General features: G+C 58.8%; 37 protein-coding genes and 2 pseudogenes (1 of these 39 running past the window's edge). 22 read left to right on the top strand and 17 right to left on the bottom strand.

Going from position 1 to position 52,833, the window contains the following annotated elements; translation table 11 throughout:
* Positions 1–208: 208 nt before the first annotated feature.
* On the top strand, positions 209–793 hold the full coding sequence (locus Q9R34_RS11730) for a DJ-1/PfpI family protein (protein WP_485893861.1): 585 nt from the start codon (positions 209–211) through the stop codon (positions 791–793).
* Between the two features lie 32 nt (positions 794–825).
* On the opposite strand, the gene Q9R34_RS11725 is transcribed toward Q9R34_RS11730, so the two are convergent.
* Positions 826–2,853, bottom strand: a complete 2,028-nt coding sequence (locus Q9R34_RS11725) for a choline transporter (RefSeq protein ID WP_434123795.1) — start codon at positions 2,851–2,853, stop codon at positions 826–828.
* A 231-nt stretch (positions 2,854–3,084) separates the two neighbouring features.
* Between Q9R34_RS11725 and betI the strand changes: the two genes are divergently transcribed.
* From betI to betA, 3 genes are read left to right on the top strand one after another with little or no spacing between them, the layout of a single operon-like run.
* On the top strand, positions 3,085–3,681 hold the full coding sequence (gene betI / locus Q9R34_RS11720) for a transcriptional regulator BetI (RefSeq protein ID WP_485893859.1): 597 nt from the start codon (positions 3,085–3,087) through the stop codon (positions 3,679–3,681).
* A 13-nt stretch (positions 3,682–3,694) separates the two neighbouring features.
* The gene (betB, locus tag Q9R34_RS11715; RefSeq protein ID WP_485893857.1) at positions 3,695–5,167 is read left to right on the top strand and encodes a betaine-aldehyde dehydrogenase; all 1,473 of its coding nucleotides are present in this window, start codon (positions 3,695–3,697) and stop codon (positions 5,165–5,167) included.
* Positions 5,168–5,194: 27 nt separating this feature from the next.
* A complete protein-coding gene (betA, locus tag Q9R34_RS11710; RefSeq protein WP_434123792.1) occupies positions 5,195–6,874 on the top strand; it encodes a choline dehydrogenase in 1,680 nt (559 codons plus the stop codon).
* 33 nt (positions 6,875–6,907) lie between these two features.
* Here betA and Q9R34_RS11705 read toward each other — a convergent pair whose 3' ends face one another.
* Genes Q9R34_RS11705 through Q9R34_RS11695 form a run of 3 tightly spaced genes read right to left on the bottom strand, consistent with a single transcriptional unit; the run spans position 6,908 to position 9,679 of the window.
* The gene (locus tag Q9R34_RS11705; RefSeq protein ID WP_485893855.1) at positions 6,908–8,236 is read right to left on the bottom strand and encodes an NAD(P)/FAD-dependent oxidoreductase; all 1,329 of its coding nucleotides are present in this window, start codon (positions 8,234–8,236) and stop codon (positions 6,908–6,910) included.
* Between the two features lie 25 nt (positions 8,237–8,261).
* The gene (locus Q9R34_RS11700; RefSeq protein WP_485893853.1) at positions 8,262–8,867 is read right to left on the bottom strand and encodes a cupin domain-containing protein; all 606 of its coding nucleotides are present in this window, start codon (positions 8,865–8,867) and stop codon (positions 8,262–8,264) included.
* 47 nt (positions 8,868–8,914) lie between these two features.
* Entirely contained in the window at positions 8,915–9,679 is a 765-nt protein-coding gene (locus Q9R34_RS11695; RefSeq protein ID WP_485893851.1) for an ABC transporter substrate-binding protein, read from the bottom strand.
* 290 nt (positions 9,680–9,969) lie between these two features.
* Between Q9R34_RS11695 and Q9R34_RS11690 the strand changes: the two genes are divergently transcribed.
* From Q9R34_RS11690 to Q9R34_RS11675, 4 genes are all read left to right on the top strand, one after another.
* Positions 9,970–10,620: an amino acid ABC transporter permease gene (locus tag Q9R34_RS11690; protein WP_485893849.1), complete on the top strand. Its 651-nt coding sequence runs from the start codon at positions 9,970–9,972 to the stop codon at positions 10,618–10,620.
* Between the two features lies 1 nt (position 10,621).
* A complete protein-coding gene (locus Q9R34_RS11685; RefSeq protein WP_485893847.1) occupies positions 10,622–11,389 on the top strand; it encodes an amino acid ABC transporter ATP-binding protein in 768 nt (255 codons plus the stop codon).
* A 520-nt stretch (positions 11,390–11,909) separates the two neighbouring features.
* On the top strand, positions 11,910–15,587 hold the full coding sequence (locus Q9R34_RS11680; protein WP_485893884.1) for an FAD-dependent oxidoreductase: 3,678 nt from the start codon (positions 11,910–11,912) through the stop codon (positions 15,585–15,587).
* Positions 15,588–16,002: 415 nt separating this feature from the next.
* A complete protein-coding gene (locus Q9R34_RS11675; RefSeq protein WP_434123784.1) occupies positions 16,003–17,103 on the top strand; it encodes an NADH:flavin oxidoreductase/NADH oxidase in 1,101 nt (366 codons plus the stop codon).
* A 378-nt stretch (positions 17,104–17,481) separates the two neighbouring features.
* Here Q9R34_RS11675 and Q9R34_RS11670 read toward each other — a convergent pair whose 3' ends face one another.
* The 3 genes and pseudogenes from Q9R34_RS11670 to eptA all read right to left on the bottom strand — a co-directional run bounded on the left by Q9R34_RS11670 (position 17,482) and on the right by eptA (position 20,422).
* Entirely contained in the window at positions 17,482–18,063 is a 582-nt protein-coding gene (locus Q9R34_RS11670; protein WP_485893845.1) for a hypothetical protein, read from the bottom strand.
* A gap of 199 nt (positions 18,064–18,262) precedes the next feature.
* A pseudogene (locus tag Q9R34_RS11665) lies at positions 18,263–18,430 on the bottom strand (type VI secretion system tube protein Hcp); the annotation flags it as partial.
* A gap of 357 nt (positions 18,431–18,787) precedes the next feature.
* Positions 18,788–20,422: a phosphoethanolamine transferase EptA gene (eptA, locus tag Q9R34_RS11660; protein WP_485893843.1), complete on the bottom strand. Its 1,635-nt coding sequence runs from the start codon at positions 20,420–20,422 to the stop codon at positions 18,788–18,790.
* A gap of 154 nt (positions 20,423–20,576) precedes the next feature.
* Here eptA and lplA point away from each other — a divergent pair, with 154 nt between their 5' ends.
* Positions 20,577–21,593, top strand: coding sequence for a lipoate--protein ligase (gene lplA, locus Q9R34_RS11655; RefSeq protein WP_485893841.1), 1,017 nt, complete (start codon positions 20,577–20,579; stop codon positions 21,591–21,593).
* Here the strand turns inward: lplA and Q9R34_RS11650 are convergent.
* Complete coding sequence (locus Q9R34_RS11650; protein ID WP_485893839.1) at positions 21,590–22,606, bottom strand: LacI family DNA-binding transcriptional regulator; 1,017 nt, start codon at positions 22,604–22,606, stop codon at positions 21,590–21,592. The two genes, lplA and Q9R34_RS11650, sit on opposite strands and share 4 nt — an antisense overlap.
* 268 nt (positions 22,607–22,874) lie before the next feature.
* Between Q9R34_RS11650 and ascF the strand changes: the two genes are divergently transcribed.
* The 3 genes from ascF to Q9R34_RS11635 all read left to right on the top strand — a co-directional run bounded on the left by ascF (position 22,875) and on the right by Q9R34_RS11635 (position 27,040).
* The gene (ascF, locus tag Q9R34_RS11645; RefSeq protein ID WP_485893837.1) at positions 22,875–24,329 is read left to right on the top strand and encodes a PTS cellobiose/arbutin/salicin transporter subunit IIBC; all 1,455 of its coding nucleotides are present in this window, start codon (positions 22,875–22,877) and stop codon (positions 24,327–24,329) included.
* 8 nt (positions 24,330–24,337) lie between these two features.
* Positions 24,338–25,768 carry a 6-phospho-beta-glucosidase gene (locus Q9R34_RS11640; protein ID WP_485893835.1) on the top strand — a complete coding sequence of 477 codons (1,431 nt, stop codon included), beginning with the start codon at positions 24,338–24,340 and terminating at the stop codon, positions 25,766–25,768.
* Between the two features lie 96 nt (positions 25,769–25,864).
* Complete coding sequence (locus Q9R34_RS11635; protein WP_485893833.1) at positions 25,865–27,040, top strand: alpha/beta hydrolase-fold protein; 1,176 nt, start codon at positions 25,865–25,867, stop codon at positions 27,038–27,040.
* An 83-nt stretch (positions 27,041–27,123) separates the two neighbouring features.
* Here the strand turns inward: Q9R34_RS11635 and Q9R34_RS11630 are convergent.
* From Q9R34_RS11630 to opgC, 7 genes and pseudogenes are all read right to left on the bottom strand, one after another.
* Positions 27,124–27,316, bottom strand: a pseudogene (locus Q9R34_RS11630) (type VI secretion system tube protein Hcp); the annotation flags it as partial.
* A gap of 199 nt (positions 27,317–27,515) precedes the next feature.
* On the bottom strand, positions 27,516–28,208 hold the full coding sequence (locus tag Q9R34_RS11625; protein WP_485893831.1) for a hypothetical protein: 693 nt from the start codon (positions 28,206–28,208) through the stop codon (positions 27,516–27,518).
* A gap of 429 nt (positions 28,209–28,637) precedes the next feature.
* Entirely contained in the window at positions 28,638–29,075 is a 438-nt protein-coding gene (locus Q9R34_RS11620; RefSeq protein WP_434123773.1) for an ATP-binding protein, read from the bottom strand.
* A 3-nt stretch (positions 29,076–29,078) separates the two neighbouring features.
* Positions 29,079–29,423 carry an STAS domain-containing protein gene (locus Q9R34_RS11615; protein ID WP_434123772.1) on the bottom strand — a complete coding sequence of 115 codons (345 nt, stop codon included), beginning with the start codon at positions 29,421–29,423 and terminating at the stop codon, positions 29,079–29,081.
* A complete protein-coding gene (locus tag Q9R34_RS11610) occupies positions 29,413–30,648 on the bottom strand; it encodes a PP2C family protein-serine/threonine phosphatase (RefSeq protein WP_485893829.1) in 1,236 nt (411 codons plus the stop codon). The genes Q9R34_RS11615 and Q9R34_RS11610 overlap by 11 nt, the downstream gene beginning before the upstream one ends.
* 8 nt (positions 30,649–30,656) lie before the next feature.
* Entirely contained in the window at positions 30,657–31,574 is a 918-nt protein-coding gene (locus tag Q9R34_RS11605; RefSeq protein WP_485893827.1) for a hypothetical protein, read from the bottom strand.
* Between the two features lie 14 nt (positions 31,575–31,588).
* Positions 31,589–32,803: an OpgC domain-containing protein gene (gene opgC, locus Q9R34_RS11600; RefSeq protein WP_485893825.1), complete on the bottom strand. Its 1,215-nt coding sequence runs from the start codon at positions 32,801–32,803 to the stop codon at positions 31,589–31,591.
* A gap of 322 nt (positions 32,804–33,125) precedes the next feature.
* Between opgC and Q9R34_RS11595 the strand changes: the two genes are divergently transcribed.
* From Q9R34_RS11595 to yajD, 9 genes are all read left to right on the top strand, one after another.
* Positions 33,126–34,946 (top strand): glycosyltransferase family 2 protein, encoded by a 1,821-nt coding sequence (locus Q9R34_RS11595; RefSeq protein ID WP_485893823.1) that lies wholly within the window; start codon positions 33,126–33,128, stop codon positions 34,944–34,946.
* A complete protein-coding gene (locus tag Q9R34_RS11590) occupies positions 34,943–36,301 on the top strand; it encodes a DUF3131 domain-containing protein (RefSeq protein WP_485893821.1) in 1,359 nt (452 codons plus the stop codon). Before Q9R34_RS11595 ends, Q9R34_RS11590 begins: the two co-directional genes overlap by 4 nt.
* Positions 36,298–37,848: a DUF3131 domain-containing protein gene (locus Q9R34_RS11585; RefSeq protein ID WP_485893819.1), complete on the top strand. Its 1,551-nt coding sequence runs from the start codon at positions 36,298–36,300 to the stop codon at positions 37,846–37,848. Before Q9R34_RS11590 ends, Q9R34_RS11585 begins: the two co-directional genes overlap by 4 nt.
* A complete protein-coding gene (locus Q9R34_RS11580; protein ID WP_485893818.1) occupies positions 37,833–39,236 on the top strand; it encodes a DUF3131 domain-containing protein in 1,404 nt (467 codons plus the stop codon). Before Q9R34_RS11585 ends, Q9R34_RS11580 begins: the two co-directional genes overlap by 16 nt.
* Positions 39,237–39,245: 9 nt before the next feature.
* The gene (locus tag Q9R34_RS11575) at positions 39,246–41,942 is read left to right on the top strand and encodes a response regulator (protein WP_485893816.1); all 2,697 of its coding nucleotides are present in this window, start codon (positions 39,246–39,248) and stop codon (positions 41,940–41,942) included.
* Complete coding sequence (locus Q9R34_RS11570; RefSeq protein WP_485893814.1) at positions 41,939–44,137, top strand: glycoside hydrolase family 2 protein; 2,199 nt, start codon at positions 41,939–41,941, stop codon at positions 44,135–44,137. The genes Q9R34_RS11575 and Q9R34_RS11570 overlap by 4 nt, the downstream gene beginning before the upstream one ends.
* 339 nt (positions 44,138–44,476) lie before the next feature.
* On the top strand, positions 44,477–45,460 hold the full coding sequence (locus Q9R34_RS11565; RefSeq protein WP_485893812.1) for a DUF1852 domain-containing protein: 984 nt from the start codon (positions 44,477–44,479) through the stop codon (positions 45,458–45,460).
* A gap of 26 nt (positions 45,461–45,486) precedes the next feature.
* Positions 45,487–46,518: a methionine synthase gene (locus Q9R34_RS11560; RefSeq protein WP_485893810.1), complete on the top strand. Its 1,032-nt coding sequence runs from the start codon at positions 45,487–45,489 to the stop codon at positions 46,516–46,518.
* Positions 46,519–46,887: 369 nt separating this feature from the next.
* Complete coding sequence (yajD, locus tag Q9R34_RS11555) at positions 46,888–47,235, top strand: HNH nuclease YajD (protein WP_434123750.1); 348 nt, start codon at positions 46,888–46,890, stop codon at positions 47,233–47,235.
* 114 nt (positions 47,236–47,349) lie between these two features.
* Here yajD and Q9R34_RS11550 read toward each other — a convergent pair whose 3' ends face one another.
* The gene (locus Q9R34_RS11550; protein ID WP_485893808.1) at positions 47,350–49,002 is read right to left on the bottom strand and encodes a methyl-accepting chemotaxis protein; all 1,653 of its coding nucleotides are present in this window, start codon (positions 49,000–49,002) and stop codon (positions 47,350–47,352) included.
* 229 nt (positions 49,003–49,231) lie between these two features.
* Here Q9R34_RS11550 and Q9R34_RS11545 point away from each other — a divergent pair, with 229 nt between their 5' ends.
* Positions 49,232–51,811, top strand: a complete 2,580-nt coding sequence (locus tag Q9R34_RS11545) for a bifunctional diguanylate cyclase/phosphodiesterase (RefSeq protein WP_485893806.1) — start codon at positions 49,232–49,234, stop codon at positions 51,809–51,811.
* Between the two features lie 3 nt (positions 51,812–51,814).
* Here Q9R34_RS11545 and Q9R34_RS11540 read toward each other — a convergent pair whose 3' ends face one another.
* Positions 51,815–52,833, bottom strand: partial view of a sensor domain-containing diguanylate cyclase gene (locus Q9R34_RS11540; RefSeq protein WP_485893804.1) — the 3' portion only. Its footprint extends 529 nt past the window's final position; the window shows 1,019 of its 1,548 coding nt (coding positions 530–1,548); the start codon falls outside the window, past its right edge — the gene reads right to left on this strand; its stop codon occupies positions 51,815–51,817.

Genomic DNA, 52,833 nt, shown 5'->3' with positions numbered 1-52,833 from the left:
GGTTTAGTATTAACGCATCCTTTGTTGACACCGCTAATGATTCTTTTTGCGACAGCGAAAAAAGAGTAATGGTTTTACCGATAAAACGTTAAGTGGCTTAACATGGAGGACCTGCTGCGGCACTGTCATTTACCGGCCAACCAGGATATAAATGAAACGCTGTTTTATTTTTTAATCCTGTACCCAATGACAAATGCAAGGAGAGACGATGTCAAAGAAAGCTGCCCTGCTGCTGGCGCCGGGCTTTGAAGAAGCGGAAGCCTTTATCACCCTCGATATATTAAGCCGCCTGGGCGTGGTGGTGACCACCGTCGCCTGCCACCCGCACAATCAGGTTATCAGCTATCACGGCGTGATGACGCTGGCGGATCGTCTGCTGGTAGAGACCCAGCATGAACTGTTCGATGCGGTCATCATTCCCGGCGGCCCGGAGGGCACGATGAACCTGGCCGCGAGCCCGGCGGTCAGCGCCTTTATCCGCCGCCACGACGAGGCGGAGAGGATTATTGCGCCCATCTGCTCTGCGGCGGCGCGCGTGCTGGCGGGCAATGGTCTGCTCAAAGGACGTCGCTACACCTGCTCGGGCGAACTCTGGATGCACTACGAGGATGGCGAATATGTGATGGCGGACGTGGTGGAGGATGGCAATCTGCTCAGCGGCAGAGGGCTGGGCGTCGCTTTTGACTTCGCGCTGCAGCTGGCGCTGCGGCTGACCGGCAAGGCGGGCGCGGCGGATTTCCAGGCGGAGCATATCTACTATGACCGCTGGCGCAGCGATCGCCTGGGCAACTAATAGCGGGCCAGCCTGGCTGGCCCGTCTCAGTATTACACGCTCGGGAAGGTGATATTGTTACCCGGCGCTTCGCGGTGAAGATGGATAAAGTTCAGGTGACGCTCGTACTGATCGAGAATGTCGATTATCACCTGCTCTTTGCTGTAGTCCATCAGGTCGTTGCCCTGGCTCCCCTCCAGCAGGAAGGTTTCCAGTCGGTAGTAGGTCGATTTGCCGCTGCGTGCGCGGTAGGTAAAGCCCGGCACGGAATACTGCTGCGGCCACACCTGATAGACAAAATCCTGCTCTTCGCCCAGGTTGACGCGCAAATCGATATAGCCCAGCGCGCTCTCCTCCGCTGCCAGCCGCTCCAGGGTCACGCGGCCGCCGCGCAGCTCCAGCTCTTTCGCCACTTCCTGCATGGCAGGAAAGATCACGTTTTCCATCATCTGCTGGGTATAGCGCGAGCCAGGGTAGTTCATCAGCCGCGACAGACGTTTTTTCCAGCTCAGCCGGTCGTTGCTGGCCGCCAGATAGGGCGCGGTATCGCGGCTGGCGCTGGCGCGGCGGTAATCTTCGACCTTCAGGGATTTGTAGAGCCCCGCCATCACGAAGAAGATCACGAAGCTGAACGGCAGGCCCATAATCACCGTGGTGTTTTGCAGCGCGGAGATGCCGTTGGTCATGAGCATACTCAGCGTCAGCACGCCGATCGCCACTGACCAGAAGATGCGCAGCCAGTTCGGCGCATCGCTGTTGATGTCCTTCAGCTTCGAGGTGAAGTTGCCCAGCACCAGCGAGCCGGAATCCGCCGACGTCACGTAGAACAGCATACCGGTAATGGTCGCCACTGAAGCGCTCAGCTTAAAGGCGGGATACTGCTCCAGCAGCAGATAGAAGCCGCGTTCCGCATGCGCCATCACCTCCTGCGCAAAACCGGCGTTGCCGTGAATAATCTCGTAGAGCGCGGCGTTGCCGAACACCGACAGCCACAGCAGCGTGAAGGTAAAGGGAATAATCAGCGTGCCCAGCACAAACTCGCGAATGGTGCGGCCGCGCGAGATACGCGCCAGGAACAGACCGACAAACGGCGACCAGGCAACCCACCAGGCCCAGAAAAAGAGCGTCCAGCTGTTCATCCACTGCGTGGGGCGATCGAAGGCGAAGGTATTGAGCGTCATGCCCATAAAGCGGTTGATATAGTCGCCGACGTTAAGCACCAGCGCGTTGAGCAGGAAATCGGTTTTGCCAAAAAAGAGCACGAACAGGATCAGGCCAAGCGCCAGCGCCACGTTGAGCTCAGAAAGGATACGAATGCCTTTGTCGACGCCGGAGGTCACCGAAATCGTGGCGATGACCACAGAAAGCACGATCAGCGCGGTCTGCGCCGCCAGCCCTTCTGGAATGTCGAAAAGCACGTTCAGCCCGTAGTTCAGCTGCACCACGCCGATGCCAAGCGTGGTGGCGATGCCGAAAATGGTGCCGACTACCGCTGCGATATCGACGGTGTGGCCAATGGGGCCGTTAATGCGTTTGCCGAAGATGGGATAGAGCGCCGAGCGGATGGTCAGCGGCAGGTTGTAGCGATAGCTGAAGTAGCCCAGTGCGATGCCCATCAGTGCATACATCGACCAGCCGGTCAGGCCGTAATGAAACAGCGTCCAGACCATCGCCTGCCGCGCCGCTTCCAGCGTCTGTCCCGCGCCTTCCGGCGGCTGCATATACTGCGTGACCGGCTCTGCTACCGAGAAAAACATCAGGTCAATACCGATACCGGCGGCGAACAGCATCGCTGACCAGCTCAGCAGACTAAACTCCGGCTTAGACTGCTCCGGTCCGAGCTTGATCGCACCAAAGCGCGAACAGGCCATAAACAGCACAAATACGATGTAAAGCGTCGCGGCCAGCATGTAATACCAGCCGAACGTAGACGATACCCAGTTCACTGCCGCCTGAATCCATGCTCCGGCCTGATCGCTGTAAAGTATCGTCACCAGTGAAAATGTCAGAATCAGTCCGGCCGAGGTGTAGAACACCACGGGATTGATTCTGTCCTTTTCACTTGCAGGTGGATTAATCATCAGTTACCTCTGGTTTATTGTAAATTCAACAGGTTATATTGTCATCGCGCGTGCGAACGCGTCCTTTTTATTCTTCTCCTCCAGGTAGTTAAGCGTAGCGGCAAAGCAGCAGGTTGCAGGCTGCCCTTTGCAACAATCCACGCACAGTATCCTAACAAGTTTCTTTTTTATATTGAACGTTCAATCAATAAAAGTTCTAATAGGGGACTTGTTTAGGGCGGAGCACTTGTCATGCCAAAGGTAGGAATGCAGCCGATACGACGTCGGCAGCTGATTGATGCCACTCTGGAAACCATTAACGAAGTCGGGATTAACGACGCCACCATCGCGCAGATTGCACGCCGCGCGGGCGTCTCGACCGGCATCATCAGCCACTACTTCAAAGACAAGAACGGCCTGCTGGAAGCGACCATGCGTGACGTCACGCAGCAGCTGCGCGACGCGGTGGCGGTCAGGCTCAGGCCGCTGGCGGGTGTCAGCACCGAAGCGCGCCTCTGCGCCATCGTCGAAGGCAACTTCGACGAAAGCCAGCTGCATAAGGCGGCGATGAAGGCGTGGCTCGACTTCTGGTCGAGCAGCATGCATCAGCCTCAGCTCAACCGGCTGGAGCGCGTCAGCAGCCGCCGCCTCTTTTCCGCGCTGGCCGCGGAGTTCCGCCGCGAGCTGCCGCGCGACGCGGCGCGCACTGCCGCTTACGGGCTGGCGGCGCTGATCGACGGCCTCTGGCTGCGCGCGGCGCTGGGCGGCAAGCCCTTTGATTTTCAGCTGGCTCGCTCGCTGACGACCCAGTTTATTCGCCAGCAGTTAGCTGGCAACACCCATCCCTGATAAAGGAGGAACCATGTCCCGATTCGCAGAGCAGCACCTCTATATTGATGGCGCTTACGTCCCGGCAGCGGCTGGCGACACCTTTGAGACCATCAATCCCGCCAACGGCGACGTGCTGGCGAAGGTGCATGAGGCTGGCCGCGACGACGTCGACCGCGCCGTTGCCGCCGCGCGCAAAGGCCAGAAAGTCTGGGCCGCGATGACCGCAATGCAGCGCTCGCGCATTCTGCGCCGCGCGGTGGATATCCTGCGCGAGCGCAACGACGAGCTGGCCGCGCTGGAAACCCTGGACACCGGCAAGCCGCTGAGCGAAACCGCCAGCGTCGATATTGTTACCGGCGCGGACGTGCTGGAGTATTACGCGGGCCTGATCCCGTCGCTGGAGGGCCAGCAGATCCCGCTGCGCGACACGGCTTTCGTCTATACGCGCCGCGAACCGCTCGGCGTGGTGGCAGGCATCGGCGCGTGGAACTACCCGATTCAGATCGCCCTGTGGAAATCCGCGCCCGCGCTGGCGGCAGGCAACGCGATGATCTTTAAGCCGAGCGAAGTCACCCCGCTCACCGCCCTGAAGCTGGCCGAGATCTACAGCGAGGCGGGCGTGCCGGACGGCGTCTTCAACGTGCTGCCAGGCAGCGGAGCGGTGACCGGTCAGCTGCTCACCGAGCATCCCGGCATCGACAAAGTCTCTTTCACCGGCGGCGTCGCCAGCGGCAAAAAAGTGATGGCTAACGCAGCGGGCTCGACCCTGAAAGAGGTCACCATGGAGCTGGGCGGCAAGTCGCCGCTGATTGTCTTCGACGATGCCGATCTCGATCTCGCCGCCGATATCGCCATGATGGCCAACTTCTACAGCTCCGGCCAGGTCTGCACCAACGGCACGCGCGTCTTTGTTCCGGCCAGCCTGAAGGCCGCGTTTGAAGAGAAAATTCTGGCGCGCGTCGCCCGCATTCGCGCCGGCGACCTCAACGATCCCGCGACCAACTTCGGTCCGCTGGTGAGTTTCGCCCACCGCGACAATGTGATGCGCTATATCGAGCGCGGCGTGGAGGAAGGCGCACGCCTGCTGTGCGGCGGCAAGCGCATGACGGGCGCAGGCTTTGACGCCGGCGCCTGGGTCGAGCCGACCGTCTTTACCGACTGCAGCGATGAGATGACCATCGTGCGCGAAGAGATCTTCGGGCCGGTGATGGCGATTTTGACCTATGAGAACGAAGAGGAAGTGGTGCGCCGCGCCAACGCCACCGAATACGGGCTGGCAGCGGGTGTGGTTACGCAGGATCTCAACCGCGCGCACCGCGTCATTCACCAGATTGAAGCGGGTATCTGCTGGATCAACACCTGGGGCGAATCTGCCGCAGAGATGCCGGTCGGCGGCTACAAGCACTCCGGCGTTGGCCGGGAGAATGGCCTGATGACCCTGCAGAATTACACCCAGGTGAAATCCGTGCAGGTCGAGCTGGACCGTTTTCAGTCTGTATTTTGATTAATAAAGAAACCTGAGGAGCGACTAATGGAATTTGATTACATCATTATCGGAGCCGGATCCGCAGGGAACGTTTTGGCTGCCCGACTGACCGAAGATAGCGACGTCAACGTTCTGCTGCTGGAAGCGGGCGGCCCAGATTACCGTATGGATTTTCGCACGCAGATGCCTGCGGCGCTCGCCTTTCCTTTGCAGGGAAAACGCTACAACTGGGCTTACGAGACCGAGCCGGAACCCCATATGAACAATCGCCGTATGGAGTGCGGACGCGGCAAAGGTCTGGGCGGCTCATCGTTGATCAACGGCATGTGCTACATCCGCGCTAACGCGATGGATCTCGACGGCTGGGCGGAAGCGCCGGGGCTGGAGTCCTGGCGCTATCAAAACTGCCTGCCCTACTACCGCAAAGCGGAGACGCGCGATATCGGGCCGAATGATTATCACGGCGGCGACGGCCCGGTCTGCGTGGCGACGCCGAAAGCCGGCAACAATCCGCTGTTTGCTGCGATGATCGACGCGGGCGTCGAGGCGGGCTATCCGCGCACCGAGGATCTCAACGGTTATCAGCAGGAGGGCTTCGGCCCGATGGATCGTACCGTGACGCCGCAGGGGCGCCGCTCCAGCACCGCGCGCGGCTACCTCGATCAGGCGAAAAACCGTCCCAATCTCAAAATTGTGACGCATGCGACCACCGATCGCATCCTGTTTGACGGCAAGCGCGCCGTCGGCGTGCAGTATCTGCTGGGCGCAAGCAATACCTCGCACAAGGTGCATGCGCGGCGCGAGGTACTGCTCTGCGCGGGCGCCATCGCCTCGCCGCAGATTTTACAGCGCTCCGGCGTCGGCGCTGCCAGCCTGCTGAAGTCGTTCGACATTCCCGTGGTGCACGACCTGCCCGGCGTCGGCGAGAACCTTCAGGACCACCTGGAGATGTATCTGCAGTATGAGTGCAAAGAGCCGGTGTCGCTCTACCCTGCGCTGAAGTGGTGGAACCAGCCGAAAATCGGCGCGGAGTGGATGTTCAACGGTACCGGCATCGGCGCCAGCAACCACTTTGAAGCGGGCGGCTTTATCCGCAGCCGCGAAGAGTTTGCCTGGCCGAATATTCAGTATCACTTCCTGCCGGTGGCGATTAACTACAACGGATCGAACGCGGTCAACGCGCACGGTTTCCAGTGTCATGTCGGCTCGATGCGTTCGCCGAGCCGCGGCCATGTGCGCATCAAGTCGCGCGATCCGCGCCGCCATCCCGCTATCCTGTTCAACTACATGGCGAGCGAGCAGGACTGGCATGAGTTCCGCGACGCGATCCGCATCACGCGCCAGATTATCAACCAGCCGGCGCTGGACAAGTTCCGCGGACGCGAAATCAGTCCCGGCGTGGAGTGCGAGACCGACGAGCAGCTGGATGAGTTCGTGCGCAACCACGCGGAGACGGCCTACCATCCCTGCGGCACCTGCAAAATGGGCAGCGATGAGATGGCGGTGGTCGATGGCGAAGGCCGCGTGCACGGCATGCAGGGGCTGCGCGTCGTCGATGCGTCAATTATGCCGCTGATCATCACCGGCAACCTGAATGCGACCACCATTATGATCGGCGAAAAAATCGCCGATAACATTCGTGGCCGCCAGCCGCTTCCCGCCTCGACGGCAGGCTACTTTGTCGCAGGCGAGACGCCGGTGCGCGGCGAACCGCGTCGTGCTTAACGCGCTTTAGCCCGCTTCGGCGGGCTTTTGCCGCTACATCATCTGCGGCTCGCGGATCGCATTGCCTTTGTCGAAGCGCGTCAGGCGGTACGGCGCGATATCGGTAAAAAGCTGCCGATTCGTCATCAGCTGCGCACAGAGCAGGCCCGCGCCAGGGCCGATGCCGAAACCATGCCCGCTAAAGCCTGAGGCGATAAACAGACCCGGCACGCGCGGCATCTCATCGATAACCGGCACCAGATCCGGCGTGGTATCAATCCAGCCGCCCCAGGCGTGATCGATTTTAATGCCCTCCAGCGCGGGAAACGCCTTCACAAGGCTGCGCAGCGCTTCATTAAGAATCTGCCGATCGGGCGCAGGATCCAGTACGCGAATCTTCTCGAACGGCGACACGCCGTCATTCGACCAGCGACCCGCCGCCTCCGGCCCGTTAAAAAAAGAGCCGTTTAGCCGGAGCTTGAGCTTTTTGGCAATCTTGCTGCGGTACATAGGGTAGAACTTCGTGGCATAGCGGATATTCTGCGGCGCGAGATCGAGCTGGCCCCGGCCGGGGATCGCCACGGTGTAGCTGCCGTCCAGCCGGCGGCGGATACAGAGCTCCGGCATGCTCAGGCACCCCTGAATCACCTCCGGCGCTGCCGTGGTTTTAAACGCTGTGCCGAGAATATTGGCGCTGGGCAGGTCGATGCCATACTGCTTGCAGAAGCGCGAGCTCCATGCGCCGCCGCAGCAGATTACCTGGCTGGCGCGCACGCGGCCGCGCTCGGTCCAGACGCCGGAGACGCGGCCCGCGCTGATATCCAGACCGCGCACCGCGCAGCGCTGATGAACGGAGGCGCCCAGCTTTTGCGCGCCGACGGCGATAGCGGGTGCCGCCAGCGACGGCTCGGCGCGCCCGTCGGTGGGGGACCAGATGCCGCCAACCCAGCGCGCCTGGTCGCCCAGCCGCTCATGCGCCTCTTTTGGCGACAGCAGGTGGCTGACGAAACCGAGCTGCTTCGCGTGTTTGCCCCACTTTTCCCAGCGCGCTACGTCCGCTTCGTTTTGCGTGCCGTAGAGGATGCCGCTGCGGCGAAAGCCGAGATCCAGGCCGATTTCGCCGCCCAGCTCTTCCCATCTCTGCAGGCTGCGCATCGCCAGCGGCAGCTCGTAGAGGTCGCGGTTCTGCTGCCGCACCCAGCCCCAGTTACGGCCGGACTGCTCGCCGCCGATAACGCCTTTTTCAAACAGCGCCACCGCGACGCCCTGCTTCGCCAGTTCGTAAGCGACGGAGGTGCCGATAATGCCGCCGCCGATCACCACCACGTCCACCTGCTCGGGAAAGGTCGGGCTGTCTGTCACCGCATTGATTTTTATGCGCATAGAAAACCTTTTAAGTTCGGGGCGTTCAGAGATGCTTTTCAGGCGGGATATGCATGATCCACAACACTCTGGCATCGCTCTCGGTATGGTTGAAAATGTTGTGCGGCAGATGGCTCTTGAACTGAAAGCTGTCGCCGGTCATCAGGCGCGCGATATCGCCATTGATCTCCAGCGTCAGCTCGCCCTCGACCACCAGCCCCGCCTTTTCGCCCTGACCGATCAGTATTTCGTCGGAGCGGGCGCCTGGCGGAATATCGATGAGCATAAACTGCATATCGTGGTCGCCCGACGGCGACAGCATCTCTTTGGCGATGCCGCGCTTGCCGACGTTGAAGCGCGGCCGCTCCGCGCTGCGGCGAACATAATGCTCGGCGCCGCGCAGCGACGTGGCGCTCTCCTCAAGAAACGCCGTCAGCGGCACCTTCAGCACCAGCCGCAGCTGTTCCAGCACCCGGACGGTGGGATTCGTCAGGTTGCGTTCTATCTGGCTGATAGCGCCGGCGGAAACGTTCGCCAGCAGCGCCAGCTCGGTAATGGTCAGATTGCGCGCCTTGCGCAGGCTTTTCAGCCGCGAGCCGATATCCGTTTCAGCGGCGCCGGGTTCCGCCTTGTGTTGCGATGCGTTTTTCATCTCATGCTCTTGTTTGCCGTCGCGCCTGTTCGCCGACCTGGGTTAAATCAGGGCATGCCCCATTTATCTTTGATGGTCTGAAGTGTGCCGTCCTGTTTCATGGCGTTGAGCGCGCTGTCGATCTCCGCCAGCAGCTTGTCATTGCCTTTTTTCACGCCGAACGCCATAGGTGATACCTGTTCCGGCTTATAGCCCTCAACAACGTGCATCCCTTTCAGCCCGCCTGCATTGGCCTGCGCTTTCAGGATGGGATAGTCGTTCATGCCCGCCGCGATGCGGCCCAGTGAAAGATCGCGCGTCATATCCGCCGGGCTGTCATAGACCTTCACCTCTTTGGCGATGCCGCTCTGCATCAGGCTTTGCGTATAGTCGGTACCCGCCATGGTGCCCACCACCTCGCCTTTCAAATCCTGCCAGGAGCCATATTTTTTAGCATTGTCGTCGCGCACCACCAGCCCCGCGCCGAAGGCAGTGACCGGCTGCGAGAAGCCGATGCGCTTCGCGCGTTCCGGCGTCGGCGTCATACCGGCGACGATCATATCGATTTTCCCGGCAATAACTGACTGAATCAGCGTTGAAAAAGGCACGGCGGTGAAATTGACCTCCAGATGCTGGCGCCGTGCCACTTCCGCCGCGACGTCCGGCATAAAGCCTTCGATTTTTCCACTCTGGGTATTCAGGAAGGTGGTGGGCGCGCTGGAGGGCGGCGACCCTGCCGTCAACGCGGCGGCCTGAGCACTAACGCTGACCACGGTGGCGACGCTAAGGGCTATGGAGATATTCAGCAGGCTTATTTTACGGGCGACAGACATAACTCACTCCTGGTTCAGTAGCGAAAGGGCGAACGTCTTTTTCACTATAATGAAATTTATGCCGCCGCTGTCAACGTTTTATTTTGTGAAACGGCGCACCTCACACATTGCCGATAAAGCCGTTGCTTTCATCACTCCACCTATCTATAGCTGTTTCTTATCGCGGTAATAACAATTCGCTATCTCGCGAGAAGCGCTATTTATTGACAGCGCGTAGCGGGTAAAGATATTCATTATATTGAATCCTCATTGCCCCAAGACCCGTTACGCAGCACGTTCAGGAGCCTGAGATGGACTGGAGCAGCATTCATACGTATCTCCCCTTTTTGCTGAAAGGGGCTGAAATGACGATCTCCATCACCCTGTTATCGCTGGTGATTAGCACGCCGCTGGGATTACTCTTTGCCGGAGCGAAGATGTGCCCGTGGAAAATTATTTCCTGGCCGGTGAGGACGGTGATTAATATTACCCGCGGCCTGCCGATGATTGTGGTGCTGTTTTATATCTACTTTGTTTTTCCTGATATTGGCATCACCCTCACCTCTTTTCAGGCCAGCGTCATCGGTATCGCTTTTTGCTTCTCCACCTATATTGCTGAGATATTTCGCGCCGGTATTGAGTCGGTGGATCGCGGGCAGTTTGAAGCGGCGCGCTCTATGGGCATGGGCTTTGGAAAGGCGATGCGACGCGTGATCCTGCCGCAGGCGTTCCACGTCGCGCTGCCGCCCTACAGCAATACGCTGGTGATGATGCTGAAAGATTCCGCCCTCGCCTCAACCATCGCCGTCACAGAAATGACCCGGCAAGGTCAGCTGATCGCCGCATCAACCTTTGACAACACCACAGTCTATACCCTGGTGGCGGTGCTCTATCTGCTGCTGTGCATGCCGCTGATGGCGCTGACCAGGCGGCTGGAAAAACGTCAGATGAAAGGAGCCTGAGATGATCGAGATAGACGACGTTCACAAAAAATTTGGCCGGGTCGAGGTATTGAAGGGCGTCAGCTTTTCCGTCAACGCTGGGGAGGTGGTCTGCCTGATCGGCCCATCCGGCTCGGGCAAATCGACGATTTTGCGCTGCATTAACGGGCTGGAAAGCTACGAGGGCGGCGAGATCCGCGTGCTGGATCGGCGGGTTGATAACCGGCATAAAAGCATTAACGATCTGCGTCGCCAGATCGGCATGGTGTTTCAGCGCTTCAACCTTTTCCCGCACCGCAGCGTGCTGGAAAACGTGATGGAAGGCCCTGTTCACGTCAACGGCGAGTCGCGCGCTCAGGCAGAGAAGCGCGCCAAATCCCTGCTGGCGCTGGTGGGGCTGGCGGACAAGATCAACGCCTGGCCGGGGCAGCTCTCCGGCGGTCAGCAGCAGCGCGTCGCCATTGCGCGCACGCTGGCGCTGCAGCCGAAAGCGATACTCTTCGACGAGCCGACATCCGCGCTCGACCCTGAACTGGTCGGCGAGGTATTGCAGGTGATGCGCAACCTGGCGCAGGAAGGCATGACGATGATTGTCGTCACGCATGAGATGCAGTTCGCCCGCGAAGTGGCCGATCGCGTCTGCTTTCTGCACAGCGGGCAGATTGTCGAACAGGGAGCCGCGCAGCAAATTCTGCTGCAGCCTCAGGAAGCGCGCACCCAGGAGTTTCTGCGTCGCGTTCTCGGCAGCAGCGACACCCCTTTTTGTTCCCGGTGTCAGGTGGCCGTTTAAAGGCTGACGCTCTGCGCGCGGCTGGCGCTAAACCGCTCAGGCGGAGGCAGCGCCGGCGCGGCGCCGATGCCTTCACACAGGACCTTTGCTGTTATAAAGCAACAGGGCGTTTATTCCCTTCACAGATCCGCTGCATTGCCGCTTGGCTTTTTTTGTTTTCCTTCAAATACTTGTGAGAATATCAGGCAGGGTTATACTTCAATCAACAGTGATTGCTCACTGAAACTAATAATCTCTACCCTCTTTTCTCTGCGTGCGGGATAACGCTTTTTCTGCGGCCAGGCCAGGCCGGTCGCGCACCGTCTCTCTTTTCCGGACACGGAATTCACGACAGCAACCTTGTTCTCTTTAGCTTTTCCAGCCTGATTGCTGCGCCGGGGAGCATGCCGCGCGCGCAGTAGCACAGGTCCCTTTTTCAATCCTGATTTTTACAGGAGGAGACGATGTTGCCTTTTCTAGCTTCTGGCAGGCCGGGTACGAAGGCGCCGACCATATCAATACGGCAGGCCAGCGCCTGGTGATGGATGCCGTGACCGACCATCAGACTCAGTTTCGCAGCGACTATCTCGCTCTGCAGCATTTTGGCATCCGCACCGTGCGCGAGAGCATCGGCTGGCGTCAGGCGGAAGACGATCCGGAAAAAACGTTCGCCACGCTGCGGGGCAAAATGCAGGCGGCGCAGGCGCTGGGCATTCAGATTAACTGGACCTTCTGCCACTACGGCTGGCCTGAAGATGTCGATCTTTTTTCAGACGACTTTGTTCCGCGCTTCGCCGCTTTTTGCCAGCGCGTCGCTGCTTTCCTGGCGCCCTGGTATCGCCAGGCGCCAGTCTATTCGCCGATGAATGAGATCTCCTTTTTTAGCTGGGGCCTGTCGGTCGGGCTGTTTGGCAACCACCGCGAGGCGGATCCTGACGAGATCAAGCGCCAGCTGGTGCGCGCGACCCTGGCGGGCTGCGACGCCATCTGGCTGGCCGATCCCCGGGCGCGCTTTCTTCATTGCGATCCCCTTATTCATCTGGTTCCTGATGAAGAGAGCGAAGCCTGCTATCAGCTCACCGCCGGGTTGAACGCCGCGCAGTATCAGGCCTGGGATATGCTGGCCGGCGCGCGCGAGCCGGAACTGGGCGGCGCGGCGCGCTATCTCGATATCATCGGTGCCAACTACTATCACGCCAATCAGTGGGAGGCCAACTCCAACCAGCGGCTGGCGTGGCATCTGGGGGATCAACGCAGAAAGCCGCTGCACAAGCTGCTGCTGACGTTAGCGCAGCGCTATCAGCGTCCAATATTGCTGGCGGAAACCAGCCATGTCGGCAGCGGGCGTCCCGCCTGGATGACCTATATCACCGCGCAGATAGCGCAGGCGCAGCTAGGCGGCTGCGACATCCTGGGCGTCTGTATTTACCCCATTATTGAAAGCCCTCTCTGGGAAGACCCTCACCACTGGCCGCGCAGCGGCCTCTGGGATGTCGCCCCTGATTTTACGCGTCAGCTGCACCAGCCTACCGCCGCAGCCTTGCGGCAATCACAACGTTCGCTGCACCGGTTCCACGCGCTGTTATCGCCGGCCGGCGAGCCACAGGAGTCCTCTATGAAACAGTCCGTTTTGGTGGTTTTTAGTCATCTTCGCTGGGGTTTCGTCTTTCAACGTCCGCAACATTTACTGTCGCGTCTTGCTCAGCACCATCGCGTGCTGTTCATCGAGGAGCCGGTTTATCAGCCCGGCGAGGCGGGGCTGCGACAGCAGTCGCCTGCGCCCAACGTTACCGTCATCGAACCGCACACCGACGTCGATGCGCCGGGCTTCCATGACAGCCAGATCGCCGTGCTGCAACCCCTGCTCGCGGCGCTGCTGGAGAGCGACGAGCAGCCGCTGGTGTGGTTCTATACGCCGATGGCGCTGCCGCTGCTTACCTGCTTCAACCCCAGCGCCATTATTTATGACTGCATGGATGAGCTTTCCGCCTTTAATATGGCGCCGCGCCAGCTGCAGCAGCGCGAGTCCGCTCTGTTAAGCCGCGCCGACGTGGTCTTTACCGGCGGCACCAGCCTGTATGAAGCGAAAAAGCCTCGCCATCAGAACGTGCACTGTTTTGCCAGCAGCGTTGACGCCGCGCATTTCGAGCAGGCGCTCGATCGCAGCAACAGCCACCCGCTGCAGGAAAATCTGCCCGGCCCGATACTGGGCTACTACGGCGTGATTGACGAGCGTATGGATATTGGGCTGATCGCCGCCCTCGCCGATGCGCATCCCGACTGGCAAATCGCCATGGTCGGTCCCGTCGTGAAGATCGATCCGCTCAGCCTGCCGCAGCGGCCCAACCTGCACTGGTTCGGCCAGCAGCCCTATGAAGCGCTACCGCATTTCCTGGCCGGATGGGACGTCTGCCTGATGCCGTTTGCGCTGAACGCCTCAACGCGCTTTATCAGCCCGACCAAAGTGCTGGAGTATATGGCGGCACAGCTGCCAGTCGTCAGCACCGCCGTACCGGACGTGGTGCGCCACTATAGCGATGTGGTGAGCATTGCCGATACGTCGCAGGCCTTTATTCTCGCCTGCGAGGCCGCACTGGCACTGAGCGATGAGGCGCGCCGTCAACAGGCGGCGCAGATGGCGGCGATCATTGCCGAAACCTCGTGGGATCGCACCGCTGAGCAGATGCAGGCGCAGATCGTCAGGCTTCGCGATAGCGTCGTGCAGCCGGTTGCTGCGGCGAAAGTGCCGGAAACTACCGACGGCGTGCGCGCGGTCACTCTGCGTCCGGTGGAGTGTCTGATCCTTGGCGCCGGGCCGACCGGCCTGAGCGCGGGCTACCACTACGGCGAAGGCGCGGTGGTGCTGGAGAAAAACGAGACGCCTGGCGGCTGGTGCCGCTCTATCGCAGATAAGGGATTTACCTTCGATTATGCGGGTCACATTATGTTCTCCAACGATCCCTATGTGCTTCAGCTTTACGACAAACTGCTGGGCGATAACCTGCACTGGCAAAACCGCGAAGCCTGGGTTTACAGCCATGACGTCTTTACCCGCTATCCTTTCCAGTCGGCGCTGCACGGGCTGCCGGCAGAGGTGATTGGCGAGTGCGTGCTGGGCGCGATAGAAGCGCGTTACGGTGTCACGGGTGCGCAGGAGGCGGCACCGCTTAACGCGGTACGACCGGCGGCCAATACCGACTGCCGCGACTGCTGCGCCGACGGCGTGCTGGGCGCCGAGGCGACGGAGCCTGCGGGCGCGGACGAGGCAGGAGAAGACTTCGAAAACTTTATCTTCCGTACCTGGGGTCGCGGTATCGCGCATCATTTTGCCGTTCCCTACAACCGAAAACTGTGGAAAACCCCGCTTGCCGATATGGAAACCTCCTGGCTCGGCGGGCGCGTTCCGCTGCCCGATCTTCAGCAGATCATCTCGGGCGCGCTGGCACCGCTGGATAAGCCTGTCGGCCCTAACGCCCGCTTCGGCTACCCTAAGCGCGGCGGCTTTCAGGCGCTGATGAATGGCTTCCTGCCCCACCTTAATTGCGTGCTGGAGACCGAGGCGGAGATCGCCGACATCCAGCCGCAAAGCCGCAGCGTCACTCTTAAGGATGGGCGTCACTACCACTACGATCAGATGATCAGCACCCTGCCGCTGCCCGAGCTGGTGCGCCTGATGGGCAACCGCGCGCCGCAGGCGGTACAGCAAGCCGCCTCGCTGCTGCGTCACGTGTCGGTACGCTGCGTTAACCTCGGCATTGGCCGCGCCAACCTCAGCGACAAACACTGGATCTACTATCCAGGCGATACCCTGTTTCACCGCATTTTCCTCCAGGGCAACGCCAGCCCGGAATGCAACCCGCCAGGCGGTTTTGGTTTGACCTGCGAAATCACCTATCGCGCCGATCAGCCGCTGCCGTATCAAGGGGAGGCGCTGATCCAGCGCTGTATCGATGACTGCATTCGCGTCGGCATTATTCGCGCAGATGACGTTATCGTCACCGCTCATGAGGTGGATATGCCTTATGCCTATGTGGTTTACGATCATCAGCGCAAAGCTAACGTAGCGCTGATCCGCAACTGGCTGGCGGCGCAGGGCATTCATCTTTCCGGACGTTACAGCGAATGGGAGTACTACAATTCGGATCACGCTTTCCTGGCGGGCAAGCGCGCAGCCGAAACGGTGAAAGCACTGCTGACTAACCGTAAGACAACGGCGTAACTCAGGCGGATGCCGGACGCATAGCGTCTGGTGTCCCCCGTTGCATCTGGTGGTAAAAGGATCCTCTGGATCCATGGCTTTATATAATGGGCATTATATAAAGCCAGAAGCAGCCGAATGGCTGTTTTATATACGGTAAAATGGCATCGCTACGTGAATTCTGCTGCACTCACCCCCTGCGTTTTCGCCAGAATTCACGTAGCGCGATCGCTTTGCGGCGTGTTCAACTTTTATACGCCGTGCGGTCATCTACTCGCCATCTGGCGAAAGCAGAATCAGCCGCCTCGCCACGCCGCCATAACGGTAAACCCTGCCTGCTGGCCTTATGCTATTTTTTTGCATTAATCCAATGATCTGTCAGCAGTCGATTACACTTTCTGTTTCGAGGCAGCTATTACAAGGAAATGAGGTATTCATGAGTCAACTCTTTAGCGCAACGCATATTGGCAAGCTGGCACTGGAAAACCGCATTGTTATTGCGCCGATGTGTCAATACTCCGCGAGCGAAGGCAAAGCCACCGCATGGCACCGCATCCATCTTGGTCAGCTGGCGCTTTCCGGCGCGGGCCTGCTGATTATCGAAGCCACCGCGGTTGAACCCGTTGGCCGCATTACTCCGGGCGACCTTGGCCTGTGGGACGACGATACCGAAGCGGCCTTACGCACGGTGCTGGAAGATATTCGCGCTTATTCACCGATCCCGGTCGGCATCCAGCTGGGCCATGCGGGCCGCAAAGCCTCCTGCGCCGCGCCTTGGGAAGGCGGTCATCAGTTAAGGCTGGAAGAAGGCGGCTGGGAAACGGTCGCGCCTTCTGCAGAAGGCTTCAATGAAGAGGATCGTCCGCCGCTGGCACTGAGCCGTGACGATCTCGCGCGTATTAAAGAGAAGTTTGTCGACACCGCAAAGCGCGCGGAGAAACTTGGCATACAGCTCATTGAGCTGCACGCTGCGCATGGCTATCTGCTGCATCAGTTTCTGTCGCCGCTCAGCAACCACCGTGAAGATGAATATGGCGGCTCGCTGGAAAATCGCATGCGCTTCCCGCTGGAAATTTTCCGCGCGGTGCGCGAGGCGGTCTCTGATGATATCGCCATCGGGGTGCGTATCTCCGCAACCGACTGGGTTGAGGGCGGCTGGGATAATGCACAGTCCATTGCATTCAGTAAACAATTTGAGGCCGCAGGCGGCGATTATGTTCACGTATCGAGCGGCGGCCTGGCGCCTCAGCAGTCGATTACGGTAGGACCGGGCTACCAACTGCCGTATGCGCGTGATATTCGCAAAGAGGTGAACATTCCGGTTATCGCCGTCGGCCTGATTACCGAGCCGAAGCACGCCGAAGCGGTGCTGCAGGAAGGCAGCGCCGATCTGGTGGCGCTGGCGCGCGGCATGCTCTACGATCCGCGCTGGCCGTGGCATGCTGCCGCCGAGCTAGGCGCGCAGGCAAGCGCACCGCCGCAGTATCTGCGTTCTGAACCGCATGAAGTAAAAGGGACATTAAAAGCTAACCGCTAATGCGCCCTGCCGGCTCTGCCTTCAGGGCCGGTTTCACGCCGTTTGTGTGACGCGCGGCGGCAGCGCTTTTCCATCTTAAGGTTTTTCTAAGCTGTAAAATGTCAAACTCTGCTCAGTGACTGAGGAGAGTACAAATGAAATCTGCCCTGTTTTTTAAGCGTGAAGAATATCTGGCGCTGCTGATCGCCTCTGCAAGCGTAATTGGCTATTTAGCTATCTGGTTCAGGACCTGAATAACAGCGCGCTGCCACTTTTATTTCATGCTCGCGTTTCAGCCGCAGGATGGAATAATGGAAGAACGCTTCGCTGGCAAAAGATGCCTTAAACACGCGTTGCGTCCAGTGCTTCACCAGCCCTTCTCTGGATGCTTTGGCTTATTCAGCTGGACGTAATTTGGCTAATTATCACACCCTCTACATTCTTGTCTTTAAAATTGTATTGCAGGCAGTTTACCTGAGTAAAATCACCATAAGTCCTGGTGTTATTGCAATATCTAATTATATTCGTATCTGAAGTTTTAGAGAACCTTGGCCGGATGTTTTTCAATGTCATATTCAACAAAGGCACCCCCTTGATGGTTACGCTTAAATCACCCGAATAAGAATAACATCCTTTTGCCCTCTCATCTCTTGCTATTGCAATAGATGTTAAATCGCCTAGCCCCATCTCATTGTCAGAGATAAACCAATAGCTTACGCCTTTTGAGCTGAGGCAAAGCCATGAGGCTTGATCTCCTTTATTAACGGTCAGGTCAGCAACTTTCGCTATGTCTGCAAGCGTGCTGTATTCCATAACAAACATGTTGTCGCCAATAATAACGTGAGGCGATAAATCCTTGTTAGTATCGTATTCAGGAACGGACGCATCGTCCTGATAGTAGTTAGCACCAAACCCCTGCATTTGCATAGCCATGGCGGCAGGAGAAGCCATTACAGCAAGGGCAACAGCAATATATTTCATTTCACCCTTAACTCCCTGTCACCACTCGCCCAAATGCTTTTTCTGACGCTGATGGGTGCGATAATAGATCCTTCGGATGAGTCCATTTTTGCTTGCGCCATGTATGCGAAAGGCTGAGCGTCCACACATTGCATTGCTCAGGTTAGGGATAAGGTTAAGTGTGTATTTCCCCGTGTGACAAGAATGGTAAAAATAGCCTATGCAGACAGGTTGCGGTCGCTTTCCCAGTCAGAAAATGCGTAGACTGTTCTACAGAGTGCATGAATTCACTAACTTCTATGCTTCCTTCTCGACCATGGATATCGACACTGCCCTTTATTGGCGATCCACCATCATCTTCGAGCCATAAGTAAACCGGAATAGCCATTGAATAAATCCCTTTATTAATTGAGTAGGCGATTATCTTTTGTCCAGCCTTCATGATGAAGTGTTGCCTGATGGTTTATTGCTTTAAATCAAGAAAATGTACCTTTTCTCAGCCACCGGCAGACTTCACCTCGTCCCCTCTGCGCTCAGGCCGCTACCTGTTGAAGTAAGCGGAATTCAACCGGGCTGAGGCCGTTGCCCTTTCTCGACATGCTCTGCACCACGCCTGCAGCCCGGAGAATGCGTGACAACGGCGAGCCGTGATCCGAAGGAAAACTCAATACTGCTCACTGAACCGCACCTTAATCAGTCGGGTGTCCGACTTTTGGGGTGCGGTTCACTGGCAGGGCTTTTACGATTAGCTTTTCCTACAGGAAGTCAGAATATCGTCATCCGCTTTATAGACCTTTGTCGCCGTGCCGGTCAGCCCCAGCATGGTGGAGAAAAGGTTATCCTGCGAGAAGTTATCCTGTGCCGCCAGCTTGTCAAGACAGCGCTTGTTCACGCCATAGCGCTGTTGGTAGTCCGGCGAGAGCCAGATCAGCATCGGCACATGTTTCTGCACCTCTGGCGCGATGGCATAGGGCATACCGTGTAGATAGGTGCCGTTCTCGCCCAGCGATTCACCATGATCGGAGAGATAGACCAGGCTGGTGGTAAATCTGTCCTGGTGCGCCTGCAGCAGCTTGATCGCCTTATCGACGATAAAGTCGACGTACAGCAGGGTGTTATCATAGGTATTCACAAGCTGCTGCTGCGAACAGTCCTGAATCTGATTGGTATCGCAGGTCGGCGTAAAGCGGCGGAACTGCGGCGGATAGCGATTGTAATAAGTCGGGCCGTGGCTGCCGATGGTATGCAGCACGATCACGCCGTTGCTCTGGAGCTGCTCAATATAGGTCTCCAGCCCGTGGAACAGCACTTCGTCGTAGCATTCTCCCTTAATACACATTCCTGCCAGGTTCAGGCTGGAAACATCCTGGTGCGGCACGCGATCGCAGGCGCCTTTGCAGCCGCCGTCGTTATCATTCCATAGCACCTTAATGCCAGCGCGCTGGATCACATCCAGCAGCCCTTCCTGATGTCCGGCGAGCGCATCGTCATAGTGGGCGCGCGGCATGCCGGAAAACATGCAGGGAACCGACACCGCCGTCGCCGTGCCGCAGGAAGTGGTATGCGGGAAATAGGTGACGTCATCTTTTTTCAGCAGCGGATTGGTTTCACGGTCGTAGCCGGAGAGGGAGAAATCCGCAGCGCGCGACGTTTCGCCGACGATCAAAATAGTCAGATTCTTTTTGCCCGTTTGCATCGCTGGCTGGAGATGCGCGTCTTCGCCGATTTTCACCAGCGGCAGATTAAGATCCCGGTTGTGTTTATACCAGGAGAGGGTGGCGGCAATGGAGTTTGAGGGGCTGAGCGACTTCACCAGCTCTTTCTGATTGCGAAACAGCGAGGCGTAATCTTTGTAGAACAGCGACGCCACCAGCAGGATGCAGATCACCGACGCCGCCACGCTGATAATGCGGTAAACGGCGCTTTTCCAGAAGGGCCTGGTGGGGCGAACGCGCACCCAGAACGCCAGGAGCGCCATCACCACGCCGGAAAGCAGCAGCGTCGCGACCAGCTGCGACGTCATCAGCGCCAGGCTCTCTGACGGCGTGGTATCAAGGATATTCACCAGCATCGACCGATCAATAATCACCCCATAATTCCAGATGAAATATTGCGCGGCGGCGGAGACCAGAATAAACAGCGCGATTACCACGCGATCGAGCCAGATAAAAGAGGCAATGGTCACGACAATATTAATTACCGACACCGCCACCAGCGGCATCGAAAGAAATACCAGCCAGTTGCGCACGCTATCCAGCGGCATGGCGGCGATCACCTGGTGATAAAAGGCCAGGTTAAGAAACACCGCGATATAAGTCGAAAACAGCAGCAGAAAAGAGAGCCGATTTAGCGTCGGTCTTTTATTGAGCGGGAAAAACATGCATGCAGTCCATCTGTTAACAGGAGTGAGCAGCATGCCGCATTAACTTTAGGAAAACCTTAAGCCGCTTTAATCAGAGCACGCGCCATCATGCTGACGGCGGCAAAGCGCGTTAAACTTCTTCCCCGCCTTGCTGACTATTAAAGGAGAAGAGATGACCACGCTGCGCCTGCTGCTTTCGGAATCCAGCGATCCCTGGTTTAACCTCGCCGTCGAGGAGTGTATTTACCGGCAGATGCCCGCCACCCAGAAGGTGTTGTTTCTCTGGCGCAACGCCGAAACCGTGGTGATTGGCCGAGCGCAAAACCCCTGGAAAGAGTGCAACACGCGGCGCATGGCGCAGGACGGCATTAAGCTGGCGCGACGCAGCAGCGGCGGCGGCGCGGTGTTTCATGACCTGGGCAACTGCTGCTTTACCTTTATGGCGGGCAAGCCGGAATATGACAAGAGCGTCTCGACCGGCATCATCTTGCAGGCGCTGAGCAGGCTGGGGATCGCGGCCGAAGCGTCGGGACGCAACGATATCGTGGTCAGGCGCGGTGAGGAGGTGCGCAAAATCTCCGGCTCCGCCTACCATGAAACCCCCGATCGCGGCTTCCATCATGGCACTTTTTTAATCAATTCCGATCTGTCGCGGCTGGCGGATTATCTCAACCCGGACATCAAAAAGCTGCAAACCAAAGGCATTACGTCGGTGCGTTCGCGCGTGGCGAATCTGGCGGAGATCGCGCCAGCGATAACCTACGCCGCCATTTGTGACGCCGTCACCGAATCCTTTTTCGACTACTACGGTGCGCGCTGCCAGCCAGAGCGTATTTCGCCGCAGGCGCTGCCCGACCTGCCTGGTTTTGCCAAACAGTTTGCGCGCCAGAGCAGCTGGGAGTGGAACTTCGGCCACTCGCCCGACTTCTCTCACCTGCTTGATACCCGCTTTGCCTGGGGCGGCGTGGAGATCCATTTTGACGTCGAACGCGGCGTAATTAGCCGCTGTCAGATTTTTAGCGATAGCCTGAATCCTGCGCCGCTGGAGGCGCTGGCGGCGCAGCTACAGGGCGTCGCCTATCGTCCCGATGCGCTGGCCGCTGCGGTCGCGCGGTTGCAAACGGCGTACCCGGCACAGCATGAGGAGCTGGCGCAGCTGAAAAGCTGGCTTACCGCCAGCGTCAGCTAGCGCGCAAACGGGCCGGCCCCTACCGACTCCCGCAGCGACAGGCTGGCAGCGAACGCCTCGGCGTCCTGCCAGCATCCTCCGTCGAGCATCGCCAGCAGGCGCGCAATCGCCTCCTGAATCATTTCCGTTACAGGGATTTTGACGCTGGACAGCGCGGGCACGGTAAAGGGCGCGAGCGGAATATCGTCAAAGCCCAGCACCGACACCTGCGTCGGCACCGCGATCTGCGCCGTGGTCAGCGCGCGAATGGCGCCGATCGCCATCTCGTCGTTGCTGGCTACCAGCGCGCTAAAGGCGCAGCCGCTGGCGAGCAGCGCAGACGTGGCCATCGCGCCGCTCTCCGCATGCCAGTTCCCCTGCGCGATAAGCGCCTCGCGCAGCGGGATGGTGTTCTCCTCCAGCGCCGCCTTATAGCCGGCCAGGCGCTCCAGGCCGGTCGGCGAATCGAGCGAGCCGGTGATAAAGGCGATATCGCGATGGCCGAGATCGATAAGCGACTGAACCGCCATCGCGCCGATCCGCTTCTGATCGGCGTAAATGCAGAAGCTGTGGTGCTGACGCAGGCGTCGGTTTACCACCAGCACCGGCTGTTTGTGCTGCGCGACGATCTCGTCCATTTCGTCGATGGTAAGAAAGCGCGGATAGATGATGATGCCGTCGCAGCGCAGATCGAGCAGAAAGTCGATCGCCGCCCGCTCCTGCGCCGCGCTGTGCTTGCCGTCCGCCAGAATAAGCTGGCGGCCCTGCTGTTCCAGCATGCGCGCCGAATGCGACATCAGCTCGGAAAAGTAGTTGCCGCTGTAGAGGGTGTTGGTTACCACCAGCCCGATGGTCTGGGTCGATTTTACCGACAGATTGCGCGCCAGCAAGTTAGGACGAAACTCCGTTTCGGCCACCGCCTGCATCACCTTTTCCCGCGTCTCCTGACTGACATAGCCATTGCCCGACAGCACTCTGGACACCGTGGCTTTTGATACCCCCGCCCGTCTCGCAACCTCAAGTATGGTGGCCATAATTTTCCCTTCTCCCTCAGTCAGATGAGCAGTCTACTTAACCGCAGGTGCCGCTCGACAAGCATTAATCCAGTAAGTGATGTTAATCACAGTTTGAAAAATAACCGCTTCTGCTGTCTTGTTATCAATTTTGCAACTGTTCATGATTTTGTGAAACCGGTTTCCTATGGTGCGTCTTAACGCTGGGCGAATCAGCGCGCACTCTGTCCCTACAACAGCAGGTCGCCGGAAAAAAATATCCTACTCATAACAACAGAGACGCAAAACTATGCCTAATCCTTATGCAGAAGTCTCTCGCGCCATCGTACAGTCGCTGGGCGGCATGCAGAATATTGAGGCGGTCACCCACTGCATGACCCGTTTGCGGTTTGTGGTAAAAGATCGCGCCCTGATCGACAGCGCCGCGCTCAAAGCGCTGCCGGGCGTGATGGGCGTGGTCAACAACGACACCCAGTGCCAGGTCATTATCGGCAACAACGTCGGCAAGGCCTATCAGGCGATCCTGGAACTTGGTACGCCAGCCGCCTCAGGCGGCACGGCGGTGAAGCGTAAGATCACCCTGAGAAGCATCGGCGCCGGCATTCTCGATGCGCTGGTGGGCACCATGTCGCCGCTGATCCCGGCCATTATCGGCGGCTCGATGGTGAAGCTGCTGGCGATGGTGCTCGAAATGAGCGGCGTGCTGCCGAAAGGCTCCTCGACGCTGACTATCCTGACGGTAATTGGCGACGGCGCCTTCTTCTTCCTGCCGGTGATGGTCGCCGCCTCAGCCTCTCTGAAGTTCAAAACCAATATGTCGCTGGCGATCGCCATTGCAGGCGTGCTGCTGCACCCCGGCTTTATCGATTTGATGGCAAAAGCGGCGCAGGGCCAGGCGGTCGACTTTGCGTCGATCCCGGTGACGCCGGTGAAATATACCTACACGGTGATCCCGGCGCTGGTGATGACCTGGATCCTGTCGCATATCGAACGCATCATCGACCGCATTACGCCAGCCGTGACGAAAAACTTCCTGAAGCCGATGCTGATTGTGCTGGTCGCCGCGCCGATTGCCATTCTGCTGATTGGCCCGCTCGGCATCTGGATCGGCAGCGGCATTTCCGCGCTGGTTTATACCGTACACGGCTATCTCGGCTGGCTCTCGGTGGCGATTATGGGCGCGCTCTGGCCGCTGCTGGTGATGACCGGCATGCATCGCGTCTTTACCCCGACCATTATTCAGACCATCGCGGAAACTGGCAAAGAGGGCATGGTGATGCCGTCGGAGATCGGCGCCAACCTGTCGCTGGGCGGCTCTTCGCTGGCGGTCGCTTTCAAGACCAAAAACCGCGAGCTGCGCCAGACCGCCCTCGCCGCCGCCGCCTCCACCATTGTGGCGGGCATCTCCGAACCGGCGCTCTATGGCGTGGCGGTGCGTCTAAAGCGTCCGCTGGTCGCCTGTCTGATCAGCGGCTTTGTCTGCGGCGCGGTCGCCGGGGTCGGCGGGCTCGCCAGCCACTCGATGGCGTCGCCGGGACTCTTTACCAGCGTGCAGTTTTTCGATCCCGCCAATACGATGAGCATCGTCTGGGTGGTGGCGGTGATGGTGCTCTCCGTGGTGCTCTCTTTTATTTTGACGTTGATTTTAGGTTTTGAAGATATTCCGGAAAGCGCGCCCGAGGCCAGCGCCTCGCCCACGCCATCCGACGCGATTAAGCCCGTTAAGGCAGCAGTCCATCATTGAGGTAATTTATGTCGGAACTGACATTTCCAGCAGGTTTTCTATGGGGTGGCGCACTCGCCGCGAATCAGTCTGAAGGCGGCTATCGTGAAGGCGGGAAAGGCCTGACGACGGTGGATATGATCCCGCACGGCGCCGCGCGCATGCCGGTTAAGCTGGGGTTAGAAAAGCGCTTTGCGCTGCGCGAAGACGAATACTATCCGAGCCATGAGGCGATCGATTTTTATCACCGCTATAAAGAGGATATCGCGCTGATGGCGGAGATGGGCTTTACGGTGTTCCGCACCTCTATCGCCTGGAGCCGCCTCTATCCGCGCGGCGATGAGCGCGAGCCCAACCCCGAAGGCGTCGCCTTTTACCGCAGCCTCTTCGAGGAGTGTCAAAAGTACGGTATCGAGCCTCTGGTTACGCTGTGTCATTTTGACGTGCCGATGCATCTGGTCATAGAGTATGGCTCGTGGCGCAACCGCAAAATGATCGATTTCTTCGCCCGCTATGCGCGCACCTGCTTTGAGGCATTCGACGGGCTGGTGAAATACTGGCTCACCTTCAATGAGATCAACATCCTGTTGCACAGCCCTTTTTCGGGCGCGGGTCTGGCATTCGAGGCGGGCGAGAATCAGGATCAGGTGAAGTATCAGGCGGCGCACCACGAGCTGGTAGCCAGCGCGCTGGCCACCCGGATTGCCCACGAGGTCAACCCGGCTAACCAGGTCGGCTGTATGCTGGCGGGCGGCAACTTTTATCCCTGGTCCTGCAAGCCGGAAGATGTCTGGGCGGCGCTGGAGAAGGATCGCGAGAATCTTTTCTTTATTGATGTGCAGGCCAGAGGCGCCTATCCATCCTATGCCGCCCGTCTGTTCCGCGAGAAAGACGTTGCTATTGAGATGGCGAGCGACGACGTGGAGATATTGAAAAACAGTGTCGACTTTGTGTCGTTCAGCTATTACGCGTCACGCTGCGCCTCAGCGGAGATGAACGAGCAGAACAGCAGCGCCGCCAACGTGGTGAAGTCGCTGACCAATCCCTATATCAAACGCAGCGACTGGGGCTGGGGCATCGATCCGCTGGGTCTGCGCATCACCATGAACATGATGTATGACCGCTATCAGAAGCCGCTGTTTCTGGTAGAAAACGGCCTGGGCGCACAGGATACGGTGGAGGCGGACGGCAGCATCAACGATGACTACCGCATCAGCTATCTGCGCGAGCATATCCGGGCGATGGCGCAGGCGATCGACGACGGCGTGCCGGTGATGGGCTATACCACCTGGGGCTGCATCGACCTGGTCGCCGCCTCCACCGGCGAGATGAGCAAGCGCTACGGCTTCGTTTATGTCGATCGGGATGATTTAGGACGCGGCACGCTGGCGCGCTCGCGGAAAAAATCGTTCTGGTGGTATAAAAAAGTGATCGCCAGCAACGGCCGCGATCTCAGCTAGGAACGCGAGAATCAGGCAGCAAAATGCATGCGGGGTAGCTCAATTTTCTCAGCTTATGCCACACTTAACGCACCTGCATTCTGTTAAGGATATCTGATGAATTTTCGCTGCCTTTTTCTTGGTGTGACGCTGGCGGCATGGAGTCAGTCGCCGCTGGCGATTCCATTGCCCCAGCGTCCGCCCGACACCCTTCCGCCGGAAGAGTATATTAGCCACGTTAACGCTAACAACACGATAACGTGGCAGTTATGGGCGCCCGCCGCCAAAGCGGTCGAAGTCGTGACCGGGCCGACGCCCGATCGTTACGTCTCGCACCCCATGACCAAAAACGATCGGGGCATCTGGTCTTTTACCAGCGAACCGCTGCAGCCCAGCTTATATGAATACTTTTTTAACGTGGACGGTTTCCGCAGCGTCGACACCGGCAGCGCGCTGGCGAAACCGCAGCGGCAGGTTAATACCAGCCTGATCCTCGCGCCAGGCAGCCTGCTGGACGAGCGCGCGGTGCCGCACGGCGAGATCCACACCCTGACGTGGCATTCCCCGTCGCTGAAGCGCGAGCGACGCATCGCCGTCTGGGTGCCGCCAGGCACGCGTGCCGATTCACCCCCGCTGCCGGTGCTCTACTACTATCACGGCTTTGGCGACACCGGCATGTCGGTGCTAACCCAGGGACGCGTGCCGCAGATTATGGACAATCTGCTCGCCGAGGGGAAAATCGTGCCGATGCTGGTGGTGATGCCGGACACCGAAACCGACGCCGAGGGCGCAATACCGGAGAGCTTCGCGCCCGCCACCCGCCGCGAAGTTTTTTATCCGCGTAACGCGCAGGCGGCAGACAAAGAGCTGATGGAGGAGATTATGCCGCTGGTGGCCGCGCGCTATCCGGTGCGCAAGGATGCCAGCAGCCAGGCGCTGGCGGGCCTTTCTCAGGGCGGCTATCAGGCGCTGGTCAGCGGCATGCGTCACCTGGACAGGTTCGCCTGGCTGGGGATTTTCAGCGGTGTGACCACTGAAACGGTGCCTGACTTTCGCGTGGCGGCGCAGTTGAAGAAGCCCGCGGCGATCAATCGTCAGCTTAAGCTGCTAACGCTGGTGAGCGGCGAAGAGGACATTATCACCGGACGCGATATGACCGGGCTGAAGGCGCAGCTCGATCAGCGCGGCATCCGCAGCGACTGGCACAGCTACCCTAAACTGGGGCATGAAATGGATGTGTGGCGCCCGGCCTATATTGATTTTGTGCAGAAGCTGTTTCAGCCAGATAAGTAAGGTGTTTTTACATCAAAACGCTGAAAATTCCTTCTTAGTATTAGTGCTAAAGGGGGCATTCGCCTCCTTTGACGCTTTTGTTATCAGGCACAACAACGGTCGCTCCATGAAACACGGTAGATAATATTCACTTCATTATATTTCGGGGTGATTGCCTCATGGCGCAGTTCGAGCGTTTCCAGGTGGGGGCTGTTCAAGCCATTAGGCGCCAGATAAGGTGAAACTGTAGTAGGCGCGATACAGAACCGGTGTCGTTTGGTCAAACTCTTTTACTAACTAATGTTTTACTATTTTACATATCGGTTAAACACAAACATTAATACTATAAAAAAAACACCAATTGGCGAGACTGGGCTGCCAGGGAAGAAATGGGCTTGAACCAAAGCAAAAACGATAGTTAACACGGTTGGGCCATAAACCGAAAAGAAAAATCGCCCCTGCCATCGTAAAAAGCGTTTGATATGCTTAATCATGGCTACTGGATCATCTTGCTTATCATACGCGCAATGTCGTTATCTGATGCCCACTGTGCTTCGATGGCGCCCGCTTTTTGGAATACTGGCTCAATAAGAAAATACAACATTTCGAGCCCTTGTGCATAAAGCGCAGAATAACAGGCAGGTAACTGAATATGAAGACGGCGAGCACTGTCTGCCGCTTTCTGTATAACGCCATAGACTCCAACAGCGGCAATGCCACGGGAGGCCCATGTGCCGGCAAGAGCGCTTAATTCGAGGCTGAGATTTAATCCGATACGAACGCTGCCAGCGACTGCTAACGTAAATCCAGCGCTACTAAGCGCACTGGCGGCGATATGGATGTTGATAGCCATCAGAAACTGCCTGATCTTTTCTAACTGTTCATAGGTTTTATATTTGAAAATTTCTTCGAAATAGATGCGGAGCATCTCAAAGGCTACATCGCCCTCGCGTATTACCTTATAAGCGGCATCCCTGAAACGGATATCTTCCCTCTTTTGCTGCTGGCAAACGTCGTTATATTCATCCGTAAAGCAGGATGTATAAAACAGCAGGCGGACTGCTCCTTTCCCTGACGTGTCAATCTGATTTCTGACTTGCTGACCAACAGCAGAAACTGCATGGTCAAGCTTTACTGCGAGGATGCTATTTGCCTGAAGGTAACTAATGACTTCCTTGTTGCTGTACATAAGCACTCCATGCTGATTGATATTAAATCCTTTTTTTTACCGAAAGGGATGCTGGTTAATTAACGAGCTCGATTAAAGGAGAATATTACATTCAAGGATTATACATTGGAAGGTATCAAAGAAATTGATCTTGCGCTAATTACAGGCAGAGAGACGAGCTCTAATCGTTTATGAAATATCGGGGTTTTTTCACTCCAATAATCGTCCCTCTTACGAGCTTTATTTTTGGGCAGCATATTAAAACGAGATCAAGCAACAGGAACAAAGGAATATCTGGCAATTTTAAATAAATCCGCACAGGAAATGCTGTTTGGTCCGCCTGCTATCGATAATAACTCTAAGGGCTAACAGCGCTGGCTTTAGATGCATCAACGCTTTCAGCGCAGTAACTGATGCAGCGAGAATGTCGGCCTTTCCAGCGCAGAACGCTTAAGGCAGCGCTTTCACCAGGGTCAGCTGGTTTTCCGTTTTCCCCTGATGGTAGCTGACCTGGTCCACGCCTGAAAAAATAAGCTGCATGCCGCGTCCGCCCTCGCTCAGGCTCTCCAGCGTCAGCGGCGCGTCGGGATCCATTACTGGCGGCTGACGCTTCTCCTCCGGCACCGGCACGCCGCTGTCACAAAGTTTCACCGTGACCGCGCGGCCGTCGTGGCTAAAAGAAACCTGATAACACGCCGAGGCGTCGTCATGGTAGCCGTGACGAATAATATTGCTCGCCGCCTCGCATAAGGCCAGGTCAAGCGGATAGATCCAGGCCTCGCTCACCGGCAGCGAAGAGAGAAACTGACGCAGCGCGACGCCGAGCGTGGTCAGGCTGTTAATGGTGGCGGGCAGCCGTAGCGCTTTTTCCTGGGCGTGTTCGGACATAGGTCAACCTCCTTCATTGATCGCGGCAAGCGCCTCGCTGCGGTCGGCACAGAGGGTAAACACCCGATCCATGCGCGTCAGCGCAAACATCGCTTTGATATTGGCGTTGAGCGCGCAAAGCACCAGCTGACCCTTGCCGCTCAGTGATTTCAGCAGCGAGATCAGCGCGCCCAGACAGCTGCTGTCGATAAAATCCACGCGCGAAAAGTCGAGGATCAGCGCGGTTTCGCCCTGCTGGATCAGCCCCGCTACCGCCTCCTTAAAGCGCAGCGCGACGGAGGCGTCCAGGCGACGCACCACCGGCGTGAAGAGTAAAGCCTTGTCGATCTTTTCAGTTTCAAATTTCATTGGTTTCTCCCGTTAAGCCCTGCTGCCGTTCAATTACCAGCAGGGAAATATCATCCGCCGCTGACGCAGCTTCGTCTGTCGCCTTGCCGCGCCACTGATTCAGCGACTGCTCTACCGCCGCCAGCAGCGCTTCAATGGAGTGGCTATGCAGCGAAGCCACCAGCGCCTCCAGTCGCGCGGCGCCGAACATCTGCTGCTCGGCGTTTTCGCACTCGCTGATGCCGTCGCTGTAGAGACAGAGTCGCTCGCCTGGCGCCAGGTGAAAGGCGTACTCATCCCAGTCGAGGTGCTCAAGCAGCCCGACCGGCGGGCCGCCCCCGCCGATTTCGCGCACCGCGCCTCTGTTGCCGACGATAAACGGCGTAGGGTGGCCCGCCTGGCAGAGCCGCCCTTGGCCGCTATGACGATCGATTACGCCATACACCAGCGTGAAATAGCTGGTGACCTCGGGATGCTGAGCGCAGAAGCGCGCATTCAAAATGCGCACCACCTGCGACGGCGGCGTCACGGCCGCGCCGTTGAACAGAAAGGGGTCGACCGTACGGCCGTGCAGAAACTGGCGCGCTACCGCCACCGACATCATCGCCGCCGTTACGCCGTGTCCGGCGACGTCGACGCAGTAAAAGCCAACGGCTTTGTCATCGAGAGGAAAGAGATGAAAGAGATCGCCGGAGACCCAGGCTGAGGGCATAAAGAGCCAGTCGGCAAAATAGTCGCCCTGGCGCAGGTGGTGCGGCGGCAGAATACTGTGCTGCAGCGTGGCAGCCGCCTGCAAATCCTGCTGGATCTGCGTCAGCGCCTCGCTGAGTCGGCGGTTTCTGCTGGCCAGCGTTCCCTCCAGCTGCAGGATGCGCTCGCCTGCGTGCAGGCGCGCCTGCAGCTCAACCTGGTTAACCGGCTTGCGTAAAAAGTCGTCCGCACCCGCGGCGAAACCGACGCGCAGATCCTCTACGCTGTCGCGCGCGGTGAGCACGATAATGTAGATATAACGATCCTGTCGCTGCTGGCGGATTTCGCGACACAGCGTCAGGCCATCCATCACCGGCATTTCCCAGTCGCTGATCACCAGGCTGACCGTCTCCTGCGCCAGCAGCGTCAGCGCCTGCTCGCCGTTCTCCGCTTCGAAAACCTGATAGCCCCACTGCCGCAGCAGGCCAGCCAGCAGTCGCCGGTAAAGCAGCGCGTCGTCGACGATGAGCACGGATTGAGGCGGTAGCGCGTCCATAAAAAACCTCAGAAAGGAAGAAACCAGATAAGCGAGATGGTGCCCTCGCGAAACTTCGCGTTGGCGCTGCCGCGGCCGGGAAAGCGCGTGCCGCTATAGTTGCTGTACTGGAGTGAAAAGGAGCCGGGCGTATAGCCGGCGTAGCCAAAGCTGTAGCTGTAGTCGCCGTTCCACGGCTGCTGCTGTTCAGCGTGCGGAAACCAGAAGGCGGTGGCGCGGATAAAAAAGTGCTGCTTAAAGGTGTAGCCGCAACCGCCCAGGCCAACCTGCTTATTGGCGCGCAGATCGTTATCCGCCAGCGAATAGTAGCGCGGCACCCAGCTGACGCCGACCTGGCAGGTAAGCGCGTCCCCTTTGTTGATCAGCAGATGCTTCTCCAGCGCCTTCGGCAGCGAAAATTTGTAGGCGAAGGTAAAGGCGCCCTGTTCGAAATAGGTAAAGCGCGAATTTCCGGAAGGAAACAGGTGGTTATCGCCATAGTTGCTGTAGACCAGGCTAAAAGTATTGGGGTGCCAGTCGTCATAGCCGAAGCTGTAACGAAAATCGGTGGTGTATTTATCGAAATCGGTAATGGGAGCGCGCAGCGTGACGTTAGCGAACCAGAAGCTGTAGGGAGAATATTGCAGGCTGAGGTTCACCAGCTGATTGATTTTCTTTTTTTGCTGCGCCGATGTCTCGCCGTTAGGAATGGTGATCCACTGCTCTTTCAGCCCGCTTGAGAAGCTGAGCGCGCTGGAAAATTTATCTTTGTTGCCGGAAAAGAGCCGGCCCCAGCGGCTGGTAAATACCCCTGCCTGAATCGGCTCTTCGTGGGCCGAAACCGTTTCGCTGTCGGCCGCAACGGCATAAGCAGGCGCTGCCGCGCCTGCGGCGAACGCGATAGTCAGCCATCCTGCTCCTCTGGCCGAAAGCCCCGGGAAAACCATGCCGCACTCCTCGCTTAATTAGGGATAAAACGCCCGCCAATCTCTTTTTTCGCCATCCACCACAGCACCCCAAGCGCGGCAAGATGAATCAGCGTGTTGCGTATCCACGCCTGGTGCCAGAGGTCGAAGTCCACGAACTGGCTAACCGCCATCACCACGAAAACGTGCAGGATAAAGGTATAAAGCGAGTGCTGTCCGAGCGGGATAAGAAACCAGCCGACGGCGCGCTCGATGGGACGCCAGCAGAAAGTTAGCACCAGATAAACCAGCAGCATCAGGCTGAAGTCGTTCAGCACGCGACAGGGACCCAGGGCGTTTTTGCTGGCGAGGTGGTAGTAAAACCAGTTGAAATCGGCGGGCGGAATCACATGCAGCAGCAGGAATGAGGGCATAAAAGGATTGGTATGATTCTGCGCGACAAACATCATGATCAGCGCATAGATCACCATTACGCCCATCACAACATAGCCGCCCGGCGTGCGGGCCAGCGACATCAGTTCATCTTTATACCAGCCGCAGCACATGCCCAGCACATAGATAAACTGCCAGGCAAGCAGCGGGAAGGCGAATTCAAATTCCGCCACCGTCAGTCGCGTCGGCCAGAGATGATAGCTGACGTAGCCTGCCAGCGACGCGAGCAGCAGCCAGCCTGGGCGACGCCCCTTCAGCAGCGCCAGAAATAGCGGGCTGACCAGCAGCAGGCAGATATAGAGGCCGAGGATCTGCGTCTGATGCGGTCCAATTTGCAGGTAGAGAATGATATTGAACCAGGTCTCCTTGATCTGCGGCGTGGCAGGAAACAGCGACCAGACGGTGCCGGAGTAGCGATCGACGAAGTGGGTGACTTCAAAGGTATTGACGTAGGGAATATGCGACAGCAGCAGCATCAGACCGATGATGGTCAGATTGACCAGATAAATTTTTCCGGCGCGCCGCCACAGCGTCCAGCCTACCGTCAGCAGCACCTCTTTTTGCAGCCGCTGGCGGTTGAGCATGCCCAGCATAAAGCCCGACAAAATGACAAAACCTTCGGCGCCGGTGGTCAGGCCGAAGCGCTCCCAGGTAAAAATATTCACCAGCGACAGGAGCTCAGTGTGCGCCACCACCATCATCACCAGCGCGATGCCTCGCAGCATATCGACGCGCAGATCGCGCTTTCCGGGCACCGCATAGCGCCACGCGCGCCAGTCAACGCTTACCGTTTTAGGCTCAACCGCCACATCCGCCATAAATGATTACCGTGAATGATGGAATGATATTTCTTAGTTAAATGAATTAGATTGTTACTCTGTAAGAAGAAGTTTAGCGCTGTTGCTGTTTAAGTCACGCTGAAATGAAAAAATTCTTAATTACCTTGTAAATGGCTGTAATTTAATACTATATAAAATGTCAGGGAGATTCAGGCAATAAGTTGGTTAACCTTTATACATTCTTGCTCCGCTATAAATATAAAAATACCTTAATAATAACTATTTAGTAATCTAATGCATTAACCGTTACCGCCAGGTGAAAAGATAATCAACAACGCATTCGCCATTGAACCGAGACGCCATGGATTATTACTTTTCACGCTTTGAACATCGACGTCCGCCCGCCCCGCTCCATACGCCGCTGTGGGTCATGCGGATCTGGCAGGTGCTGGCTGTGGCCGGGCTGATTCTGGGGGCGAATTACATCCGCTGGCGCTGGATGGAGTCGCTTAACATGGACGCGCTCTGGTATGCCATTCCGCTGGCGCTGGCGGAGACGCTCGCCTGGGTCGGCACGCTGCTGTTCACCATCAATATCTGGCAGGTCAAGGATCCCGCCTGTCCGCCGCCGCCCGAGGAGATTAACCAGTGCCTGCTGGAGCAGGACCGCACCGATGCGCGTCCCCCGAAGGTCGATCTCTTTATCGCCACCTACTCCGAGGATCCCGAGCTGGTGCGTCTTTCGATTCGGGACGCGCTTAAGCTGACCTATCCCACGCCCCTCGACCTCGCCATCCACGTGCTGGATGACGGTCGGCGGCCTGAAATGCGCGCGGTGTGCCAGGAGGAAGGGGTGAACTACATCACGCGTGAAAACAATATCGGCTTTAAGGCGGGCAATATCCGCAACGGCATGGAGCAGACCGACGGCGACTTTCTGGTGATTTGCGATGCGGATACCCGCGTCTTCCCCACGCTGCTGGCCAATACGCTGGGCTATTTTCGCGATCCCGACGTCGCCTGGGTGCAGACGCCGCAGTGGTTCTACGATCTGCCTGAGGGCGAGCGTTTCGCCGACTGGCTGCGCCGCCGTGCCGGCCTGCCGGGCTACCTGTTCGGCCGCGCCGCAGAGGGGATTTTCGGGCGACTGACGGTCGGCAGCGATCCTTTTTTCAACGATCCGCGCATGTTCTATGATGTTATCCTGCGCCGCCGCAACTGGGCGAACGCCGCATTTTGCTGCGGCGCGGCGTCGGTTCATCGCCGTGAAGCGGTGATGCAGGCGGCCTTGCGCAGCTACGTATTCAGCGTCGAAGAGGAGATTGCGCGCCACACCCGCGACATTCGCGACGAAGAGATGCGCGCCACGCTGAGTCAGGCAATGCGCCCGCACGTGATCGCCGATATCGAGCTGACGCCCTACAAATTTCACGTCTCGGAAGATATCTACACCTCTATCGTGCTGCACGGCGACAGCGGGCGGCGCTGGCGTTCGGTGATGCATCCCGGCATCGAGTCGAAAATGCTGTCGCCGCAGGATCTGCTTACCTGGATGATCCAGCGCTTTAAATATGCGGCGGGTTCGCTGGATATTCTGTTCCACGACAAGATTTTCAGCCGCCGCCGCTTTACCCTCAGCCTCGGGCAGACGCTGATGTACGGCACCACCTTCTGGTCCTATCTCGCCTGCATCTGGAACACCGTATTTCTGATCTCGCCGCTGATCTATCTCTTTACCGGCATTCCGCCGGTGTCCGCTTACTCGACGCCCTTTTACCTGCACTTCCTGCCTTTTTTCATCGTGTCGGAACTGGCGTTTATGTTCGGCACCTGGGGCATCTCCGCCTGGGACGGTCGCTCATCCTATCTCGCCTTTTTCTCCGTCAACCTGCGCGCCCTGAGTACCGTGCTGCGCGGCGAGAAGGTGAAGTTTCACGTGACGCCCAAAGAGCGGCAGTCGGGGCGCTTTCTCTATCTGGTGAAGCCGCAGCTGGCAATTGTGGCGCTGACGCTGCTCGGCCTGATCTGGGGCGGCATTCAGGTGGCGCGCGGCAACGTCGACGACCCGTCGGGCTACGTGATTAATATCTTCTGGGGCGCGGTCAATATCGCCGCCATGATGCCAATGATTATGGCGGCGATGTGGACGCCGCCGGCTACGCAGGAGGCGGAAGCGGAATGAGCCTGAAATCGGGCATTTACAGCGCGCGCAGCTATCTCACGATTCTGATCGGCTTTTTAATCGGCTTCGCCATCGTACTGTGGGTCGAGCGGCAGATGCCGACGCGGGTCGAAACCACGGACGGTATCGTGCTGAGCAAGTCGTTCCCGCCCTTGCCTGAGCAGCGCGAACTTACCTTTGACGAGGCGGTGTGGGCGCGTATCGCCTGGCAATATTTTGTTAACAACACGCAGACCAACGGGCTGGTGAGCGCCGAGGCGGATAAGCCCTGGCTCAGCCTGTGGAGCACCGGCAGCTATCTGCTCGCGGCTATCGCCGCCAGGCAGCTCGCCATCATTCCCGACGCCGAGTTCGACGATCGCATCGGCTCGGCGCTGGCGGCGTTAGACGCGCTGCCGCTGAAGCCGGACGGTTTGCCCGCCGCCTTTTACCACGCTGACACTCTGGAACCTCTGCCGTCTGCGGACGAAAATGCGGGTTCGGCCATCGATATGGGCCGCCTGCTGATGCCGCTGCAAATCCTGCTGTGGCGCTATCCGCAGCATGCGGCGGCGGTCAATCAGCTGCTTTCGCACTGGCAGCTCGCGGGGCTGCTGAAAAGCAGCGGGCCACAGGGCGCCAGTTTGCCGGTCAACCGCTGGGTCATCCGCACCGACGATCCGCGCGGCAGCTACGGCTATCGCCTGTATGCAGGCAGCGTGCTGCGGCTGATTAACGCCTCCGCCGGCCTGGCGGTCAGTCAGCCGCCGGACGGGCTGAAGCTGGTGGAGATCGACGGGCACGCGGTGCCTGATGAGGGACTACGCACGCCCTGGGGCAAGCAGCCGTCCCTGATCAGCATGCCTTATCTGCTGACCGGGCTGGAGCAGGGTTTCGACGCGCGCAGCGGCGAAATTACCTGGCGCATTATGCAGATCGTCCAGAACCGCACCGGCACGCCGTCTGACGCGGGCGAGATCAACAGCGACTATGCCGAGCAGGCGCCCGACTTTGTCGGCGCGCTGCCCGGCAGCCAGCCGCTGCCTATTCAGAACATTAACGACAGCGCCAGCGAAACGCTCGCCAGCCGCGCCCTGACCTCAACCCGTTCCGCCTTCGCCTGGTATGCGCTGTTCCGCAACCGCTGGAGCGAGGCGCTGCGCAAAGGGATGCTGCCGATGATTGAACCTGGCAAGGGCTGGAAAGCAGGCTTCAACGCCGACGGCTCGGTCAACGCCGCGATCGATGCGGATACCAACGCGATGGTGCTGGAGAGCCTCTCCTATATTGCCCACGGCCAGCTTCTTTGCCTGGGCTGTCTCGCCGCCCCTTTACCCGCTAAGCAGCCGCAGCAACAAGGAGTAACAACGAAATGAGATCTTTATGGCTTCGCCGTTCCGGCCTCGCTGCCCTGCTGGCTGCGCTGCTGCTTCTGGCGCCTGCGATGCAGGCGGCGGTCAGCCTGCCGGCATCTGATTACAAGGTGCGTCACGGCGAACTGACCGAGCGCGAAATGGCGGTGGCGAAAAACGCCTGGGCCTATTTTGTGGCCAACACGCAGCCTACGACCGGCCTGGTGAACGCGGTAAATAAATACCCTTCCACCACCATGTGGGACAGCGCCTCTTATCTGGCGGCGCTCACGGCGGCGCGCGAGCTTGGCATTATCGATAAGGCGGAGTTTGACCGGCGTCTGCTGCAGTTTATGGCGACGCTGAACAAACTGGTGCTGTTCCAGAATCAGGTGCCCAATAAGGCGTACAATACCATTACCGGCCAGAAAGTAGACTACCTGAACAAACCGGGCGAGATCGGTTTTTCCGCCATTGATATCGGCCGCATGCTGCTCTGGCTGAAAATCATCAAAGAGCGCTATCCCGAGCACGGCAACAACATCGACAACGTGGTGCTGGGCTGGGATTTCACCCATGTGGTGGATGACTGCGGCACGCTCTACGGCGCCTATCTCGACGGCAAAAAACAGCCGCAGTACGTGCAGGAAGGCCGACTCGGCTATGAGGAGTACGCCGCGGCGGGCTACCAGCTGTGGGGCTTTACCACCTGCCAGGCGAGCCGTCCTGAGCCTTACGCGCTGGCGGATATATACTGCGTGCTGGTGCCCTACGACACGCGCGATCCGCGCATGACCAACCAGCACAACTACGTCGTCACCGAATCCTACCTGCTGCACGGCCTGGAAATGGGCTGGGACAACGCTGACGACCGCGATAACGATGCGCGCGACTTTAGCCATCTGTGGATGAAAAACTTCGCCGACCGCGTCTATCAGGCACAGGAAAACCGCTACATGATCACCAGGACGCTCACGGCGCGCTCGGAGCATCAGCTCGATAAATCCCCGTACTTCGTTTACGACACCGTGTTTAGCGACGGCTACAACTGGAACACCATTACCGACAAAGGCCAGTATGTGCCCAACGTCGCGGCGGTTTCGCTTAAGGCGGCGCTCGGCATGTGGGTGCTGTGGGACTCCCCCTATACCGACCGCCTGTTCGACACCATCGAAAACGCCGATGAACAGGGCAAAGGCTATTACGAAGGTTTGTATGAAAATGGCGACGGGCCGATCAAAGAGTTCACCGCTAACAACAACGGCATCATGATGGAGGCGCTGCTGTTCAAGAAAGAGGGCAAGCTGCTGCGCTTCAACAGCAACGATCCGCGTAAGGCCAGCTATGCGCCCTCAATGTGGGAGAAACGGCTGGTCGATATCTTTGACCCTAACAACACGCCGCGCAATCGCCCGTTCCTTAACGTCACGCCAGGCATTAAAAACTGGTGCGAGCAGAGCGGCACCGCCGTGCGCAGCGCCCCGTCGTGTCAGGCCTGCAAATGCGCGCGCTGCGACAGCCAGGCGCCCGTTAAGTTACCGCCGGTGGCGACGACATGCCTAAAACAGTAATTCGTCTCCTTCTCGCGCTGCTGCTGGCGCTCGCGCTGGTGGCTGGCCTGCTCGCCTGGAACCAGGCGGCAGGCTGGCGCTGGCTGGTCAACGGCGGCTGGCACACCACCGCGCGGCTGGGCGCGCTTAACGATCAGGAGCGACGCTGGGCGACCATCGCCTGGCGCTACTTCGAGAACAACGCGCAGCCGCAAACCGGGCTGGTGAACGGCAGCGATAAGCGACCGGTGGTCAGCCTGTGGCAAATGGGCGACACCCTGATCGCCCTTACGGCGGCGCGCCAGCTCGATCTGATCGACGACGACGCTTTCGATCGCCGCCTGACGCTGATCCTGGGCACCCTGAACCGGCTGCCGCTCACCTCGGCGAACGTGCCGAATCTGCTCTACAACGCCACCAGCGTCGCGATGGTGGGCTACGCCAACACGCCGCAGGTCATCGGCTGGTCGGCGAAAGATATGGCGCGGCTGATGATGGCGCTGCGCATCGTAGCGTCGTTTCATCCCCAGTACAGCGAATATCTGGAGCGCGTGATCCTGCGCTGGGACTTCTGTCGCGTGGTGGATGACAAAGGACAGCTTTACGCCGGGCAGATGCGCAATGGGAAACTGACGCCGCAGGCGGAAGGCCGACTTGGCGACAGCGAATACAGCGCGGCGGGATTCGGTCTCTGGGGCTTCGCCAACGATCAGTCGCTGCGCCCGCCGTCGCAGCATGTGATCATCGACGGGCTGGCGCTCGATGTCGATGCGCGCGATCCACGCACCACCTGGACGCCCGCTGCGATCACCACCACGCCCTACGTGCTGAGCGGTATGGAGTACGCCTGGACGCTGCCCGGCGCCGATCGCGAGATCGTCACGCTGCAGCGCCAGCGCGCCAGCAACGTCTACCGCGTGCAGGAGATGCGCTGGCAGCAGAAAAATATCCTGACCGCCCGCAGCGATTTCACTATCTCCGCGCCGCCCTGGCACGTTAACGACACCCTTTTCGCCAACGGCTATGCCTGGAACACGCTGGCTGACGACGGCAAATGGGTGCCGCGCCTTGCGCAGGTGTCGACCCGCGCCGTTTTCGGGCTCTGGGCGCTGTGGCAAACGCCCTTCACCGATGCGCTGATGGCGATGACCCAGCGGCAGAACGATGCGCAGCGCGGCTGGTTTGAAGGACGCGTTGAGGCGACCGGCGACTACAACCGCGCCATTACGCTCACCACCAATGCGATGGTGCTGGAGGCGCTGCTGTTTAAGGCCAATATGGGCGCGCTGCTGCGCGACAGCCAGCTGGGCGAGCAGAGCTATTTCCGTCGGCAGCTGGCCGATCCCTTCACCACGCCGAACCGCTGTTTTCCTGTTAACGCCGCCGCCCAGCGCGGTAGCCCTGATTGAGGAGGCGTCATGCCTGAAAGCCAGCTTCCTAAAGCGCTCGATTCGCTACGCGCGGCAGTGCTGATGTATGACGACCAGGAGCGCCTGATCGCCTTCAACAAGCAGGTGGCGCGCTTCTATCCCGGCATAGAAGCGCGTATTCGCCTTGGCATCACGCTGACGCAGCTGGTCGAGGAGTTTATCGCTTCCGCCTATATGACAGAAAATCAGCAGAGCCGCCAGGCGATGATTGATAACCTGGTCAGCCGCTGCCGCCTGGATAATCACAGCGAGATGCGCCGTATCGGCAACCGGCAGGTCTTTGTGCAGCACAACCGCACGCCAGAAGGCGGCATTGTCAGCCTGCATATCGACATCACGGGCTTCGAACCGATCAGCGAGTCGCGCAACCAGCTGCACGCCGACTTCGTGCTGGCGGCGGAGTCTACCCAGATCGGCATCTGGGACTGGCAGCAGGAAAAAGATCTGCTGCAGGTCAACGACGCGCTGCTCAATATGCTGGGCTACCCGCGCGAGACCTGGCACTACAGCGCCAGCTTCCTTGATACGCTGCTGCATCCCGACGACCGCGAGCCGCTGCAGCAGCTCTTCTCCAGCGCCAGCAACCAGCAGCTGCCGGTATTCGAGAGCGAAATCCGTCTGTTACACCGTAACGGAAACTACCGCTGGATGCTGCTTTCCGGCCAGGTGGCGAGCGTCACCTTTAGCGGCGAAACCGCGCGCGTCATCGGCACGCTGCAGGACATCACCAAACGCAAAGAGGCGGAGCAGCTTTCGTTGCAGGCGCTGGCCGCCGCGCGGGCCGCGAACGAGGCGAAGAGTATTTTTCTCGCCAATATGAGCCACGAAATACGCACGCCGATGAACGGCATTCTCGGCATGACCCAGCTCTGCCTGGATACTCAGCTCACCGCCGAGCAGCGCGAGTATATGACGCTGGTCTACCACTCGGCCCATACGCTGCTGCGCGTGATCAACGATATTCTCGATTACTCCAAGATTGAGGCGGGCAAGATCGAGCTGGACGAGGAGGAGTTTCAGCTGCGCGGCTTCCTGCATGCGCTGATGCGGCCGCTGATGCCCACGGCCTCAGAAAAGAGCGTCGAGCTGCTGGTCAACGTCGCGCCGGACGTGCCCGATCTGCTGACGGCGGACAGCGTGCGGCTGCGGCAGGTGTTGACCAATCTGGCCAGCAATGCGCTGAAGTTTACCCCATCCGGCGAGGTTGAACTCTCCGTGCGCCGCGACGCGCAGAGCAACCGGCTGCGCTTCCAGGTGCGCGACACCGGCATCGGCATTCCCGCAGACAAGCAGCAGCTGATTTTTGAATCCTTCAGCCAGGCGGATACCTCGACGACGCGCAAATATGGCGGCACCGGGCTGGGGCTGACCATTTCGGCACGGCTGGTGGAGATCCTGGGCGGCGAGCTGAGCGTGCAGAGTGAACCGGGTAAAGGCAGCGTCTTCAGTTTTACCCTGCCCGTGCCGCACCAGCCGGTCAGCGACGCGCTGAAGAGTTCGCCGCGCTTCGTCAGCGTGCCCGTGCTGGTGGTGGACGATAACGCCACCAACCGCCATATCATGAGCGATATGCTGCGCAATATGGGGCTGCTGCCGAGCCTGGCGGCCAGCGCCGACGAGGCGCTGGCGATTCTGGAGGCGCATCCCGGCTTCTCGCTCATCCTGCTGGATGCGCAGATGCCGGAAAAAGACGGCATGACGCTGGCGCAGGAGATCAAGGCGTCGCCCGCGCTGGCGGAGAGCCAGATCATTATGCTCAGCTCAATGAGCCGCGTGATGGATGCCGATCAGCTCGCCCGCATCGGCGTGAACTATTTTCTCGGCAAGCCTGTGGACCAGCGCGAGCTGTATGACGTCATCAGACAGGCGCTGACGCAGCAGCCCGCCCGCGCCGTCGCCCCGCTGCCGCCGCTGCGCGAGCTCGACACGGGGACGGAGCGGCCGCTGCGCATTCTGCTGGCTGAGGATAACCTGGTGAACCAGAAGCTGGCCGCGCATTTCCTGACGCGGCTTGGCCATCAGTTTGCCATGGTGGGCAACGGCCTCGAAGTGCTGGAGCAGCTGGATCAGGCGAGCTGGGATCTTATCCTGATGGATTTGCAGATGCCGGAACTGGATGGCGAGCAGGCGACGCGTCTTATCCGCGAGCGCGAAGCGAGCCGTCCTGGCCGGGCGCATCAGCGCATTATTGCCATGACCGCCCACGCCATGAAGGGTGATAAAGAGTTCTGCCTGCAGCACGGCTTTGATGGCTATTTGTCCAAACCGGTGAGTCTGGAGTCGCTGAACGACGAGATCCTGCGCGTGGTCACCCTGCCGACGCCCTCGCCGTCCGCCACGCCCTCGCCGCCGCCCGATCGGCAGACGCTGGCGGCACGACTCGGCCTGGACGACGCGCTGCTGAGCGAACTGCTGGCGCTGTTTGCCGACGGGCTGCCGGAGATGATTGCGCAGCTAAAAAGCGCGCTCTGCGAGCAGGATATGACGCGCATACGCCGCCTGGCGCACAAGCTGCGCGGCGAAGCCTCAACCTTTGGCTTTGACGCCTTCACGCGCTATTTACAGGCGCTGGAGGAGTCGGCCCGCGATGAGGCGCAGCTGGAAAGCGCGGCTTTAATCACCGAACTTGAGCAGCAGTCAGATGCGCTCTTCACTCAACTTCGCCATCTGCAGGAGAAGCTATGATGCGTTACGCCCTGGCGCTAAGCGTCTTGATTGGCGCGCCGCTGTACGCCGCGCCGCTTTCGCCTCCGCAAAGCTGGTCGCTGGCGGGCGAATGGCGCGCCCACGACGCCAACGATGCCGATTTTGTCGGCTGGCGCGGCAGCGATCAAAAGTGGCGCAAGCTGCGCGTGCCGGCAAACTGGTACAGCGCCGGCTGGGATCATCAGGGCGCGCTCTGGTACCGCACCGAATTTTCGCTGCGTAAACCGGCCGCCGATCGGCTGGCGACGCTGGAGTTCGACGGCGTCGATTACTTCGCCGACGTCTGGCTTAACGGCAAAAAACTGGCGCGGCATGAAGGCTATTTTCAGCGCTTCGCCGTCGATATTACCGATGCGCTGACGCGCTATAACCGGCTGGCGGTGCGCGTCGACAGCCCGTTTGAAGATCCGCAAAAGAACTGGCCGCTGCGCAAAAACCTGATGAAAGGCATTCTGAATCAGCACGACTCCCGGCCTGGCGGCGCCTGGTCGCCGCAGGGGCAGGACGCCAACTCCGGCGGCATCTGGTCGCCGGTGAGATTGCGCCTCAGCCGCAGCGTGGCGATCGATAACCTGATCCTCAGGCCCGACTGGTCGCAGGGGCTGACGCAGCCGCGCCTGCGCGTCGAGTTCGTCTATCGCGCCCCGGCGGCGAAAGCGGCGAGGCTGGAACTTACCGCCCGGCCCGATAATTTCAGCGGCGAGACCTATCGTCTCTCGCAGGCCGTGACGCTGCAGCCGAGCGGCGACGCGACGCAGCGCATCGCCGTCACGCTGCCGATGCCAAAGGCGCAGCTCTGGTGGCCGAAGGGCTACGGCAAGCCCAATCTTTATCAGGTACAGGTCAGGCTGCGCGACGACCAGGGCGTGCTTGACCAGCGCAGCAGCCGCACCGGACTGCGTCAGGTGGTCGAGCAACCGCAAAATCAGGGCTGGCTGGTCAACGGCCAGCGGCTGTTTATTCGCGGCACCAACTATATCGGCTCGCCCTGGCTCAGCACCATGACCAAAGCGCGCTACGCGCGCGATTTCGATATGGTGGAGCGGATGAACGCCAACGCCATTCGCGTGCATGGGCATGTGGCGAGCCGTGCGCTCTACCAGGCGGCGGACGAGCGCGGGCTGATGATCTGGCAGGATGTGCCGCTGCAGTGGGGCTATAACGATACGGCCGCCTTCGCCGATAACGCGGTCAGGCAGACGCAGGAGATGGTGGAGCAGTTCGGCAACTCGCCTGCCGTGGTGGTCTGGGGCGGGCAAAACGAACCGCCTTTCAACTCGCCGTGGATGGGCAAGCGCTTTCCCGACTGGCATAAGGATCTCAACCGCAACCTGATGCAGCGCGTTGCCGATACGCTGGCGCAGGACACCAGCCGCATTGTGCATCCCTTCTCCGCCGTTGAAGAGCACTACTGGGCAGGCTGGTATTTCGGCTCGCTGGCGAACCTGCTGGAGCCGGCGAAAACCGCCACCATCACCGAGTTTGGCGCCCAGGCGCTGCCCCGGCTCGCCACGCTGCGCACCTTTATTCCGCGCGGTGAGCTTTGGCCTGCCACCACCCAGCCGGGCGACCCCGGGTGGGTACGCTGGAAGTATCACAATTTTCAGCCTATCCAGACCTTTCAGAACGCGAAAATTTCACGTGGCGACACTATTCAGAGTTTTATCGCCAATACCCAGCGCTATCAGGCGCAGCTGGTCGCTATCGCTGCGGAAAGCTACCGGCGTCAGCGCTTTCAGCCGGTCACCGCGCTGTTTCAGTTTATGTTTGTAGAGACCTGGCCCTCGGCAAACTGGGGCGTTGTGGACTATTTGCGCCAGCCGAAGGCGGGCTACTTTGCGATGCAGCGCGCCTATCAGCCGCTGCTGCCGTCGATAGAGCCCAACAGGCTTGACTGGAAGGCGGGCCAGCCGGGACAAATCAACCTGTGGACCATCAACGATCTGGCGGTCGCTTATCCTGGCAGCCAGCTGCAGTGGCGCATCGTCCAGGGCGACAGCGTGCTGGCGCAGGGCGAGCAGCCGGTCGATATCGCCGCCGACAGCGGTAAAAAAGCGGTTGAGCTGCCGGTGACACCGTCACGTGCTGGCACGCTGCGCGTAACAGCGCGCATCGTCGATGGTGAGCATAAAACCCTGGCGCATAACCAGATGGAATTTGAGGTCGCGCCCTGATCGAAGCCTGGATTTTCCCTGTCCGGTATGCGGCACTGAGCTTTACCGGACGTGTGGGTAAAGGTGACTAAGGTGTCTGACCGCTCCTAAAGGTTTTCTTATGCACAGGGCGAAGGCATCATTTTTTCTCATCTGCGCCAGCATCATGAAATTCTCTCATGTTCTTTGAATTTATATCACTTTTCGTTGAGTCCCAACTCGGGCATAAAAGATACATGGATGTTAAGTATTGGTAACGCGAAAAGTTGTGAGCACGATAGCAGCTTAACAAATCGGGATATCCTGAAAAGCAAGCATTAACGCCAGTTTCTCCATCACGAATTAGGATGCCAGATTAAAATGACGCAACCCTTCAATTTTGCGATTAAAACGCTTCGTTTCGACGAAAATTATAATCCTTCGGAAAATACGCGCATCACCACTAACTTTGCCAATTTGGCCCGAGGCGATAAACGCCAGCAGAATCTGCGCAACGCGCTGGCGATGATTAATAACCGTTTTAACTCGCTGGCGCAGTGGGATAACCCGAACAGCGATCGCTATGCCGTCGAGGTTGATATTATTTCCGCTGAAATGACCATTGCGACGGAAGGCCAGCGCGCAAGCTTTCCAGTGATTGAAATATTAAAACCGACGATCATCGACCGCAAAACCAGCCAGCGTATCGAAGGTATTCCAGGCAATAACTTCTCTTCTTACGTGCGCGATTACGATTTCAGCGTTCGGCTCTTTGAGCACAATAAAAATAAGGCGGAATTCACCCTTCCTGAGGATTTTGGCGATCTGCACGGCGCCATTTTCAAAGGGTTCGTAGCATCGGCGGCCTATAAAGAGTGTCTGCAAAAGCCGCCGGTTATCTGCCTGAGCGTGTCCAGCAAAAACGTTTATCACCGAACCAATAACCATCATCCGGTGCTGGGCGTCGAATATCAGCAAGACCAGCCCTCTTTAACCGACCGCTACTTTGCCAAAATGGGGCTGCAGGTTCGCTATTTTATGCCGCTGAATAGCGTCGCGCCCCTCGCCTTCTATTTTAGCGGCGACCTGCTGGCCGACTACAGCAACCTTGAGCTGATCGGCACCATCAGCACGATGGAGACGTTCCAGAAGATTTACCGGCCTGAAATCTATAACGCCAACTCAGCGGCAGGAAAATGTTATCAGCCGGACCTGAATCATCAGGATTACTCTTTAACCCGTATTGTTTACGACCGCGAAGAACGTAGCCAGCTGGCCGTTGAGCAGGGTAAGTTCACCGAAGAGAACTTTATTAAGCCCTACCAGACATTGCTTGAACAATGGGCTGCGCATTCCGTTCTTTGATTATTTAACCGACAGGGTCACGTTTTATGAAAAAGTTATTACCTACCTCTACCGCCGGCAGCCTGCCTAAACCTTCCTGGCTGGCACAGCCTGAGGTGCTCTGGTCACCGTGGAAATTACAGGACCGCGAACTGGTAGATGGCAAGAAAGATGCCCTGCGCTTGTGTCTGGCGGATCAGCTTGAGGCCGGTATCGACATCGTCAGCGACGGCGAACAAACGCGTCAGCACTTCGTTACCACCTTTATCGAACACCTCAGCGGCGTCGATTTTGAAAAGCGGGAGATTGTGAAAATTCGCGATCGCTACGACGCCAGCGTGCCGACCGTGGTCGGCGAAGTGAGCCGTCAGAAGCCGGTCTTCGTCGAAGATGCGAAATTTTTGCGCCAGCAGACCAGCCAGCCGATTAAATGGGCGCTGCCCGGCCCGATGACGATGATCGATACGCTTTACGACGCCCACTACAAAAGCCGCGAGAAGCTGGCCTGGGAGTTCGCCAAAATTCTCAATCAGGAAGCCAAAGAACTAGAGGCGGCCGGCGTGGATATTATCCAGTTCGACGAGCCCGCCTTTAACGTCTTTTTCGATGAGGTGAACGACTGGGGCATCGCCACACTGGAGCGCGCCATTGAGGGCCTGAAGTGCGAAACGGCGGTGCATATCTGCTACGGCTACGGTATCAAAGCCAATACCGACTGGAAAAAGACGCTGGGCACGGAATGGCGTCAGTATGAAGAGATTTTCCCTAAGCTGCAGAAATCGAATATCGATATCGTGTCGCTGGAGTGCCAGAACTCGCGCGTGCCGATGGATCTGATCGAGCTGATTCGCGGTAAAAAAGTGATGGTAGGCGCCATTGATGTGGCGACCAATATCATCGAGACGCCGGAGGAGGTAGCTGCTACCCTGCGCAAGGCGCTGCAGTTTGTTGACGCCGATAAGCTTTACCCCTGCACCAACTGCGGCATGATCCCGCTGCCACGCCACGTGGCAAACGGCAAGCTTCGTGCGCTGAGCGCGGGCGCGGAGATCGTCAGAAGAGAGCTTCAGGCGAAATAACGTCGTGAAGCAGTCGATCTCTGCCTAAGCAGGCAGTCCGGTTGGGCGATGGGGGCTCTCGATCGCCTGGCCGGGCTAAAACCTCGCCCATCGCACTATTGCGTTACCTCGCCGTCAGTCACGTCAATCCCGCCAGGGTTTCCCCCGCGCTGTAGCGTCGTCTCTCATCACGGCTATGCCCTGCACCGCGCTACAAAAGGTCGCTACTCGCTGCGCTGCTGGCCAGCATGCCCGGCCGAGTTTATTTTCTCGTTTGGTGCCTGGAAAGGGTTATGATAGAAAAAGGCGGTTTGCTCACGACTGACATCAAGGGCGACCGAATGCCAGGCATTCCCCCCCTCTTATCTTTCTTCACAGGTAACAAAGAACATGGCCCTGATCCCCAAAAACTACGCGCGGCTGGAAAGCGGCTACCGCGAGAAAGCGCTGAAAATCTATCCGTGGGTATGCGGGCGCTGCGCGCGCGAGTTTGTCTACTCCAACCTGCGCGAGCTGACCGTTCACCATATCGACCACGACCACACTAATAATCCAGAGGATGGCAGCAACTGGGAGCTGTTGTGCCTTTACTGTCACGACCATGAACACTCAAAGTACACGGAAGCGGATCAGTACGGCACCCGCGTAGTGGCGGGAGAAGATGCGCAAAAAGAGATCGGCGCCGCCACCTATAACCCCTTCGCTGACTTACAGGCGATGCTCAATAAGAAAAAATAGCGCCAGCAGGGGCCGTCTTCTGCGCCGCCAGAAAAGCATAAAAATCCGGAAGCGAGTTCGCTTCCGGATGTCTGGTTTGCATGGCGTGAATCAGAGCGACTTTCTCTTCCCGCGTTAAAAACTCTGCCAGTCCGCTTCATTGAGCACTGCGACGCGCTGCGGCGCAGGCGTGCGCAGAGGCGAAGGCTGCACCGCTGGCGCGCGCGGCGCGACAGCGGTGTAATCGTTGCCGACGCGGAATTTGCCGACCAGCGCGGTCAGCGTGCTGGACTGCTCCTGCAGCGACTGCGCCGCCGCCGACGCCTCTTCCACCAGCGCGGCGTTCTGCTGCGTCACATCGTCCATCTGGTTGACCGCCTGATGCACCTGCGCAATACCCTGGCTCTGCTCGACCGCGGCAGCGGCGATTTCGCCGACCAGATCGCTCACCTGACGGATCGCGTCCTTCATCACCTCCATATTGCGGCCTACGTCGCTCGCCTGCGCGGCGCCCGCCTCCGTCAGCTGATGTGAGGCTTCGATCAACGCCTTGATCTCATGGGCGGCGGCGGTTGAACGCTGCGACAGGTTTCTGACCTCGCCCGCCACGACGGCAAAGCCTTTACCGTGCTCACCGGCGCGCGCGGCTTCTACCGCGGCGTTGAGCGCCAGAATATTGGTCTGGAAAGCGATCCCTTCAATCAGCGAAACAATATCGTTTACCTTGCGCGAGCTGCCGCGAATATTCTCCATCGTCGCCAGCATCGTGGTCAGTGATTGGCCGCTCTTCTCAGAGAGGCTGCTGGCGTTGGCCGCCAGCTGGCTCGCCTGACGCGTGTTATCCGCCGTCTGGCGCACCGTCTCGCTCAGTTCGGTCATGCTGGCCGCCGTCTGCTCCAGCGATGCCGCCTGCTGCTCGGTGCGCGAAGAGAGATCTTCGTTGCCTGCGGTGATCTGCACCGAGGCGCTGCTCACCGACTGCGACGCCTGGTTTACCGAGGCGAGCGCCGAGGCGACGCGCTGCATGAGATGGTTAAAGGCGCGCGCCATATTGCCAATCTCATCGCGGCGGCTTTCATCGGCGTTCAGCGTCAGGTCAAGATTGTCGCTGGCGCGCGTCATTACATCGCCTATCGCTGACAGGCTGCGGCGAATGCGCAGAATGGTGAAGGCGGAGAAGAGCCCGAACAGCACAACGGTGGCGATGACGCCGCCAATGGTGGCCCACAGCACGGTGGTGAACAGGCTGCGGTTAGTATCGCGCAGCTGATTGCTGAGGCTAATATTCAGCGTCAGCTGCTTCTGGTTATCGTTAATCAACTGGCGTATTGCCGCGCCGATACCCTCATTGCCCTCAATCATCCCGAGCGTCAGGCTGTCCTGGTGCGCATGTGAGGCGGCAAGAAACGCGGGCAGCCGATCGCTAATGGTGCGCAGATCCTCATAGGCGACACGGGTCAGGCGCTTGTCCTCCTCATTAGAGATATTGTTAGCCATGTAGTCATCGATCTGCGATTTGATCTGCGCCAGGCTGGCGGCGATCTCTTTTTCCACGCCTGCAAACTTCGTATCATCGGTCTGGCTTTGATGCTTATAAAGCAGAAGAGCCAGCTGATTACTCTCATCAACCCTTTTCCCTATGTCTTTAATTGAGGGAATGGCGTTGGCCTGGACATATTCGAAGCGATCCTGAAATCCGGACAGCAGTGAGATAGCCAGTATGGCCTGTAAAATAATCGCGCCAAATAGCAGCGAAAAGGTCAGCAGCAGGCGTTGGGTAATGTTCATCCTGTTCTCCATAAGGTAAGCGTCCCTGTCCTTATGCGATCAGGCAGGGTTTAGCCTTGCTATCATCGGCAGCGCGCTGCCTTTTATTAGTTTTAATCAACGAAACGGTTCACCCACCGGCGTGTCACAATTCCTTCATGGTGTCGTTATAGTTCGCCGTCCTCGCTGCCGATAACCAGAGGAGGTATCTGGAATACCCTTTATCGAATCTCTGGCGCGGCGATTAACCATGACGACTTACGCTTTTCACTCTTCATCTGACGGCCGCGCGCGCGGCCTGGTCAGAAAACCGATGCTCATTATGCTGGTGCTGCTTGGCCTCTCTTTTTGCGCCGCGCTGACCGCGCTGTTCTGCGTGGCCGACGATCTGAATGATAAGGCGGATCTTCGCAGCGGGCTGCTGCTGGGTAAGGCGTTTGCCAGCCGCGAAGAGAGCATGCGCTTTCACCTTAGCGATAACGCCGAATGGGGCGAAGCCTATAACAACCTGCATCGCGCGCTGAACCTCGACTGGGCATGGCGCAACCAGAACCTGGGTGAATCACTGTTCAAGACTTTCGGCTATGAGGGCGTATTCGTCATCGCGCCCAATGGCGAAACCCGCTACAGCGTGCTCGATGGCGCGCTGCGCCGCGAGCGCTTTCAGGCATGGCTGGGAGAGGATGTGCTTAATGCGCTGAAGCAGCGGCTACAGCAGAGCGACGGCAAGGCGATAGCGCGGCTGGTGCGCGTGGGCGATGGGCTGGCGCTGCTCGGCGCCGCATGGATCACCCCCGGCGGCGATAGCAGCGTAAAAATAGCAGCGGGTCCGCCCTCAATCATGATTTTTGTCGATCGTCTGACGCCCGCCAAGCTGGAAAGCGCGGGCGCGGAGTATGGCATACAAAAACTCAGCTACGCCGACGCGCCGCCCGAGGGCGCAGGCGAGCATGACCGCTATCTCGCGTCGGCGCTGGGCGGTGCCGTGACGCTGAAATGGCAGAGCGACAATCCCGGCGGCGCGCTGCTTACCTGGCTGCTGCCGCTGCTGGTGCTGCTGATGTTCGCCACGTTTATTAGCGCCAGCATGCTGATGCGCAACGCGCTGCGCAAAGCGCGCCATAGCGATGTCAGTACTTTTCTGCTGGAGCAGAGCCAGCAGGCGCTGGCCGCGAGTGAACAGCGCTTTCGCGACGTAGCGGAGAGCACCACCGACTGGATTTGGGAAGCGGACGCGCAGCTGCGCTTTACCTGGATCTCCGGACGTTTTTCCGCCGTCACCGGCTACCATAGCCAGGACTGGCTGCAGCAGCCGCTGCACGCTTTTCTGCTCGACGACGGTGACCTCCCGCAGCGGCTGACGCAGCGGGAACTGTCCGGCGAGCCGCTGACGCTGCTGCGCTGCCGCTACCGATCCGCGCAGCAGCATATCCGTTTCTGCAACCTTACGCTGCGTCCCGTTACCCTGCCGCAGGGGAAAAAAGGCTATCGCGGCACCGCCACCGACGTCACGCTGGAGGTGGAAGCCGAGGCGCGCGTGCGCTATCTCTCGCAGTTCGACGAGCTGACCGGATTGCCCAACCGCGCGCAGATGAACGCCTGCCTGGCGGGCAAGCTTAGCGACGCGCTGCATAACGATCGCCCGCTGGCGGTGATAATGATCGATCTGGATAAATTTAAGCCGGTCAACGATCTCTACGGCCACGCGGCCGGCGACAGCGTGCTGCATGAGGTTTCCCTGCGCTTTAACGCCTGCCTCAAGGATGCCGGGATGACCGCTCGTCTCGGCGGCGACGAATTTGTGATGATCGTTTCCGATATCCACAGCCAGCAGGCGATCGGCGAGTTGTGCAGCCGTATCATCGCTCAAATCAATTTGCCCTTCGCCATCAACGGTAGCGACGTCTTTATCGGCGCCAGCATGGGGATTGCGCTGGCGCCGCAGGATGGCAACGACCCTGGCGAGCTGCTGCGCTATGCGGATATCGCGCTCTATAAAGCGAAAAATACCGGGCGCAACAACTGGGTGTTTTATCAGCGTGACATGGGAGAGAAGATCGTACAGCGGCGCGAAATGGAGCGCGAACTGCGCGAGGCGATCCACACCAACCAGCTGCAGCTCGCCTGGCAACCGCGCTACGACGTCCGAGCCGCGCGCGTCACCGCCGTAGAGGCGCTGGTGCGCTGGCATCACGGGCAGTACGGCGTCTTGATGCCCGATCAGTTTATCCCCCTGGCGGAAGAGACCGGGCTGATTGGCGCGCTGAGCGACTGGGTGCTGCTGCGCGCCTGCGAAGACACGCACCGCGACCTGCCAGGCCTGGCAGTGTCGGTCAACCTTTCCGCGGTGGAGTTCAGCGATAAAGGCCTGCCGCGGCGTATTCGCGCCGCGCTGGATGCCACCGGCCTGCCGAGCAGTCGGCTGGAGATTGAGGTAACGGAAAACGCCATGCTCCAGGATCCCGAAACCGCCCTTGAGGTGATGCAGGCGCTCAAGGCGCTGGGGGTGAAGTTTTTAATCGACGACTTCGGCACCGGTTACGCCTCGCTGAACTACCTGCGCACCTTTCCGTTCGACGGCATTAAAATTGATAAATCTTTTATCTTTCCGCTGAACGACTCTTCGCAGGCGCGGCAGATTGTCGAGAACATGGTCGGGCTCGGCAAGGCCTACGCCCTGAGCGTGACCGCAGAGGGGGTTGAAACCGCCTTGCAGATGGAGCAGCTCAAACTGATGGAGTGCGACGGGCTGCAGGGCTACTACCTTGGCAAACCTCAGCCGCTGGCGCAGATCGCGGAAACCTACTGCGCTGCGCCAGCCTCGCTGTAGCGATCAGACGCCGCGCCGCGCCTGGTTGCGTCCGCCATGCTTCGCCAGATAGAGCGCCTCGTCTGCTTTTTCGATCAGCGCCTGAGGTTCAGGACGCTCGCTTTCGGGCAGAAAGGTGGCGCACCCCGCGCTCAGCGTGACGTGCGCGGCGATGGAGGAGGAGTCATGGGGAATATTGCTTGCGCTGACTGCCTTCACCGCCGCGTTAGCGATGTTCAGCGCATCCGATCCTGAGGCACCCGGCAGGATAATGGCGAACTCTTCGCCGCCGTACCTTGCCACTTTGTCGCTGCCGCGCAGCGGCAGCCCTGCCAGAGCGCTGGCGACCGCTTTCAGACAGGCGTCGCCAGCCACGTGGCCGTAGGTATCGTTGAAGCGCTTGAAGTAGTCGATATCCATCAAAATCAGCGACACCTGCTGGTTGTGCTCCGCCGCGTCGAGCAGGCTCTGCTGCAGGAAATGGTCAAACTGGCGGCGGTTCGCCAGGCCGGTCACGCTGTCGGCATGCGCCAGATTCTCCAGCGAAAGATTCACCGCCGTCAGCTCATCGCGCAGGCGGGTCAGCTCCTGCTGATAGCGCAGGCTGCGTCGCACCTGGCTAAGGATACAGGCGCCAAGCACGCCAATTCCCGCCAGCAGCGCCAGATCGAGCAGCACATTCTCTACCTGCCCTATAATCCAGCTTCGCAACAGGTTCTGTTTATCGTAGCCTGCCGCCACCACCAGCCCGTAACGCTCGGAGCGGGCAAAACCGAAAATGCGCGCCTGGCCGTCCAGCGCGGCGCGCCACTGGCCACTCCCCTTGTCGGCACTGGCGAGCATCGTCTGAAAGAGGTGGCTGGAGGAGAGATTTTTGCCGATATAGCTGTCCGGCATCGGCCGCGCGTAGAGGACGGTGCTGTCCGCCAGCATCAGCACCAGCACATCCTGCGCCCCCAGTTCATAGTAGCTGTAATAATGACGAAAATAGTCGACGCGGATGGTGGCCAGCAGTACACCATTAAAACCGCCGGAGGCGTCGT

This window comes from Enterobacter sp. BRE11 (genome assembly GCF_031844285.1).
Classification (GTDB): Bacteria; Pseudomonadota; Gammaproteobacteria; order Enterobacterales; family Enterobacteriaceae; genus Pantoea.
Note: the sequence above shows the minus strand (reverse complement) of the source record. Positions and strands in the feature narration are given on the sequence as shown.

What these genes read in the sequence shown, in the direction of transcription:
- Q9R34_RS11730 (WP_485893861.1), top strand. Translation starts at nt 209, where the DNA reads ATGTCAAAGAAAGCTGCCCTGCTGCTGGCGCCGGGCTTTGAAGAAGCG.
- Q9R34_RS11725 (WP_434123795.1), bottom strand. Translation starts at nt 2,853, where the DNA reads ATGATTAATCCACCTGCAAGTGAAAAGGACAGAATCAATCCCGTGGTG.
- betI (WP_485893859.1), top strand. Translation starts at nt 3,085, where the DNA reads ATGCCAAAGGTAGGAATGCAGCCGATACGACGTCGGCAGCTGATTGAT.
- betB (WP_485893857.1), top strand. Translation starts at nt 3,695, where the DNA reads ATGTCCCGATTCGCAGAGCAGCACCTCTATATTGATGGCGCTTACGTC.
- betA (WP_434123792.1), top strand. Translation starts at nt 5,195, where the DNA reads ATGGAATTTGATTACATCATTATCGGAGCCGGATCCGCAGGGAACGTT.
- Q9R34_RS11705 (WP_485893855.1), bottom strand. Translation starts at nt 8,236, where the DNA reads ATGCGCATAAAAATCAATGCGGTGACAGACAGCCCGACCTTTCCCGAG.
- Q9R34_RS11700 (WP_485893853.1), bottom strand. Translation starts at nt 8,867, where the DNA reads ATGAAAAACGCATCGCAACACAAGGCGGAACCCGGCGCCGCTGAAACG.
- Q9R34_RS11695 (WP_485893851.1), bottom strand. Translation starts at nt 9,679, where the DNA reads ATGTCTGTCGCCCGTAAAATAAGCCTGCTGAATATCTCCATAGCCCTT.
- Q9R34_RS11690 (WP_485893849.1), top strand. Translation starts at nt 9,970, where the DNA reads ATGGACTGGAGCAGCATTCATACGTATCTCCCCTTTTTGCTGAAAGGG.
- Q9R34_RS11685 (WP_485893847.1), top strand. Translation starts at nt 10,622, where the DNA reads ATGATCGAGATAGACGACGTTCACAAAAAATTTGGCCGGGTCGAGGTA.
- Q9R34_RS11680 (WP_485893884.1), top strand. Translation starts at nt 11,910, where the DNA reads ATGGATGCCGTGACCGACCATCAGACTCAGTTTCGCAGCGACTATCTC.
- Q9R34_RS11675 (WP_434123784.1), top strand. Translation starts at nt 16,003, where the DNA reads ATGAGTCAACTCTTTAGCGCAACGCATATTGGCAAGCTGGCACTGGAA.
- Q9R34_RS11670 (WP_485893845.1), bottom strand. Translation starts at nt 18,063, where the DNA reads ATGAAATATATTGCTGTTGCCCTTGCTGTAATGGCTTCTCCTGCCGCC.
- eptA (WP_485893843.1), bottom strand. Translation starts at nt 20,422, where the DNA reads ATGTTTTTCCCGCTCAATAAAAGACCGACGCTAAATCGGCTCTCTTTT.
- lplA (WP_485893841.1), top strand. Translation starts at nt 20,577, where the DNA reads ATGACCACGCTGCGCCTGCTGCTTTCGGAATCCAGCGATCCCTGGTTT.
- Q9R34_RS11650 (WP_485893839.1), bottom strand. Translation starts at nt 22,606, where the DNA reads ATGGCCACCATACTTGAGGTTGCGAGACGGGCGGGGGTATCAAAAGCC.
- ascF (WP_485893837.1), top strand. Translation starts at nt 22,875, where the DNA reads ATGCCTAATCCTTATGCAGAAGTCTCTCGCGCCATCGTACAGTCGCTG.
- Q9R34_RS11640 (WP_485893835.1), top strand. Translation starts at nt 24,338, where the DNA reads ATGTCGGAACTGACATTTCCAGCAGGTTTTCTATGGGGTGGCGCACTC.
- Q9R34_RS11635 (WP_485893833.1), top strand. Translation starts at nt 25,865, where the DNA reads ATGAATTTTCGCTGCCTTTTTCTTGGTGTGACGCTGGCGGCATGGAGT.
- Q9R34_RS11625 (WP_485893831.1), bottom strand. Translation starts at nt 28,208, where the DNA reads ATGTACAGCAACAAGGAAGTCATTAGTTACCTTCAGGCAAATAGCATC.
- Q9R34_RS11620 (WP_434123773.1), bottom strand. Translation starts at nt 29,075, where the DNA reads ATGTCCGAACACGCCCAGGAAAAAGCGCTACGGCTGCCCGCCACCATT.
- Q9R34_RS11615 (WP_434123772.1), bottom strand. Translation starts at nt 29,423, where the DNA reads ATGAAATTTGAAACTGAAAAGATCGACAAGGCTTTACTCTTCACGCCG.
- Q9R34_RS11610 (WP_485893829.1), bottom strand. Translation starts at nt 30,648, where the DNA reads ATGGACGCGCTACCGCCTCAATCCGTGCTCATCGTCGACGACGCGCTG.
- Q9R34_RS11605 (WP_485893827.1), bottom strand. Translation starts at nt 31,574, where the DNA reads ATGGTTTTCCCGGGGCTTTCGGCCAGAGGAGCAGGATGGCTGACTATC.
- opgC (WP_485893825.1), bottom strand. Translation starts at nt 32,803, where the DNA reads ATGGCGGATGTGGCGGTTGAGCCTAAAACGGTAAGCGTTGACTGGCGC.
- Q9R34_RS11595 (WP_485893823.1), top strand. Translation starts at nt 33,126, where the DNA reads ATGGATTATTACTTTTCACGCTTTGAACATCGACGTCCGCCCGCCCCG.
- Q9R34_RS11590 (WP_485893821.1), top strand. Translation starts at nt 34,943, where the DNA reads ATGAGCCTGAAATCGGGCATTTACAGCGCGCGCAGCTATCTCACGATT.
- Q9R34_RS11585 (WP_485893819.1), top strand. Translation starts at nt 36,298, where the DNA reads ATGAGATCTTTATGGCTTCGCCGTTCCGGCCTCGCTGCCCTGCTGGCT.
- Q9R34_RS11580 (WP_485893818.1), top strand. Translation starts at nt 37,833, where the DNA reads ATGCCTAAAACAGTAATTCGTCTCCTTCTCGCGCTGCTGCTGGCGCTC.
- Q9R34_RS11575 (WP_485893816.1), top strand. Translation starts at nt 39,246, where the DNA reads ATGCCTGAAAGCCAGCTTCCTAAAGCGCTCGATTCGCTACGCGCGGCA.
- Q9R34_RS11570 (WP_485893814.1), top strand. Translation starts at nt 41,939, where the DNA reads ATGATGCGTTACGCCCTGGCGCTAAGCGTCTTGATTGGCGCGCCGCTG.
- Q9R34_RS11565 (WP_485893812.1), top strand. Translation starts at nt 44,477, where the DNA reads ATGACGCAACCCTTCAATTTTGCGATTAAAACGCTTCGTTTCGACGAA.
- Q9R34_RS11560 (WP_485893810.1), top strand. Translation starts at nt 45,487, where the DNA reads ATGAAAAAGTTATTACCTACCTCTACCGCCGGCAGCCTGCCTAAACCT.
- yajD (WP_434123750.1), top strand. Translation starts at nt 46,888, where the DNA reads ATGGCCCTGATCCCCAAAAACTACGCGCGGCTGGAAAGCGGCTACCGC.
- Q9R34_RS11550 (WP_485893808.1), bottom strand. Translation starts at nt 49,002, where the DNA reads ATGAACATTACCCAACGCCTGCTGCTGACCTTTTCGCTGCTATTTGGC.
- Q9R34_RS11545 (WP_485893806.1), top strand. Translation starts at nt 49,232, where the DNA reads ATGACGACTTACGCTTTTCACTCTTCATCTGACGGCCGCGCGCGCGGC.